General features: G+C 42.7%; 49 protein-coding genes (1 of these 49 running past the window's edge). 36 read left to right on the top strand and 13 right to left on the bottom strand.

What is annotated here, in order from left to right:
* Nucleotides 1-162: 162 nt before the first annotated feature.
* On the top strand, nucleotides 163-1221 hold the full coding sequence (gene mutY / locus EPX21_RS10610; RefSeq protein WP_134089671.1) for an A/G-specific adenine glycosylase: 1059 nt from the start codon (nucleotides 163-165) through the stop codon (nucleotides 1219-1221).
* A gap of 12 nt (nucleotides 1222-1233) precedes the next feature.
* Nucleotides 1234-1680, top strand: coding sequence for a single-stranded DNA-binding protein (locus EPX21_RS10615; protein WP_134089672.1), 447 nt, complete (start codon nucleotides 1234-1236; stop codon nucleotides 1678-1680).
* 53 nt (nucleotides 1681-1733) lie between these two features.
* Here EPX21_RS10615 and aspS read toward each other — a convergent pair whose 3' ends face one another.
* Both aspS and dxs read right to left on the bottom strand, forming a co-directional pair.
* Complete coding sequence (gene aspS / locus EPX21_RS10620) at nucleotides 1734-3476, bottom strand: aspartate--tRNA ligase (RefSeq protein ID WP_134089673.1); 1743 nt, start codon at nucleotides 3474-3476, stop codon at nucleotides 1734-1736.
* Nucleotides 3477-3656: 180 nt separating this feature from the next.
* Nucleotides 3657-5585, bottom strand: coding sequence for a 1-deoxy-D-xylulose-5-phosphate synthase (gene dxs, locus EPX21_RS10625; protein WP_134089674.1), 1929 nt, complete (start codon nucleotides 5583-5585; stop codon nucleotides 3657-3659).
* Between the two features lie 271 nt (nucleotides 5586-5856).
* Between dxs and EPX21_RS10630 the strand changes: the two genes are divergently transcribed.
* Nucleotides 5857-6609, top strand: coding sequence for a ScpA family protein (locus EPX21_RS10630; protein WP_134089675.1), 753 nt, complete (start codon nucleotides 5857-5859; stop codon nucleotides 6607-6609).
* A 133-nt stretch (nucleotides 6610-6742) separates the two neighbouring features.
* On the top strand, nucleotides 6743-8014 hold the full coding sequence (glyA, locus tag EPX21_RS10635) for a serine hydroxymethyltransferase (protein ID WP_134089676.1): 1272 nt from the start codon (nucleotides 6743-6745) through the stop codon (nucleotides 8012-8014).
* A gap of 100 nt (nucleotides 8015-8114) precedes the next feature.
* On the opposite strand, the gene EPX21_RS10640 is transcribed toward glyA, so the two are convergent.
* Both EPX21_RS10640 and rlmN read right to left on the bottom strand, forming a co-directional pair.
* Nucleotides 8115-8804 (bottom strand): ComF family protein, encoded by a 690-nt coding sequence (locus EPX21_RS10640; protein WP_240768657.1) that lies wholly within the window; start codon nucleotides 8802-8804, stop codon nucleotides 8115-8117.
* Nucleotides 8805-8902: 98 nt separating this feature from the next.
* Nucleotides 8903-9967: a 23S rRNA (adenine(2503)-C(2))-methyltransferase RlmN gene (rlmN, locus tag EPX21_RS10645; protein ID WP_134089677.1), complete on the bottom strand. Its 1065-nt coding sequence runs from the start codon at nucleotides 9965-9967 to the stop codon at nucleotides 8903-8905.
* Between the two features lie 168 nt (nucleotides 9968-10135).
* Here rlmN and EPX21_RS10650 point away from each other — a divergent pair, with 168 nt between their 5' ends.
* The 8 genes from EPX21_RS10650 (at nucleotide 10136) to EPX21_RS10685 (ending at nucleotide 19344) form a co-directional block, all read left to right on the top strand.
* On the top strand, nucleotides 10136-11311 hold the full coding sequence (locus tag EPX21_RS10650) for an amidohydrolase family protein (RefSeq protein WP_134089678.1): 1176 nt from the start codon (nucleotides 10136-10138) through the stop codon (nucleotides 11309-11311).
* Between the two features lie 119 nt (nucleotides 11312-11430).
* Nucleotides 11431-11703 carry an acylphosphatase gene (locus EPX21_RS10655; protein WP_134089679.1) on the top strand — a complete coding sequence of 91 codons (273 nt, stop codon included), beginning with the start codon at nucleotides 11431-11433 and terminating at the stop codon, nucleotides 11701-11703.
* Nucleotides 11704-11722: 19 nt separating this feature from the next.
* Nucleotides 11723-13219 (top strand): lipopolysaccharide biosynthesis protein, encoded by a 1497-nt coding sequence (locus EPX21_RS10660; RefSeq protein ID WP_370450965.1) that lies wholly within the window; start codon nucleotides 11723-11725, stop codon nucleotides 13217-13219.
* 97 nt (nucleotides 13220-13316) lie between these two features.
* Complete coding sequence (locus tag EPX21_RS10665) at nucleotides 13317-15029, top strand: tetratricopeptide repeat protein (protein WP_134089680.1); 1713 nt, start codon at nucleotides 13317-13319, stop codon at nucleotides 15027-15029.
* 95 nt (nucleotides 15030-15124) lie between these two features.
* Nucleotides 15125-15838: a DUF4292 domain-containing protein gene (locus EPX21_RS10670; protein ID WP_166670730.1), complete on the top strand. Its 714-nt coding sequence runs from the start codon at nucleotides 15125-15127 to the stop codon at nucleotides 15836-15838.
* A gap of 109 nt (nucleotides 15839-15947) precedes the next feature.
* Nucleotides 15948-17225 (top strand): murein hydrolase activator EnvC, encoded by a 1278-nt coding sequence (locus EPX21_RS10675; protein ID WP_166670731.1) that lies wholly within the window; start codon nucleotides 15948-15950, stop codon nucleotides 17223-17225.
* A 150-nt stretch (nucleotides 17226-17375) separates the two neighbouring features.
* Nucleotides 17376-17564, top strand: coding sequence for a twin-arginine translocase TatA/TatE family subunit (locus tag EPX21_RS10680; protein WP_134089682.1), 189 nt, complete (start codon nucleotides 17376-17378; stop codon nucleotides 17562-17564).
* Nucleotides 17565-17931: 367 nt separating this feature from the next.
* The gene (locus EPX21_RS10685; protein ID WP_134089683.1) at nucleotides 17932-19344 is read left to right on the top strand and encodes a lytic transglycosylase domain-containing protein; all 1413 of its coding nucleotides are present in this window, start codon (nucleotides 17932-17934) and stop codon (nucleotides 19342-19344) included.
* 146 nt (nucleotides 19345-19490) lie between these two features.
* Here the strand turns inward: EPX21_RS10685 and EPX21_RS10690 are convergent, their stop codons facing one another.
* Together EPX21_RS10690 and EPX21_RS10695 are read right to left on the bottom strand one after the other, a co-directional pair.
* Nucleotides 19491-20006, bottom strand: a complete 516-nt coding sequence (locus tag EPX21_RS10690) for a phosphoribosyltransferase family protein (protein WP_134089684.1) — start codon at nucleotides 20004-20006, stop codon at nucleotides 19491-19493.
* A gap of 256 nt (nucleotides 20007-20262) precedes the next feature.
* Nucleotides 20263-20841 carry a C40 family peptidase gene (locus EPX21_RS10695; protein WP_134089685.1) on the bottom strand — a complete coding sequence of 193 codons (579 nt, stop codon included), beginning with the start codon at nucleotides 20839-20841 and terminating at the stop codon, nucleotides 20263-20265.
* A gap of 334 nt (nucleotides 20842-21175) precedes the next feature.
* Between EPX21_RS10695 and pdhA the strand changes: the two genes are divergently transcribed.
* The 4 genes from pdhA to EPX21_RS10715 all read left to right on the top strand — a co-directional run bounded on the left by pdhA (nucleotide 21176) and on the right by EPX21_RS10715 (nucleotide 26559).
* On the top strand, nucleotides 21176-22171 hold the full coding sequence (gene pdhA / locus EPX21_RS10700; protein ID WP_134089686.1) for a pyruvate dehydrogenase (acetyl-transferring) E1 component subunit alpha: 996 nt from the start codon (nucleotides 21176-21178) through the stop codon (nucleotides 22169-22171).
* 51 nt (nucleotides 22172-22222) lie between these two features.
* The gene (locus EPX21_RS10705) at nucleotides 22223-23887 is read left to right on the top strand and encodes a pyruvate dehydrogenase complex dihydrolipoamide acetyltransferase (protein ID WP_134089687.1); all 1665 of its coding nucleotides are present in this window, start codon (nucleotides 22223-22225) and stop codon (nucleotides 23885-23887) included.
* Between the two features lie 305 nt (nucleotides 23888-24192).
* Complete coding sequence (gene pafA, locus EPX21_RS10710) at nucleotides 24193-25848, top strand: alkaline phosphatase PafA (RefSeq protein WP_134089688.1); 1656 nt, start codon at nucleotides 24193-24195, stop codon at nucleotides 25846-25848.
* Nucleotides 25849-25989: 141 nt separating this feature from the next.
* Complete coding sequence (locus tag EPX21_RS10715) at nucleotides 25990-26559, top strand: hypothetical protein (RefSeq protein ID WP_134089689.1); 570 nt, start codon at nucleotides 25990-25992, stop codon at nucleotides 26557-26559.
* Here the strand turns inward: EPX21_RS10715 and EPX21_RS10720 are convergent.
* A complete protein-coding gene (locus EPX21_RS10720; RefSeq protein WP_240768658.1) occupies nucleotides 26556-27899 on the bottom strand; it encodes a M20/M25/M40 family metallo-hydrolase in 1344 nt (447 codons plus the stop codon). The two genes, EPX21_RS10715 and EPX21_RS10720, sit on opposite strands and share 4 nt — an antisense overlap.
* A gap of 171 nt (nucleotides 27900-28070) precedes the next feature.
* Between EPX21_RS10720 and EPX21_RS10725 the strand changes: the two genes are divergently transcribed.
* From EPX21_RS10725 to EPX21_RS10765, 10 genes are all read left to right on the top strand, one after another.
* Entirely contained in the window at nucleotides 28071-28385 is a 315-nt protein-coding gene (locus tag EPX21_RS10725) for a rhodanese-like domain-containing protein (RefSeq protein WP_134089690.1), read from the top strand.
* A 5-nt stretch (nucleotides 28386-28390) separates the two neighbouring features.
* Nucleotides 28391-28585 carry a DUF6358 family protein gene (locus tag EPX21_RS10730; protein WP_134089691.1) on the top strand — a complete coding sequence of 65 codons (195 nt, stop codon included), beginning with the start codon at nucleotides 28391-28393 and terminating at the stop codon, nucleotides 28583-28585.
* 305 nt (nucleotides 28586-28890) lie between these two features.
* A complete protein-coding gene (locus EPX21_RS10735; RefSeq protein WP_134089692.1) occupies nucleotides 28891-30264 on the top strand; it encodes an OmpA family protein in 1374 nt (457 codons plus the stop codon).
* Nucleotides 30265-30360: 96 nt separating this feature from the next.
* Nucleotides 30361-30504 carry a DUF6728 family protein gene (locus EPX21_RS23450; RefSeq protein ID WP_370450967.1) on the top strand — a complete coding sequence of 48 codons (144 nt, stop codon included), beginning with the start codon at nucleotides 30361-30363 and terminating at the stop codon, nucleotides 30502-30504.
* A 10-nt stretch (nucleotides 30505-30514) separates the two neighbouring features.
* Nucleotides 30515-30895 (top strand): RidA family protein, encoded by a 381-nt coding sequence (locus tag EPX21_RS10740; protein ID WP_134089693.1) that lies wholly within the window; start codon nucleotides 30515-30517, stop codon nucleotides 30893-30895.
* Between the two features lie 24 nt (nucleotides 30896-30919).
* Nucleotides 30920-33025: an ATP-dependent DNA helicase RecG gene (gene recG, locus EPX21_RS10745; RefSeq protein WP_134089694.1), complete on the top strand. Its 2106-nt coding sequence runs from the start codon at nucleotides 30920-30922 to the stop codon at nucleotides 33023-33025.
* Between the two features lie 302 nt (nucleotides 33026-33327).
* On the top strand, nucleotides 33328-34530 hold the full coding sequence (gene hflX, locus EPX21_RS10750) for a GTPase HflX (protein ID WP_134089695.1): 1203 nt from the start codon (nucleotides 33328-33330) through the stop codon (nucleotides 34528-34530).
* Nucleotides 34531-34553: 23 nt separating this feature from the next.
* On the top strand, nucleotides 34554-34928 hold the full coding sequence (gene rbfA, locus EPX21_RS10755) for a 30S ribosome-binding factor RbfA (RefSeq protein ID WP_134089696.1): 375 nt from the start codon (nucleotides 34554-34556) through the stop codon (nucleotides 34926-34928).
* An 83-nt stretch (nucleotides 34929-35011) separates the two neighbouring features.
* Nucleotides 35012-35653: a leucyl/phenylalanyl-tRNA--protein transferase gene (gene aat / locus EPX21_RS10760; protein WP_134089697.1), complete on the top strand. Its 642-nt coding sequence runs from the start codon at nucleotides 35012-35014 to the stop codon at nucleotides 35651-35653.
* A 44-nt stretch (nucleotides 35654-35697) separates the two neighbouring features.
* Nucleotides 35698-36300, top strand: a complete 603-nt coding sequence (locus EPX21_RS10765) for a trimeric intracellular cation channel family protein (protein WP_134089698.1) — start codon at nucleotides 35698-35700, stop codon at nucleotides 36298-36300.
* Between the two features lie 3 nt (nucleotides 36301-36303).
* Here EPX21_RS10765 and def read toward each other — a convergent pair whose 3' ends face one another.
* From def to EPX21_RS10785, 4 genes are all read right to left on the bottom strand, one after another.
* Complete coding sequence (gene def, locus EPX21_RS10770) at nucleotides 36304-36876, bottom strand: peptide deformylase (protein ID WP_134089699.1); 573 nt, start codon at nucleotides 36874-36876, stop codon at nucleotides 36304-36306.
* Nucleotides 36877-36992: 116 nt separating this feature from the next.
* A complete protein-coding gene (locus tag EPX21_RS10775) occupies nucleotides 36993-38225 on the bottom strand; it encodes a pitrilysin family protein (RefSeq protein WP_134089700.1) in 1233 nt (410 codons plus the stop codon).
* A gap of 35 nt (nucleotides 38226-38260) precedes the next feature.
* Nucleotides 38261-41140 (bottom strand): outer membrane beta-barrel protein, encoded by a 2880-nt coding sequence (locus EPX21_RS10780; protein WP_134089701.1) that lies wholly within the window; start codon nucleotides 41138-41140, stop codon nucleotides 38261-38263.
* Nucleotides 41141-41181: 41 nt separating this feature from the next.
* Nucleotides 41182-41952 (bottom strand): hypothetical protein, encoded by a 771-nt coding sequence (locus tag EPX21_RS10785; RefSeq protein ID WP_134089702.1) that lies wholly within the window; start codon nucleotides 41950-41952, stop codon nucleotides 41182-41184.
* 222 nt (nucleotides 41953-42174) lie between these two features.
* Between EPX21_RS10785 and EPX21_RS10790 the strand changes: the two genes are divergently transcribed.
* The 3 genes from EPX21_RS10790 to EPX21_RS10800 are packed head-to-tail and all read left to right on the top strand — an operon-like array spanning nucleotide 42175 to nucleotide 44683.
* Complete coding sequence (locus EPX21_RS10790) at nucleotides 42175-42777, top strand: ribonuclease HII (protein ID WP_134089703.1); 603 nt, start codon at nucleotides 42175-42177, stop codon at nucleotides 42775-42777.
* 53 nt (nucleotides 42778-42830) lie between these two features.
* Complete coding sequence (gene gcvT, locus EPX21_RS10795; protein WP_134089704.1) at nucleotides 42831-43910, top strand: glycine cleavage system aminomethyltransferase GcvT; 1080 nt, start codon at nucleotides 42831-42833, stop codon at nucleotides 43908-43910.
* 50 nt (nucleotides 43911-43960) lie between these two features.
* Nucleotides 43961-44683, top strand: coding sequence for a 2-phosphosulfolactate phosphatase (locus EPX21_RS10800; RefSeq protein ID WP_134089705.1), 723 nt, complete (start codon nucleotides 43961-43963; stop codon nucleotides 44681-44683).
* On the opposite strand, the gene EPX21_RS10805 is transcribed toward EPX21_RS10800, so the two are convergent.
* Entirely contained in the window at nucleotides 44680-44961 is a 282-nt protein-coding gene (locus EPX21_RS10805) for a hypothetical protein (RefSeq protein WP_134089706.1), read from the bottom strand. The two genes, EPX21_RS10800 and EPX21_RS10805, sit on opposite strands and share 4 nt — an antisense overlap.
* A 113-nt stretch (nucleotides 44962-45074) precedes the next feature.
* On the opposite strand from EPX21_RS10805, the gene EPX21_RS10810 reads away from it, so the two are divergent.
* The 7 genes from EPX21_RS10810 (at nucleotide 45075) to EPX21_RS10840 (ending at nucleotide 55813) form a co-directional block, all read left to right on the top strand.
* Nucleotides 45075-45602, top strand: a complete 528-nt coding sequence (locus tag EPX21_RS10810; protein WP_240768659.1) for an ABC transporter permease — start codon at nucleotides 45075-45077, stop codon at nucleotides 45600-45602.
* A gap of 173 nt (nucleotides 45603-45775) precedes the next feature.
* Nucleotides 45776-48160: an ABC transporter permease gene (locus EPX21_RS10815; protein ID WP_134089707.1), complete on the top strand. Its 2385-nt coding sequence runs from the start codon at nucleotides 45776-45778 to the stop codon at nucleotides 48158-48160.
* 84 nt (nucleotides 48161-48244) lie between these two features.
* The gene (locus EPX21_RS10820) at nucleotides 48245-50617 is read left to right on the top strand and encodes an ABC transporter permease (protein WP_134089708.1); all 2373 of its coding nucleotides are present in this window, start codon (nucleotides 48245-48247) and stop codon (nucleotides 50615-50617) included.
* Nucleotides 50618-50816: 199 nt separating this feature from the next.
* Entirely contained in the window at nucleotides 50817-51800 is a 984-nt protein-coding gene (locus tag EPX21_RS10825; RefSeq protein ID WP_134089709.1) for a DUF4097 family beta strand repeat-containing protein, read from the top strand.
* 219 nt (nucleotides 51801-52019) lie between these two features.
* Nucleotides 52020-53021 (top strand): histidine phosphatase family protein, encoded by a 1002-nt coding sequence (locus EPX21_RS10830; protein WP_134089710.1) that lies wholly within the window; start codon nucleotides 52020-52022, stop codon nucleotides 53019-53021.
* A gap of 201 nt (nucleotides 53022-53222) precedes the next feature.
* The gene (locus tag EPX21_RS10835) at nucleotides 53223-54530 is read left to right on the top strand and encodes a cytochrome ubiquinol oxidase subunit I (protein WP_134089711.1); all 1308 of its coding nucleotides are present in this window, start codon (nucleotides 53223-53225) and stop codon (nucleotides 54528-54530) included.
* Nucleotides 54531-54799: 269 nt separating this feature from the next.
* Complete coding sequence (locus EPX21_RS10840; protein ID WP_134089712.1) at nucleotides 54800-55813, top strand: cytochrome d ubiquinol oxidase subunit II; 1014 nt, start codon at nucleotides 54800-54802, stop codon at nucleotides 55811-55813.
* 42 nt (nucleotides 55814-55855) lie between these two features.
* Here EPX21_RS10840 and EPX21_RS10845 read toward each other — a convergent pair whose 3' ends face one another.
* Nucleotides 55856-57671 carry the 3' portion of a TonB-dependent receptor gene (locus tag EPX21_RS10845; protein WP_134089713.1) on the bottom strand. Its footprint extends 572 nt past the window's final position, so only the last 1816 of its 2388 coding nucleotides appear in the window; its start codon lies off the right edge, out of view; its stop codon occupies nucleotides 55856-55858.

A 57671-nucleotide genomic window follows, 5' to 3' on the forward strand; every position in this document is an offset into this window, starting at 1 on the left:
AACGGTCATTCTCTGTAATTTCGCCATCATGCTTGTCAGTTTGTAAATAATAAACTGTCAACCTATATCAGGACAAGACATACCCTCCCTATACCTTCAACCTTACGCCTTACCTCTACAGCTTTAAGCTTAAAAAAAACTATAGTTTGCTACCTTTGCTGCATGTTATTTGCACAAGAAATTGTTCAGTGGTACCATAAACACAAACGCGACTTGCCCTGGCGTAGTACTACAGATCCCTATATTATTTGGCTTTCGGAGATCATTCTTCAACAAACGCGGGTAGAACAAGGCCTGCCCTATTTCCATCGCTTCGTTGCGACTTACCCTACGGTTCAGGATTTCGCAAACGCCGAGGAGGACGAGATCTTGAGACTATGGCAAGGTTTGGGCTATTATTCGAGAGCGAGGAACATGCACAAAGCTGCCAAAACAGTCATTAGAGAACACAATGGTACCTTTCCAAAGGATTATAACAGCTTACTCAAACTTCCGGGTGTTGGAGAATATACCGCCGCTGCCATCGCCTCTTTTTCTGCTAATGAGCCGCAAGCCGTTTTAGACGGGAATGTCTTTCGTGTACTGGCAAGGTATTTCGGCATCGATGAGCCTATCAACACCAATAAAGGAAAAAAAATATTCAGTGGTGTCGCAACTGATATGCTCGACGAGAAAAATGCTTCCATTTATAATCAAGCTGTTATGGAATTTGGGGCACTGCAGTGCAAACCGCAATCGCCTAATTGTGACATTTGCCCTTTAAATACGAGTTGTTATGCACGCCTTGAAAACAAAGTAAATTTCTTACCTGTTAAAATAAAAGGAAAAGCATCAAAAGACAGGCATTTCTACTATTTTATATTAAAGGACAAAGACAGGATTGCGATGCAAAGAAGAGGGCCGAAAGACATCTGGGAAAACATGTACGAATTTCCGTTAATAGAGTATCCGGAAGCCTTGGATTTGAGCCAACTGAAGGAAACCTCCGTTTTTCAGCAGTTCTTTCCCGTCGACTCCGAATTGGAAATAATAAGCAGACCGAAGAAACACGTGCTCAGTCACCAAAATATTTATGCCACCTTCATAGCAGTTAAGAATTTCATTCAGTCAGGGGAGAAAAAAAGAGACTGGAATTATGTTTTTATAAAAGATTTAGATACATTAGCTAAACCTAAATTAATTTTCACATTTTTAAGAGACCATAATATTTGCAACAACTAACACTTATAAGCTATGTCAGGAATTAACAAAGTTATTCTGGTTGGACACTTAGGCAAGGATCCCGAGGTTCGCCATTTAGAAGGCAATGTATCGGTTGCGAGTTTCCCTTTGGCGACATCGGAAACTTTCAATAAAGACGGAAGGAAGGTAGAACAAACCGAATGGCATAACATTGTAATGTGGAGAGGCCTGGCAGACGTAGCTGCAAAATATCTGCAAAAGGGAAAACTTGTCTATATAGAAGGAAAGTTACGAACCCGCTCATACGAAGATAGAGAAGGGGTGAAACGCTACACCACCGAGATTGTTGCCGAAAACTTCACCATGCTGGGCAGGAAAAGCGATTTCGAGTCGCCCGGTAATGGAGAAAAACACAACAGCGGCCCCGGTCATAGCAACGATCCGGCGTCGACGCCCGTTGATTTCAACGAAAACAAAAGCGATGATCTGCCCTTTTAAGGTTTAAGGTATAAGGTTACAGACCTAAAAGACCTATACCTTATACCGTACCCCTATCTGATGCTTATCTTCAATTCATCCAATTGTTCCTGTGAAATCGGGCTCGGTGAATCGATCATCACATCTCTTCCGGCGTTATTCTTAGGAAAAGCAATAACATCCCTTATTGAGTCCAGTCCAGCAAAAATGGACGCTAAACGATCAAATCCAAACGCGATTCCTCCATGCGGAGGTGCGCCGTATGTAAAAGCATCCATTAAGAAGCCAAATTGCGCTTGTGCCTCTTCCTCACTGAAACCGAGATGACGGAACATCAGCTGCTGTAAATCCTTTTGAAAAATACGGATTGACCCTCCGCCCACTTCAGTCCCGTTAATCACCATATCATAAGCGTTCGCTCTCACCTCGCCTGGAGCAGTATCCAGCAGAGCGACATCCTCCATCTTAGGAGAAGTAAAAGGATGGTGCATTGCGTGATACCGGCCGCTCTCTTCATCCCATTCCAAAAGCGGAAAATCGATTACCCAAAGTGCAGAGAACTTATTTTTGTCACGTAAACCTAGTTGACTACCCATTTCGAGGCGCAGTTCATTCAGCTGTTTTCTTGTTTTATCGGCATCCCCCGCCATAACCAAGATTAAATCGCCCGATTTTGCATCAAATGCTTCTGCCCATGCTGCCAATTGCGCTTCATTATAAAATTTATCGACTGAAGACTTCAATGTACCGTCCTCGTTGACGCGCAGATAAACCAATCCGGTTGCGCCGATCTGAGGCCGCTTCACAAAATCCGTCAACGCATCAAGCTGTTTTCGCGTATAGGAGGCGCAACCTTCGGCTTTAATACCAACAACTAATTCGGCATTATCAAAAACAGGAAAACCCGCTCCCTTTAGCACACTGTTCAATTCAACGAAATGCATTCCGAAGCGCGTATCCGGCTTATCGGAACCATATAAGCGCATTGCATCTGCATAGGTCATCCGTGGCAGTTGGCCAATCTCTATATCTTTAACTGTTTTAAACAAATAGCGAATCAGCCCTTCGAATAAATTCAGGATATCCTCCTGTTCAACGAAAGCCATCTCACAATCAATCTGTGTAAATTCAGGCTGCCTATCTGCCCTCAAATCCTCATCGCGAAAGCATTTTACAATTTGGAAATATCGATCGAAACCGGACACCATCAGCAGCTGTTTAAATGTCTGCGGCGATTGAGGTAGTGCATAAAACTGCCCTTCGTTCATTCTGCTTGGCACCACAAAGTCCCTAGCTCCTTCTGGGGTCGACTTAATAAGCACAGGCGTTTCAACTTCCAAAAACCCTTGGCCATCCAAATAGGAACGAACAGCTTGCGCCATCCGGTGACGAAGCATTAAGTTATTCCGCAGCGGGTTACGTCGTAAATCCAGGTAACGATACTTCATTCGGAGGTCATCTCCTCCATCGGTTTCATCTTCAATCAGAAAGGGCGGCAGCTTTGCAGCATTCAGTACCAGAAGGTCAGCCACCCTGATCTCGATTTCTCCGGTAGGTATTTTTAAATTTTTGCTAGAGCGCTCAATTACTGTTCCTTTAACCTGTATTACATACTCTCGGCCGAGTTCTCGAGCCCTTGCCCGTAACATCTCATCGTCATCGGCGTTAAAGGCCAATTGAGTAACGCCATACCGATCTCGCATATCAATAAAAGTCATCCCGCCTAAATCTCTTGACTTTTGGACCCATCCGCACAGCGTAATATCTTTCCCTAAATCTGCTAATGTTAACTCTCCACAAGTATGTGTTCTATACATATATATTCTTATTGTTCGTTGTTCGTTGTTCGTTGTTCCTTAGCCCTCTTGAACGGACAGGCAAGTATATTCAACGCCCAACTAACAATCGTTATGTCTTCTGTTTTATTTTTTATTTATTCAAACTGCTTCTTGACTATTGTCTATACAAGTAAGCGGCATAATCAAGTTGCCTCTCTCCTATCCGGCCATCGTTTTTGTCTTCCGGCCTTCTGTTAGCTGCCTTACGGTAGAAATAATATGTTCCGCATCGTAACCGCACTCGGCCCACAACTGGTTTTGTTCCCCATGTTCGATAAACTGGTCTGGAATGCCCAAACGAACCACCTTCGCCTGATAGTTGTGGTCGGCCATAAATTCGAGCAACGCACTTCCCATTCCTCCTTGCAGACAGCCATCTTCCACCGTCACAATCTTGTCGAATTTCCGAAACACTTCATGTAGAAGTTCTTCATCTAAAGGCTTTACGAACCTCAAATCGTAGTGGCCTGGATAAACTCCGTCAGAATTAAGGGCAACAGTCGCTTTCACCACTTCATTTCCAATATGTCCGATGCTCAGTATAGCCAAATCCTCTCCATCGCAAATTTTCCGTCCTTTTCCGATCGGTATCTCTTTGAAAGGCCTCCTCCAGTCCGGCATTACACCCTGTCCACGCGGATATCGAATAACAAAGGGCCCCATATTTTCCGTTTGCGCCGTATACATAAGGTTGCGCAGTTCCTCCTCATTCATGGGCGCGGCCACCTTCATATTGGGGATGCAACGCATATACGCCAAATCGTAAGCCCCATGATGGGTCGGCCCGTCAGCGCCCGCGATACCGGCGCGGTCCAGGCAAAACACTACATTTAAATTCTGCAAAGCCACGTCATGAATCACCTGATCATAGGCTCGCTGCATAAAGGTCGAATAAATATTACAGAAAGGCACCATTCCTTGGGTGGCTAAGCCTGCAGAAAAGGTCACAGCATGTTGTTCAGCAATGCCTACATCAAAAGCCCTGTTAGGCATCGCTTTCATCATGATGTTCATCGAAGAACCGGATGGCATGGCCGGTGTAACACCCATGATTTTATCGTTTTTCCCGGCTAGCTCTACCAAGGTATGGCCAAAAACGTCTTGGTATTTAGGTGCTACCGGCTTATTACTAATGGTTTTTTTGATTTCACCGGTTATTTTGTCAAATAAACCGGGCGCGTGCCATTTCGTCTGATCTTTTTCAGCAAGCGCAAAGCCCTTTCCTTTTACCGTAATGCAATGTAACAGTTTAGGACCTGGTATATCCCTTAGTTCGTCAATAATCTTAACCAATCGTTTAACATCGTGACCGTCCACCGGACCAAAGTACCTAAATTTCAATGATTCAAAAAGGTTACTGTTTTTCAATAGCGTCCCCTTTATACTCTTTTCGATCTTTTTAGCCAGACCCAAGGCATCCGGCCCAATTTGCGAAATTTTGCTAAGTACAGCTGCGATATCGTCTCGAAAACGATTGTAAGGCTTAGAAACTGTAATACCGGTAAGGTATTCCTTTAAAGCGCCCACATTTGGATCAATCGCCATACAGTTGTCGTTCAGTACGACTAAAAGGTTTGATTTCTCTATACCAGCATGATTCAACGCTTCAAAGGCCATACCGGCCGTCATAGACCCATCGCCTATTACAGCCACGTGCTGTCGGTCGCTTTCTCCTTTATAATGTGAAGCGACCGCCATACCTAAGGCGGCCGATATAGAAGTTGAAGAATGCCCTACACCAAAAGTATCGTATTCGCTCTCACTCCGTTTAGGGAAGCCGCTAATACCATTATACACCCTGTTCGTATGAAACACGTCCCGTCTACCTGTAAGGATCTTGTGTCCATAGGCTTGGTGGCCGACATCCCATACCAATTGGTCATAAGGTGTATTGAGCACGTAATGTAAGGCTACGGTCAGCTCAACCACACCCAGGCTCGCCGCAAAATGGCCTCCGTAAACTGAAACCACATCAATAATATACTGACGTAGCTCTTTACATAACTCTTCTAAATCCGACTCCTGGAGCTTTTTTAAATCGGCGGGGTTGTTTATTCGTTTTAACAACGTTCCTGGTTCAAAATCCATATTCAATAGGTTCTGAAAGAATTTGTCCTGCAATCAGTCCTCATTCTCTTCCTGTAAGTACAAAATTACGGTAATAACAAAACGTTTACAAAGTAAAGGATAAATATTCAATTTAGCGATGTACTGCTATATTTGTTCCATATCTGTATCGAGACGAGCGCCGTCTAAAGCCTACGGTGCTTTCCAACAACAAGTTATTTACACCCTTTGTTTTAGCTGTTGGTACTTCGAAATGGTATTATATTTTTCAAAAAAGTGTACCTTTGAGTCCATGCAAACAGAAGGTTTTGAGATAAAGCTCCCGCAGTTTGAAGGTCCCTTTGATCTGCTATTATTCTTTATCGAGCGGGACGAGCTCAATATACATGAAATTTCCATCGCGCGGATTACCGACGACTTCTTGGGCTATCTACATCACATGAATGCCCTGAATATGGAGCTTGCCAGCGAATTCATCTTTGTCGCTGCCACGCTGATGCGTATTAAGGCGAAGATGCTATTGCCGCGTCCGGAAATTGATGAGGAAGGAAATGAAATTGACCTCAAAAAGGACCTTGTTCAAAAATTGATTGAGTACAAAAAATTCAAAACTGTTTGCGAAGAGCTTAAAATACTGGAAGACAATCGCTTTATGATCGAGAAGCGAGGCAATATCGCCTCCAACTGTAAAATTGCAGCAAACGATGCGAACCCAAGTGAGGAATTAAGCTCTTTCGATCTATATAAACTCATGAAGGTTTATGATAGATTAATGAAAAACTATTTGAACAAGTCTAGTGAGGTAAAACATACAGTGGTACAATACCCCTATACAATCGAACAGCAAAAAAAAGCGATTGCTTCGTTACTGACAATCAATCAAAAGCTAGACTTTAGGGCTATTCAGCAGCATTCGGAAAATAAGGTGCATTTTGTTTATAATTTCTTGGCCATCTTAGAGATGCTACAGCAACAAATGCTGGAACTACAACTTGGATTAGGTTATAATAATTTCTGGGTAAAAGAAAAGGCACAGGCCGTTTAGGTGATAAAGCTCCGGTCCCCACATGCATCAAACAGGGCCGATAACTAATAAATAAAGTAAAGCTATTATCAATTATCCACATTTTCCCTATCTTTGCGCAACTGTCTAAAACTGATACTTATATCAATATTTAATGGAAAGAGATAACATCATATTTGAGCTGATTAACGAAGAGTTACAACGCCAGGAGGAAGGCATTGAATTGATTGCTTCGGAAAATTTCGTAAGCAAACAGGTTATGGAAGCGGCCGGCTCTGTATTAACGAATAAATACGCAGAAGGCTTACCCGGCAAACGCTACTATGGCGGCTGCGAAGTGGTAGACGAAATAGAGCAAATTGCTATAGACCGCGCAAAGCAGCTTTTCAATGCCGCATGGGTAAACGTACAACCTCACTCGGGAGCACAAGCTAATGCGGCAGTGTTTTTGGCAATCCTAAAGCCCGGCGACAAGATTTTAGGTTTCGACCTTTCTCACGGCGGCCACCTTACACATGGTTCTCCTGTAAACTTTTCCGGCAAATTATATGAAGCTCATTTTTATGGTGTAGACAAAGAGACCGGCTTAATCGATTACAAAGCCTTAGAAGAAACTGCGCTCAAAGAGCGGCCAAAAGCAATCATTGTTGGTGCTTCGGCCTATTCACGCGATTGGGATTATGCTTTCATCCGTCAGGTGGCGGATAAAATCGGCGCCCTGGTTGTAGCCGACATATCGCATCCGGCTGGCTTAATTGCTCGCGGACTGCTCACAGATCCGCTTCCTCATTGTCATATAGTAACCACCACCACCCACAAAACCCTCAGAGGTCCCCGTGGCGGTATGATTATGATGGGTAAAGATTTTGAAAACCCATGGGGCTTAAAAACCCCAAAAGGAGAAATCAGGATGATGTCTTCTCTATTGGATATGGCCGTTTTTCCAGGCACACAAGGGGGGCCCTTAGAACATATCATTGCAGCCAAGGCTGTTGCCTTTGGAGAGGCATTAAGCGACAGTTATATGGATTATATCCTACAGGTGAAGAAAAACGCTTCGGCAATGGCCGATGCCTTCGTTAGTAAAGGTTACAAAATTATCTCTGGCGGCACGGATAATCATTCCATGCTAATCGATTTAAGAAACAAGGGAATTAGTGGTAAAGCTGCAGAAGCTGCGTTAGGCGAAGCGGGCATTACAACCAACAAAAACATGGTTCCATTTGATGACAAATCACCCTTTGTTACCTCCGGTATCCGTATGGGGACAGCTGCTGTAACGACAAGAGGTTTGCGGGAAGCTGAAATGGTGACAATCGTCGAATTGATCGACCGTGTCCTTAATGCACCGGAAGATGAAGAAGTTTTGGATGCCGTTCACGATGAAGTTCTTCAACTCATGGCAAAATTCCCATTATATAAGTAATACCCCATCTTGCATAGATACGAAAACCGGGCACCATAAATGTCCGGTTTTTTTTATCCGTTCGGAACTCTCTTGACATCAGAGAAGGCGGATTTAAGCATCATTTGGTATAAGCGAGCGTTAAGACACTTACCGTAACGCCGGGTATTTGCAAAAGTTTGTTTGCACATGCTTCGATCGTTGCTCCGGTGGTTAGCACATCGTCTACTAATATCAGGTGCTTAAAGGCGAAGGCGCTCGGCTCCACCACCTCGAAAATATCTTTCATATTTTCGTATCGCTCGTATCGACGCTTGGTTGTCTGTGATTCCGTACGCGTGTGCCGAATTACATTTCCCGATTCAACCGGAAGCTTGAAATGTTTGCTAAGCCCTTTTGCAAAGAACTCGCTTTGGTTATATCCCCTCTTTTTCAGTTTTTTGGGGTGCAGGGGCACAGGAACAATGAGGTCGGCATCCTTAAACGGAGACGCCGCGAGCACTGCACCATAACGTTCGCCCAATATATTTGCAATTTCGGGTTTGTTGAAATATTTTAATTGGTGAAAGATGTTTTGTACCGTAGTTCCCTTCACGTAGTAAAGATAGGAGGCGACGGCTGTCAACTGAACACGTCCCCATAGCTGTTTACCGGCAGCGTTCTTGGGGTCGAGGTGAAAGTTTGTCACCGGCAAATGGTATAAGCAATGCGTACAGATCAGCTCCTCATGCTCATAAAGAGACCGCATACAGCCGGCACATAAATCAGGATATAACAACGAAACAAAAGCGTTCAGATAGCGGGTTATCATATATCATATACTTTTCTGAATTTGCAAAAGCCGGATTTGCCCGTTAACGAAACTACTAGCACACGAAGACCTAGATTTTCCTAGGAGAGCCTCAGGCCTTACACCAACTGGCCCTGCTTTTCTTTTCCCGCCAGCTGCCCACAGGCTGCGTCAATATCCTTGCCCCGACTTCGCCTAACATTTGTGATGATCCCTTTCTTCCGGAGGAAAGCCGCAAAACGATCTATCTTGTCGCCCTCTGCGTTTTCAAAATCTGCAAAAGAAATCGGATTGTATTCTATAATATTGACCTTACAGGGCAGATGTTTGCAAAATGCAGCCAATTCAGCGGCATCCGCTAAGCTATCATTGAAATTGTTGAAAACGATGTACTCGTACGTTACTGGATTTTTCGTTTTTGCAAAGTAATACTTCAACGCTTCAGCTAAAGCCTTCAGCGAGTTCTGCTCATTGATCGGCATAATTTCGTTTCTCTTTTCATCATTGGCAGCATGAAGCGAAAGAGCAAGGTTAAACTTAACCTGATCGTCACCAAGCTTTTTTATCATCTTGGCTATCCCAGCTGTCGAGACGGTAATGCGTTTCGCGGCCATATTCAACCCATCGGGAGCAGTGATTCGCTCAATCGATTTCAAAACATTGGCGTAGTTGAGTAGCGGCTCTCCCATTCCCATGTACACAATGTTACTGAGCGCCGCCTTATAATTTTCTTCCGCCTGTTTATTGATCAATACCACCTGATCGTAAATCTCATCGGCATGCAGATTACGCTTTCTATCCATATAGCCCGTTGCGCAAAACTTGCAGGTTAGACTACATCCTACCTGCGAACTTACACAAGCCGTCATTCGATCAGGCGTAGGAATTAATACGCCCTCAATAATATTTCCATCAAACAGCTTAAAGGTACTCTTGATGGTTTTGTCCGCACTGTACTGTGACCTATCGACAGCGACGGCATTAACAACAAAGTTCTCTTTCAACAAATCGCGAAGGGATTTACTAAGGTTCGTCATCGCGTCAAAATCAACACAGGATTTTTTCCACAACCATTCGTAAATTTGCTTTGCACGAAAGTTTTGCTCTCCTAGTTCTACTAAGCTTTCTTTCAACTGATCTAAGCTTAACGCCCTGATGTCTACTTTCTTTCCAACGTTTTTCACGTGGCAAATATACCGCTTTTTTAACACAAAAACATATAATCCTTTGTTATCCAAGTGTGTTAAACCGTGAAACAAATTTCTTTTGTTTCATATTTTTTACTAACATTGCCCATAATTATTAAAAAAGAGTAGACAAATTCTTCATATTTTTAGCGAACCTCAGATGTCATGGTAAATTATTACTCGGCAGACTATGTTCTTCCCGTTTCTACTGAGCCGATTCACAATGGTATTGTTGGAGTGGATGAAAGCGGTGAGATTATAGGCGTTTATCAACCTGGAACGAAAGAAATATCAGATAAAAATATTATCAAGCACCGGGGCATTATTGCTCCGGGATTTATCAACGCGCACTGTCATCTGGAACTTTCTCATCTAAAGGGCAAGTTTCCGAAAGGCACTGGATTAATTTCCTTTATAGAAGCAGTAATTTCACAAAGAAACACCGCCGAAGCCGAAATCATTGACGCAATGATGGCTGCCGACAAGGAAATGAAACAAAACGGTATTGTAGCGGTCGGTGATATCGCAAACAGATCGGTATCCAAAAGCGTTAAAGTGAAAAGCACTCTCTATTACCATACCTTTGTAGAAATTCTGTGCTTTGAGCCTGAAAAGGCGCAAGAAGTATTCAGAGATGGGCTCGCTTTATGCGAAGCCTTTGAAGGCCTAGCCTCCTCCATCACTCCTCATGCGCCGTATTCCGTTTGCAAGGAGATTTTCCGCTTCTTCAAACAGCTACATAAACCAGAAAACAATCTTCTAAGCATCCATAACCAAGAATCCGAGGAAGAAAACAAACTTTATCGCTACAAATCCGGCGGATTTATAGATTTCTATCAAAAGTTGAAAAGAGATATTAGCTTTTTCAAAGCGCAAGCAAGGGATTCCATCCAAACGATTGTCCCTTTACTGCCGAAACGGCAACCGGTGATGTTTGTGCACAACACATACACAAACATGAAAGATATCTTTTTTGTAGATCGCTTTGCAGGAAACGTAACCTGGTGTTTGTGTCCGAACGCCAATCTTTATATCGAAGGTAGACTCCCGAAGATTGATCTTTTCCTGAATCAGGACAGCCCTATAACGCTTGGCACCGATAGCTTGGCTTCGAACGATAAGTTATGTATTTTATCTGAACTCTTGACCTTACATGCTCATTTTCCGTATTTAGATTTAGCAGAGACGATGAAATGGGCCACAATTAACGGCGCAAAGTATTTGGGAATCGACCACAGATATGGAAGTATCGAGAAGGGGAAAAAACCTGGGCTCAATCTCATCAGCCATACCGACGGATTAAAACTTAGCCAAAATTCAACCGTCGTTCCTTTGCTCTGATAATCGTCTGATCCGGCATTTCTCGAACGAAGCGTTATCCCTAGCTTAATTTACAAAAAAATCGCACTTTTGTCTGCACGAAGTTTTTTATGTAGCTTCAAATAAACAGACAATATTGGATGAAGCATTTAAATATCACCGTTTCGGGAAAAGTACAAGGGGTGTTTTTCAGGGCCACAACCAAAGCTGTCGCCGACCAGTTGAAGATACGCGGCTTTGTTAAGAATCGAGCGGACGGAACGGTCTACATAGAGGCAGAGGGAGCACCCTTCGAACTTGAGACCTTCGTAGAATGGTGTCATGAGGGGCCCGAACGTGCGGTCGTTGAAAAAGTCGAGATTAAGCCCGGCGAATTAAAAAGCTATCGTAACTTTGAAATCGTTAAGCACTAACCCTTTAACGCTGTAAAACTTGTCGACATTACGGAAATTCGCAGGACAAACGATGATTTATGGTTTAAGCACAATCATAGCGCGCTTAGTCAACTTTGTCCTTACCCCCCTTTTCGCTAGAAAACTACCTACTGCTGTTTTCGGCATCTTCACAACCATGTACAGTTACGCGTCGTTATTGAATGCGTTGTTAGCCTTTGGGATGGAAACCACCTTTTTTCGATATATCCAAAAAAGAGAAGATGATAAACAAGCGGTCTATAGCAACACCTTTCTGATTGTCCTTTTCATCAGCGCAAGCTTCCTCCTTATCGTTTCGCTGCTACGAAAGGAAATCGCAGCCGTTATAAATATATCGGATCCCGATTTACCCAAGTACATCACTTACTTCTCGCTCATTTTAGTACTAGACGCTATTGCGATTATTCCTTTCGCCAAAATCAGAGCCGATGGACGCCCTTTGAGATATGGAACGATCAAGCTGCTTAATATTTCCATATTCGTGTCTTCTAACCTGTTTTTTATTGTTTTTGTCCCTTGGGCACTTAAAAACAATATTCCTATTGCCAAGTCTTTTTCTTCTTGGTACCAACAGCAATGGGTAGGCTATGTGTTTTTGTCGAACTTATTCGCAAGCGCCATCACGCTAGTGCTGATGATTCCGGAAATGTTGAAATTGAGGTTGCGATTTGACAGTCAATTAGCACGCGAAATGCTTTCCTATAGCTTTCCTATTTTGATTGCCAATTTCTCATTTATCATTAACGAAAATCTTGATAAAGTCTTTTTAGGCCAACTGTTGCCGGATCAGATTGCAGAGACCCAAGTAGGTATTTATGGGCTGTCGACGAAGCTCGCCATATTTTTAAGTATTTTTATACAGGCATTCCGTTTAGGCGCTGAACCATTTTTCTTCAGCCAGGCAAAAACGGAGAATTCAGGACAAACTTACGCCATCATCATGGATTACTTCGTAATTGCCATGGCCATCGGTATGATCGGTTTAGTGGCCAACATAGAACTCCTTAAATACTTTATAGCCGGGGCCTCTCCTGCCGCAAGCGCAGAAAACTGGAAAGGCCTGTCCGTCGTTCCAATCCTTTTATTGGGCTACGTTTTTCTAGGCGTATATATGAGTTTATCCATTTGGTATAAGCTTTCTGACCAGACAAAATACGGTCTTTATATCTCCGGAGCGGGTGCAACTATTACCATTGTATTGAATTTGCTCTTTATACCGTCTTATGGATTTATCGCCTCTGCCTGGATTACGATGATTACCTACGCCAGTATGATGGCTCTTTCCTATGTTTTGGGACAAAAAAAATACCCTATTCCTTATCATACATTAAAAAATTTGACGTATATTGTATCTGCAATAATTTTAAGTTGGCTGTCCTTTAGCGTATTTAAAAGGAACCTTCTTATCGGCAACGCATTGCTTCTGCTATTTTTAATCGGTACGTTCCTGAGAGAAAGACAACCGCTTAAACAGCTTTTAGGTTTTAAAAAATAATGGCCTAACCTTTGTAGCAGAAAGAATAGTTAAAGATGAAAGCCTTTAGCCGACGTTTACCATTGCACAATGGATAGATTTTAAACAAAAATGTAAAATGAGTTGGAAGAATAGAATATGCGCGTGTTTATTCGTTTTATTAATAACCGGCGAGTACGTACTCGCGCAAGCGCAGGTTGATAGTAGTGAAGTAAAGAATTTATATTACCAAGCGCTAAACGAAAAGGCGCGGGGCGATCTTGATCTGGCCAAGACAACGTTCCATAAGCTGTTAAAGCTTGATGAAAGCAATGATGCGGCTTATTTTGAACTGGCCCGCTTAGAACTCGAAGACAAAAACCTGGGCGACGCGGCTATTCATGCAAAAAAAGCAACGGCTTTAAAACCCGACAATGAGTGGTATTGGGTTTTGTTAGCGGACGTGTATAAACAAATGGAAGACTTTAAATCTCTTCCGCCGATTTTTGACCACTTAGTCCGCATTAAACCAGAGAAGAAAGAATATTTTTACGATCGGGCGTATGCGCTTTTTCTGAATAACGAGCTTCTTAAGTCATTAGACGCCTACAACGAGATCGAACAGAAATTTGGAAAAGACGACAATATTATCATAGCGCGTCAAGAGATATACCTGAAACAAAAACAACCTAAGAAGGCAGTTGCAGAAGTCACTTCCATTATTGAAGATGAACCGGATAGCACCAAAGGGTATTTGTTGCTGGCCAACTTATACCTTAAGCTCAATAAACCAAAAGAAGCACTTAAAGTCTTAGATGAGGGACATGCTCGTATCCCCGGAGACCCTTACATTTCGTTAAGTAAGGCCGATGCCTATCATAATCTAAAAGATGAGGAAAAATCAACAAGGGAACTGAAAATGGCTTTCGCCAGCGAGCGGATGGATTTTGAAGGGAAGATGCGCTTACTAATAAGCCTTATGTCTGATCCCAAAAACACAGAAATGGCGCCCATTATACGTGAATTAGCTAACACGTTAACGGTGAGCTATCCAACAGATGCCCGCGCGTTTGCACTATACGGAGATATTCTGGCCCAACAAAAGCAGCTTCGAGAAGCACGGGAACAATACCTTAAAGCCATTGATATTAACAGTCGGGTTAACACCATCTGGGAACAGCTATTGCAAATTGAACTCAGCTTAGGCATGCAAAAAGAAGCATTGGCACATGCTTACAAAGCCTCTGCTTTATTTCCGCAACAACCACTAACACAGTTCTTTTCGGGCCATGCCTTTTTTATGGAAAAAAAGTACACAGATGCCCGGAATTGTTTTGAAGCAGCGCTGAACTATACAGAGGAAAACAACACCATGCTACTTACACAAGTATATAGTAGCTTAGGCGATACCTACCACGCGCTGGATCTCTCAGCCGAATCAGACCAAGCATACGAAGAAGCTCTGGCCTTGGACAGTAACAATGTAGGAACCCTCAATAACTACGCGTATTACTTATCGCTTAGGAAGAGCAAATTAGAAGAGGCTGCCAAAATGTCGAAAAAGTCGAACGAGCTCGAGCCCAATAATCCAACATTCCAAGACACCTATGCCTGGGTCTTATTCCAACAAGGCAATTATGAGGAGGCTAAAAAATGGATCGAAAAAGCAATTGCAAATTCCGGCGAAACCTCTTTTGCTCTTTTAGAACATTATGGTGATATCCTTTTCAAATTAGGTGATATAGAAAATGCGGTAGCAAAGTGGAAACAAGCGAAACAAACCGGCGAAACCACGGGTGAAAATGTGGAGCTGTTGTCCAAAAAAATCGATGCCAAAAAGTATATTGAGTGATGCCCTTTAAGATTTCAACTTTACGAAGTCCATTTATTATAATAGTTTTTGTAATCTGCTCAGCAATTTCGGCTTGTAAAAGCAAAAAGGCGATAGTGGAGGCGACTAAAGACGAGGAGAAGCGGTTGCCAATAAGCGACCATGCCTTACTAAATGGCATTCTTACCAACCAGTTAAGCTTTAACACGTTCAGTGCAAAAGCGAAGTCTGCCGTCGCCATTAACAAAGACAGCTACGACGCCACCTTAAATATCAAGATAAAAAATAAAGAGGCCATTTGGATTTCCATTACTACCTTATTCGGTATTGAAGCTGCGCGCGTGCTAATTACCCCAAGCCGTTTTAAGATGATGAACCGCATTAATGGAACCTACATCGATGAGCCCTTTGCCTTTTTACACCAATTTGCATCTGAAGGAATCACCTATGACAATCTGCAATCGATAATGTTGGGCAATATCATCGAACAGGCACTAACGCATACCGATGAAACCCAAACGAGCGGATTAGGATATTCTTTAAGGGGCTCTAAGAATGACTTAAACTTTTTGGTGGAGGTGGACGAGGCCTACCGAATTGCCCGTTGTCGTTTGAGCACTTTTAACGGAGCACAGCAGGTTAATACCAGTTATTCCGATTTCGCTACCATAAAAGAGCACCCCATTCCGAAAGACATCCGCTTGGCAGCTAATTCCGCCGCCGTCAACGTCCAATTACAGCTCAAATATAACCGGATGGCACTCAATGAACCCTTGGAAATGCCTTTTACCATCCCGTCAAAATATAAACCCTTAAGGGTGATGCGCTGATCAAAAACTTGTTTTAGTGAGTTAAATAATATTTTAGTACTTTCGTTGGCAATAAATTGGTTAAAATAACGATGTATTAAATACATCGATTTATGATTTGGAGAAGAGAATGATTCGGATAAAGTCAATATGCTGTCTGCTATTTTTTCTGGTAATAGGCTTTTCTAGTTGGGCACAGTCTAGCGCACAATTAAAAAAACAACGGGAGGCGCTTACCCGTGAAATCGAATTATTAAACCAGACCTTACGTTCTACCTCTAAAGACAAATCCTTATCGCTCAAACAAGTAAATGCGCTCAATGCACAGATCAATTTGAGGGTAAAGAAGATCAACACAATCAATAGCGAAGTTAATCTCATAGAAAGTCAGATAAATAAAAACACCCAGACCATCCGTTCGCTGCAGAGCGAATTGGCCAAACTGAAAAAGGGTTATGCCTCTATGGTACAGTTCGCGTTCCGGAATTCGAATGCCTATAATAAATTGATGTTCATTTTTGCCTCTAATGATTTCAATCAGGCCTATAAGCGCCTTAAATATCTGCAACAATTTAGCGAATCGCGGAAAAAACAAGCTACAGAAATAGAAGAGACACAAAAAAGCATTGAACAAAAAATCGCCGAACTGGCCAACAACAAAAAAGAAAAAGTGGTGCTCCTGAGCGATCAGGAAAAAGAGAAGCAGGCGCTTGACGGTCAAAAAACGGTTAAATCAAAAGCACTTAACGACTTAACAAAGAAGGAAAAAGAGTACAAGCAAGAGCTGACGAAGAAACAGCAAGAAGACGCTCGTTTAGCACGTGCCATACAAACTGCCATTCGAAGAGAAATTGAAGAAGCACGCAAAAAAGCGGAAGAAGAAGAGCGAAGGCGCGCTGCGGAGTTAGCCAAGAAAAATCCAAATGCAAAAGCTCCAGAACCAACTGCCAGAAAAACAGACAAAGAAGCACTTTTATCGACGCCTGAAGCGGCTAAACTAGCGGCCGACTTCACGGGCAACCGCGGGCGACTTCCATGGCCTGTTGCCTCTGGCTCTGTTACGCAGGGCTACGGACAATACACCTATGGAAAAGGTGTTAAAGTTAATAGTAACGGGTTAACCATTCGTACAACAGCCGGAGCTGCCGTACGCGCCGTATTCGATGGGGTTGTATCATCTGTAGTACAAATGCAAAACCAATATACAGTGCTCATACGCCATGGTAATTACTTTACGGTTTATCAAAACCTGAAAAGTGTAAGTGTTGCCCGAAACCAGAAGGTAAGTGTCAAACAAACGATCGGTACCGTAGCCGTAGACGCAACAGAAGGAACTTCCGATCTACACTTTGAACTTTGGCAAGGAACTTCACCTATCAATCCAAGCAGTTGGTTAGCGGGAAATTAGAAAAAATGGACGCGATATGATAAACGATAAAAATTGTTTATTTAAGCATTTTTGCATAAGTTTGTAAACTGGACGTAAGCAGATTACGTATTTTATAAGGAAACAAAAACTACATAGGTAGTATTAGATAAAGATTTTAAATATTGAGTTATGTTAAACACAATTTTGTTACTGGGTATCGGTGGGCCTGAAATAGCAATTATCGTTCTTGCTTTATTATTATTGTTCGGTGGAAAAAAAATTCCTGAATTGATGCGTGGATTAGGCCGCGGCGTCAGAGAGTTTAAAGAAGGCCAAGCTGGAACCATTAAGGACGATGTTAAAGAGGAAAAGCAATAAACGCCTCGCACTCATAAAAAGAAAAAGCTGCTGTAACTTTTCATAGCTGTTACAGTAGCTTTTTTTTTCAAAGGTCTTTTGCTCATCAACGCCTCATTCTTTGCTGAACGGATATGCGCATTGCATTCAGTTAAAGGCCGGACCAATTTTCGTGACACTTCCATCCCAGTTGGAACTGGTGTATGCGATCAACCATGAAAGTTTTATTAATATTATTTTAAAAAAAAAGCGTTCGCTATACTAAGCGCGTTAATAAAACCGTTCTTTTAAGGAAATACTGCTTAAATTTTTGGGGTTTCTCAAGATATTAGGTTATTATTAACATATAGTGAACCGGTTTGATAATCAGCAACCTTAAATATACGACATGATATTGAAAAGCTTTTCGGCATTTGCCGTTGGTTTGTTGTTTTGTGTTCAATCGACACGGGCAACGTCAAATAAAGATACCGAAGAACCTTCGCGCTTAAGCACCAATTCGGTCGCCCCCCCTAGAGAAGACGATTCTACCTATCGAAAAAATACGGTACAACAGCCGCTCTCCTGGTATCTAGCCCCCCAAAATATAAAAAAGCAGTTGGACACTTTACAGAAAGCTGTACCCTTGACTTACAACAGCTATGTCCAATCCTATATAAATGCCTACACAGCACCCCGGTATAAAAATCACCTTTCGAGGATGCTTGAGCTGGCCCAATACTATTTCCCAATTTACGAAAAAGTATTTGCCGAAACCGATTTACCGCAAGAAATAAAGTATTTATCTATTATTGAATCGGCATTAAACCCACATGCAGTCTCGCGTGTCGGCGCTACTGGCCCTTGGCAATTTATGTTTGCCACAGCCAAAGCCTTTAATTTAAATATCGACAATTATGTCGACGAACGGAAAGATCCATACGCCGCAACCTATGCCGCCGCGGCCTATCTAAAAGACGCTTATAACGAATTTGGCGACTGGCAGCTCGCCATCGCGTCTTACAATTGCGGAAAAGGAAATGTAGCCCGTGCGATCCAGCGCTCGGGCGTTGAAAAACCCGATTATTGGACGATATGGCAGTATCTTCCCAGAGAAACGCGCAACTATGTCCCTGCGTTTATTGCCATGACTTATGTACTAAGCAATTATGAGGTCTTGGGCATTACAGTTCCTTCTGGTTCGACTTCGGCTTTAGCCACATCAGAGGGAACCGACGTCATATTAATCGACAAATTCACCCCGCTTGCCGGCGTTGCCGAAGCATTGAATCTCGACTTGAACCAACTCATTGCTTTAAACCCTGCATATAAAAAGAGTATCATTAACGGCACTCCAGAAGCGCCTAAACGTCTGGTTGTTCCGGCTGTTGATAAAACCGCTTATGCGAGCCTATATGCCGCACTGAATAATCCGACCGATGCTCCAGCAAAAGTTATCGCCGCGTCTAACAGTGATCGGAAGGCAGTTTATCATCTTGTAAAAAGAGGCGAGAGCCTAAGTTCCATTGCCAATAAATACCGTGTTGAAGTGCAGGATTTAAAGGTGTGGAATAAGCTGAAGAGAAGTGCCATAGTCCCCGGACAACGCTTAAAGATTTCCGAACCGAACTATGCTGCCGAAAAAAAGAGCATCGAAAAGAAAACCGTAAATTACGTGACTTACAAAGTTAAAAGCGGAGATACACTCTCTAGGATTGCGCAAAAGTACAGAGGGGCAACGGTATCTAATATAAAAGCGATGAATAACTTAAAAGGATCCTCTATTAAGCCGGGGATGACTCTAAAGATTAATGCTCTATAAAGAAACTATAATCCGCGGCTAGAATCGTAAATGGTTACAAGACTTTAACCCTCTCCCCAAAAACCGGGTGAGGGCCGTTCATTTAGTAATCCAAGAATTTGTTTGTTCGATCTACGCGATGCCAGAAGCGCCTAGCAGCAGTGGCCTTAATGTAAATAAGCGGCGTCCTCTTCGTCTTCAAATCCCTCCAGGTTGACAGAGACGTGCTCATTCAGAATAGTGGACAGTTTATGCCCTGAAAAGTCGCTTATAACCGGGAATTTGTGATGGCTTCTATCGATCAATACCGCCGTCCGCATTTTCTTTAAGGGCACATCCAAGAAGACGCCTAGTCCATAGGCCAGCGTCCTCCCGCTGTTCAAGACGTCATCCACCAATATCACCACTTTATCCTTGGCCTCAGTTACAGAAACATCGGTTTCAGCCTGTAGCGTAGAGCTTATTTTATTTAGGGAAATATTGATAAGCTTAACTCGGATCGATGAGGATATTTCCACCAATTCATCCTTAATTCGGCGAGCGAGCACATAGCCTCTTTCTGCCACACCCGCTAAAACAATCTCTTCCTCCTCGAAGTTGTCCTCGAATATCTGATAAGCAATCCGTGTTATCTTCTTTTTGATCTGGTCTTTATCCAAGATCAATATCTTTTCACTGGCCATAGTATTATTCTAGTCAATAAAAGTAGTAAATATTTCTTGAAGGTGGAATACCTCGGGTATACGGTATAGGGCTATAAAAAGCAGCTGACTAAATGCAACGAACAAATATTTGTGCAGCCGGAAGGAATTGACGTTGCGAAAACGATACTATTTTGTAATAACAAAACAACACATCGGCCTTGTGACGAATGCTTGATGGATGTAGCTTAGTGCTTTTGCCTGTGCCGCCTTTAGTCCGCGGGATGCTGCTGACTTCTTAATTTAAATGAAGTACGTTTTCCTCTTCTTCAGCCTTCTCATTTTGGGCTTTTAGCATCATGCGTCCGCCGTTAAAATAGTAGCGCTTCCAATATGCTTCATCGAGATTGCTTATCATGACGCCCCGGCTCGTCGATGCATGGGCAAATTTCCGATCGCCCAGATAGACACCCACGTGCGTGATACTTCTACTTCTTATTTTAAAAAAGACCAGGTCTCCGGGTTTCAAATCACTTTTGCTGATGGGGTCAACCTGTGTATAAATATTTCTCGAATTGTTTCCGATCGATGTATTGAATACCTTTTCATATAGTTCGTAGGCAAACTTCGAGCAGTCAATGCCATTCTTTGTTTTGCCTCCCAAACGGTAAGGCGTCCCTATCCAATCGTAAACGAACTGATATAGCTTTGTATTGGTTGTGGCCGACGCGGCGATTCCCATGATCTGCGAAAAGTATTCTTTAGCTAAATTATCAGGATCTTCGGGTGAGTTGTTTTTTTCAGTAACGGTTTGGGCCTGAAGGTTTAGTGACATAGCACCTAGCAGCATACATACTACCAAAAGCGTTTTTTTCATCCGAGTTAATTTACTTTAGGAAGACAGTCCAAGCGTCTATTGACCTTAAACCGGCTCTCCGTTTAACTTTAACAATGTATTCTTTTAGCGTAAACGTTTATTCATTCACTAGACTGGGTTGAGTCGCAAAGCTAAATCAAAACTTTCATTTTGTCAAAAAAACCAAACATAATTTTAACATTTTTCTGACTTATGTACTATATAGTATACAACCATCAGTAAAAAGGGCGGGAGGCGACAAATAATATTTACTTTCTATCGCCTACATTCTGTGAATATCGTAACAATTGATTAGATTTGCCTTCCAGTAAATTAAGTACACGAACATAAAGCGATGAGTTCAACACCAATAACAAAAGAAACATATCTAGAGTGGTATAAGTCTATGTTACTTATGCGTAAGTTTGAGGAAAAAGCAGGGCAGCTTTACGGTCAACAAAAAATAAGAGGTTTCTGCCATTTATATATAGGGCAAGAAGCTGTTGTTGCAGGAGCCATGTCAGTTCTTCGTAAAGAGGACTCGATGATTACTGCTTATCGTGACCATGCCCATGCACTAGCCAAAGGAATGAGCGCAAATGCCGCTATGGCAGAGCTGTTTGGAAAAGTGACTGGCTGCTCGAAGGGTAAAGGTGGATCCATGCACTTTTTCGACAAAGAAAACAATTTTGCAGGAGGCCACGGTATCGTAGGTGGGCAAATTCCACTTGGTGCAGGCCTTGCTTTTGCTGAGAAATACAACGGCACGGATAATGTTTGCGTTTGTTACATGGGAGACGGGGCTGTAAGACAAGGTTCTTTAAATGAAACATTCAATATGGCAATGCTCTGGAAACTTCCAGTGATTTTCGTTTGCGAAAATAATGGTTACGCCATGGGTACTTCCGTTAAACGGACTACCAACATGATTGACATTTACAAGATGGGCTTAGGATTTGATATGCCAAGCGCACCGGTGGATGGTATGGATGTCGTAGCTGTTCACAATGCAATGGATGAAGCTGTTGAACGTGCAAGAAAAGGAGACGGACCAACATTTCTTGAAATCCGGACCTACCGCTATAAAGGACACTCCATGTCTGACCCAGCTAAGTACCGTACAAAAGAAGAGCTGGAGCAATATAAAGAACGGGATCCGATTGCTGCTGTAAAACACGCCATCTTAGAGAACAAATACGTCGACCAACAATGGTTTGACCAAGAGGAAGCCGAAGTGAAGCGTATTGTTGATGAAGCGGTAAAATTCGCTGAAGAGTCTGAATACCCGAATCCTGAAGAGTTGTATACAGACGTGTATGTACAGCAAGACTATCCATATGTTATGGATTAAATAGGAAGTGCAATCTTAATATTTTAATGATAAAAAACCCCAGATAATATTATGGCTGAAGTAGTGAAAATGCCTAAAATGAGCGACACCATGACCGAAGGTGTGATTGCAAAATGGCATAAAAAGGTAGGCGATAAGGTTAGCTCAGGAGATTTAATTGCTGAAGTTGAAACCGATAAGGCTACCATGGATTTTGAATCCTATCAGGAAGGCACACTATTATATATAGGACCTAAAGAAGGCGAAGCAGTACCTATAGATGCTGTAATCGCTGTATTAGGTGAAGAAGGCGAAGATTATCAAGCGTTACTTGATGGCAATGGTGATGGTGAACCATCGTCAACAAAAGAAGACAAAAAAGAGGAAGCACCTGCACAGGAAGAAGCCGAAGATGAGGACGAAGGAGAAGAAGTGAGCGCCGAATCGCTAGGAGCAACGGTTATCACCATGCCCCTACTTAGCGATACCATGACCGAAGGTGTGATTGCCGAATGGCATTTCAAAGTAGGTGATAAAATTAAAAGTGATGACGTAATTGCCGACGTAGAGACGGATAAAGCGACCATGGAAGTTACTGCTTATGCTGAAGGAACCCTCCTTTACATTGGCGTAGAAAAAGGTCAAGCGGCAAAGGTTAACGACATCATTGCCATTGTAGGAAAAGAAGGCACAGATGTAACACCTTTGCTTAAACAAAAGAGCAGCAAGCCGAAAAAAGAAGAGGCTACTAAAAAAGAAGAAGAAGCGAGTAGCGAGCCGAACCAGCAAAGTCAGCCGGCGAGCACAGAAACCACTTCTGCTGATTCGTCTCGTGTTAAGGCATCTCCTTTGGCGCGGAAAATTGCCAAGGAAAAAGGCATAGACCTGAATGAAGTGAAGGGTACTGCAGAGAATGGCCGAATTATAAAAAAGGACGTCGAGTCGTTCACACCTGCGGCTAAGCAACAGGCGGAAGCTCCAGCAGCGGCTGCACCAGGCGCAGAGAACAAGGGTGCAGAGGGCAAATCTGTTAGTATCCCGCAGTTTATCGGAGAAGAACGCTTCACCGAAAAGCCGGTTACGCAAATGCGCAAAACCATCGCAAAGCGCCTTTCGGAAAGCTTGTTTACCGCTCCGCATTTCTACGTAACTGTAAAAGTTGATATGGATAGCGCCATCGCTGCCCGGACTAAAATCAACGAAGTCGCCCCTGTAAAAGTATCGTTTAACGACTTGGTAATTAAAGCGGTTGCTGTAGCATTAAAACAACATCCCAATGTAAACTCATCGTGGTTAGGCGATAAAATCCGCTATAACGAACACGTGAATATTGGCGTTGCCATTGCAGTTGATGAAGGATTGTTAGTACCTGTGGTGCGTTTTGCCGATGGAAAAACATTGTCCCATATATCGGCAGAAGTAAAAGATTTTGCTCAACGTGCTAAAGCGAAAAAACTACAACCAAAAGATTGGGAAGGCTCTACCTTTACCGTATCCAATTTGGGCATGTTCGGCGTTGATGAATTTACGGCAATCATCAATCCGCCCGATTCATGTATTTTAGCTATCGGAGGAATACAGCAAGTACCGGTGGTCAAAAACGGTGCGGTGGTTCCTGGTAATGTAATGAAAATTACCTTAAGCTGCGACCACCGCGTGGTCGACGGAGCTACTGGCGCTGCTTTCTTGCAAACAGTGAAATCGCTACTGGAAGAACCGGTTCGGTTATTGGTTTAATGGCTTAAATAGACCTTCATGACCGAGCGCACAATCACCAATGGAGGTGAAAAGTGTTATGAAGGATCTTGATGACCTTTTAAAACATACATATTACAAAAAGAAGGCATCCCCTCTTACAGGCGGATGCCTTCTTTCATTATAAAACCTATCGAAACGCCCTTAGTATAACTAAGAATCCGCATCATCGTTTCCGTTTAAGTTCCTAACGAGGAATCCGGTTATAACAGAAAAATAACATGATAAATTCCTTATTCAAAACTTTATTTACGAAGTTTGGCAGCAATAAACAGTAATTTGAAAGTATGATACTTAGAAGACTATTAATTTTATGCTGTTGTATCGGTTTATACAGCGTGCAGGCCCAACAAAAAACTTCTTCGCCTGTAGACAGACCCAAGCTGGTCGTAGGAATCATGGTAGACCAGATGCGTTGGGATTATCTATACCGTTACTACGAGCGTTATTCGGAGGACGGTTTCAAACGCATGCTGAACAGCGGCTTTTCTTGTGAAAACACCTATATCAACTACGTGCCAACCGTCACGGCGATTGGCCATAGTTCTGTTTATACAGGTTCTACTCCTGCTATCCATGGTATTGCCGGCAATGATTTCATTGTACAGGCAACCGGACAACACATGTATTGCGCACAAGATGACCAGGTGACTGGTATCGGTCTAGATGCAGCCAACAAGGCAGGAAAAATGTCACCTAGGAATTTATTAGCTTCCACTATAACAGATGAGCTTAAGCTAGCAAGTAACTTTCGATCGAAAGTAATTGGGATCGCCATCAAAGATAGAGGCGGCATCCTTCCTGCAGGTCACTTTGCCGACGCTGCCTATTGGTTCAATAATGGAAACTGGATCAGTAGTACCTATTATATGGATAAACTACCTCAATGGGTCGCTGACTTTAACAAGCAAAACCTCGCAGAAAAGTACCTGCAACAGGATTGGAACACCCTTTATCCCATCGATACCTACAAACAGAGCATTGACGATGATAACCCTTACGAAGGGAAGTTCAAAGGGATGGAAAAGGCAGCCTTTCCTATCAAGACATCAAAACTAATGAAAGAAAACGGGTTGGGTTTAATAAGCTCGACACCTTATGGAAACACCTTAACGCTCGATTTGGCAAAGGCGGCTATCGATCACGAACAGATGGGAAAGAATCCGGAAGGTGTTACCGACTTCCTGGCAGTGAGCTTATCATCGCCCGATTATATCGGTCATCAATTCGCGGTCAATTCCGTTGAAGTAGAAGACAACTACCTCCGTTTAGATCAAGATTTGGGAGATTTCTTCCGCTATCTAGACGCTGAAATCGGCGAAGGCCAGTATACCGTATTTTTAACCGCCGATCATGGGGCAGCTCATAACCCACAATTTTTCATAGACCAGCAAGGCAACGGTGGCTACTTTAATTCGAGGGAGGTACAGCAAGCGCTAAACAGCTTATTAAAGCAAAAGTTTGGCGAAGAAAGCATCGTTATGAGTCTGACAAATTACCAGGTGCATTTGAACAATCGCTTAATTCAAGAAAAGTCGCTCGATGAATCTGCTATTAAAGCGGAAGCAGTAAAATATCTTCGAGGCGTTGACGGCGTCGCTTTTGTTACTGAAATGGACAAAGCCGCTGAAGCGGCTATTCCGGAAAGAATCAAACAACGTATCATCAACGGCTACAATTACAAAAGAAGCGGGGCTATTCAAATAGTATTAGAGCCGCAATGGTACAGCGGGGCGCCTAAAGCAACCGGCACATCCCATGGCGCATGGAGTCCCTACGATTCACATATTCCGTTAATCTGGATGGGATGGGGCATCAAACACGGAGCCACAAACCGAGTTACTGAAATGACGGATATTGCTGCGACCTTAGCGGGCCTGTTACACATCCAAGAGCCTAATGGAAATATCGGTAGCCCGATTACCGAAGTATTAAATAAATAGAAATCCTTTTTAGTCCGTGGAGCAAACCGCGGACTAAAAACCTTTTATATATTTACATCCCAATCGTCTTTCTCGTCCGCCTTTTTTGGCGATCCGACAGCCCTATTTATTTGCTAATTTTGTCCTTTAAGTTTAACTGCCATGTCGTCCCATCATATCGTTAGAGAGAAACAAGAGCCGGCGTTAATAGTGGACTCTCTGTCCGGCTTCGATGCCGAGCTCCTTGGCCAGTTGCTTGAGTGGAGCCCAACCATTATTGCCAATAAAGAAAGTGCCCAACACTTATTACGAGAAGATATCCATATAGACCTTATTATTAGCGATGAGCATAATGGCATTCAACAAGATCAAGTTAGCGTCCTTTACGCAGACAAAGCTTCTTTCAAAGAAACTGCATTAAACTATCTTATTGAAAAAAAATACCAAGCTGCCAACCTTGTGTCGCAAGATCACTCGCTTCAGCTACTGCAGCGCTTTGCTCCCTTCATTAACATTGTCCTTATCAATGGCAGTCAAAGAATGTTTGCCATTAAATCGGGGTTCAAAAAATGGAAGGCAGCAAATCAAAAGGTCTACATCTTTGACGACCAAACCAACTTCCAGGTGAAAGGACTGAAAAGAGAAAGTCATGTATGTTACACAACTGTAGGGGACGGCTTTTTTGAAATTTATTTCGAAAAAGATTTCCTTATTATCGGAGAAAGCCTTTAATCTTTCAATGGTTCTAATCGAGTTGGAGTATCCTTTCCCGCTACGATCGACCTTACCCCCAAAGCTATTGCATTAATCGACGCAACGATATTCCTGATATCCAAGGTTTTTAACTCGTCTTTTACGGTATGATAATAATCGTCTTTATCAATTTGTACGGTAGAGACCGTATGCGCTGGTACACCTAAGGCAGCCAGAGTCGCGTTATCACTTCGATAGAAAAGATTTTGCTCGGGATAAGGATCGGCATAAAATGAAAATCCGGTGCCTTTTACGTTCCTTTGCAAGATATTTCCAAAATCCGATTTTTCAAATCCCGTAATATACATCGAATTCGGTCCGAACTTCGAGTCTTTACCAATCATTTCGATATTAACCATCGCAACGATATCCTGCGGATCTAGCTGTCTAGAAAAATATTGAGAGCCAAATCCTCCAGACTCTTCTCCTGTGAATGCAGCAAAAATCAGCGTTCGTTCATTGTCCTCTTGTTTTGCAAACGCTTTCGCTAAGCTAATCACCGCGGTAACTCCTGAGGCATCATCATCCGCGCCATTTGCGATCGAGTCTTGCTCGACTGCCTTCAAAATACCGATATGGTCATAGTGTCCTGAAAAGACCACTAGCTCCGTGGCCCTTGATTTTCCGGGAAGTACCCCAACGACATTAGCCAACTCCTTCTTCTCGACCTTTCCAGCATAGTTGACACGGAAGGAACTAGGCTGCTCTTCCTGCAAGACAAAAACGACAGACGCCTTTTTCCTTTTGCTTTCATCCAATATTATTCTTCCGCCGTCAGCATGTTGTTTCAAATAAGTAAATTCCTTCGCGAAGCTTTTGTCGACACAAACGATCGCATTGATCTCTTGCTCTAAAATCTCCCGATATTTACTTCTGAAACTTTCGCCTTCACGGATACGCAGGACACGTACGTCCGGATCTGCGTTCCAATTGAGACCGGCTTGGTCACTCAGTATAAAGCCCGAATCTTCCTTAACCGCCTCTCCATTTAGTACAATCTCCGTTAGAACGGGTTTAATTTGCGTTACCTGAAAACGTTGTAAAAAATCACTTGCTCCGGCTTCCAACGGCTTTAACCCGGCCACCTCAAACTCCTTGGCTATAAAGGCCGCCGCTTCTTCAATCTCGGGGGTAAAAATAGCTCGGCCTTTTAATCGATCATCGGCCAGCGTTGCTATAATGTTATGAACTTCACGTTCATCGACATTTACAATGTGTTGCTTTCTTTGACCAGCACAAGCTGCCAACGTTATAATCAAAACTATAGATAGGATAGCGCGACAAAAAGTATTCCCCCACATATAAAAAATTTGCTTCATTCTTATTTCGTAATAAAGTTAAACAAAATCCTTAAGTTTCATCATAAACGGTACTTTTTATCTACGGTAAACAAGCTCACTTATTTCGATACGCCATATCAGCAAACTTGCATATGAAAATAAGTTTGTCTAAGTTTGGTGGTTATAAGTATTGATTTTAATATAACCATCATGAAAGAAATAACTGTCGAAGAACTAAAGCAGAAAATCGATCAAAATGAAGATTTCCAGCTCATAGACGTACGCGAGGAGTTCGAATATGAGACTTCTAATTTGAACGGTAAAAACATCCCGCTTGCACAGGTTCTCTTGGAAAAGGATAAAATTAGCCGCGATAAACCCGTTATAGTGCACTGCCGAAGCGGAAAGAGAAGCGCGCAAGCCATTCTCATGCTAGAAAAAGAGGGTTATACCAATCTAGCAAACCTAGAGGGCGGAATCTTGGCTTGGCGGGACGCGTTTGATCCAAACATGCCGGTATACTAATCGCTATGGGAAAGAAATTCCTTTATAATATCTTCTTAAATATTGGCATTATCGTGCTTGCCTATTGCACGGTTGCGGCCTACAACGGAAAGCAATATAGCATCATGGCGGGCAGCATATTGGGGATAGCAGCCCTTATATACCTCAAAATTAAGCTGGCAAAGAGCGTAAAGGAGATGATCAAAACGGGCAACAAATAGGTTTTGTACTATATTTTAGTCAATATTGTAGCAATACTAGACATTTTTTTTATATTTTTTTTGCTCGTTTTATTGGAATCCCTATAATTATTCAAGCGGGGCATAAAACACACAAATCACTTTAAAACAAGCACTTATACAGGTCCAAAAAACGATGCAGGTTTCCAGTAAACGCACAAAAGAGTAAATCCGACCGATCTTTTTTTTTGGAATAGTATTTGCTATTGTTGCATGAATAAAACTAATAACTATTTTTGTATACAAATTATACAATTAAAACTGTTTAACCTTTAAAAGAACGAAGTATGAACTATTCTACAATCAAAAAAGCAGTTACTTGCTCTTTGATTGCCGCCTTAGGATTCACTGGGGCAGCTCAAGCACAAGATGCTAAAGTATTTGGCGGAAGGAGCCAATACAGAACTTGGTCCATTGGAGTCAATGGCGGTATAACTACTCCGAATGTATTAATTGGAGGTTCCAACGCTTTCGGTAATAAAGTAGGACTATTTGAAGCACCTGTTAGAGAATATTACGGTATTAACGTACGTAAGCAATTCTCCAGCTGGTTCGGCTTGCAATTGGATGCGAACAGAGGTCGTGTTTTTACGCACAACTCTCAGCCATTCCCTACTACAAATGCTTGGGACGGTAATCAATATCAATCAGCTGAAACTGATATTCAGTATGCTGTTAGCTTAAATGGTGTATTCCAGTTTGCTACCATCGACTTCTTGAGAAGAGAAAACTCAGTTAACTTCTACGCTAGCGTTGGTTACGGTTTGATGGCTTTCAACCCCGTAATGTATGCTAACAATGACGGAACTGGAGCTGCATGGGATAATAAAGGAAACTGGGGTGAAAGCGCTGGCGACCGTGAGGCTAATCATGACAGAGATTACACACGCGAAGCTTTCGTACCTGTAGGTTTGGGTCTTAAATTCAAATTATCCGACCGCGTAGCTTTAGATTTGGGTTATACGATGAACTTTGTTGATACGAAGCTTTTGTTCGGTCCTGTTGAAGGTAGAACCAGCAACGATAAGTTCTCTTATACACACGCAGGTTTAGAGTTCTCACTAGGAAGCAAAGACAAAGAAGATTTGACTTGGGCTAACCCAGTAGCGACTCTTTACGATGAGTTGAAAGATCCAGAATTGAGAAACGAAGTTGACGCATTGAAACAACGCGTAAGCGCGCTTGAATCAACTGTTCAAGCTTTAAGTACTGACTCTGATGGAGACGGCGTTGCTGATAAATTCGACAAATGCCCTAACACTCCTGCTGGTACACAAGTTGACGGATCAGGATGTCCTATCAAGTTCCCTGAGCCTGATACTACTGCTCTTTCAACTGGTTCTTATCCAAACATTCAGTTTGAATTCGACAGCTCTGTATTGAAAACCAGCTCTTACCCAACTTTAGATCAAGTATCTGCTGACCTACGTGCTAGCGGTGCTACACTTACCTTAGAAGGTAACGCTTCTGAAGAAGGAACAGAAGAGTACAACTATCAGTTAGGTTTAGACCGTGCTAACTCTGTTAAAAATTACTTAGTTAACTCTGGTGTTGCTGCATCACAAGTCAATGTGGTAAGTAATGGCGAAACTAAACCGGTTGCATCTAACGCAACTGAAGAAGGTCGTCAGTTAAACCGTAACGTACAATTCAAAAAATAATTCTGTCTATTAAGCAGATTATCATAAAAAACCCTCGGGACGATTGTTCCGAGGGTTTTTCTTTGAATTCTCATCATTCCGCGCTAACTTCGTGGTATGTACTTTTTCCGAAACAAAAATCCCAATAGCTCCGAACGGAGCTTTAACTTAAAAGTAATGCACGCGATTAACAAAATAGCAATTGCGCTGTTTTTACTTGGAATTTTGTACAAATTGATCGACTGGTTCTTCCTACGCTAATTATCATCACATGAAAGATATTATCAATACAAATAACGCCCCTGCCCCTATCGGCCCCTACAATCAAGCTATAAAAGCCGGTAATACACTTTATGTCTCCGGTCAAATTGCACTTTCACCGCAAACGGGCGAACTGATTTTAGGCAGTATTGCCGAGCAAACGAAAACAGTCCTTGAAAATCTACACGCTATTTTAAAGGAGGCAGGGTACTCTTTTGCTGATGTTGTTAAGACAAGTATCTTCCTTACAGACATGGATAACTTCGGCGTTGTCAATGAAGTGTACGGAGAATACTTTACAGAAAATGCACCTGCAAGAGAAACGGTTGCAGTTAAAGGGCTTCCTAAAGGCATGGACGTTGAAATCTCTTGCATTGCCTGGAAAGCGTAGTTATAAAGTTCAGCATCAACACCTGTGATTGAATATGGTTTACATACGCCAATAGAATATCTGAAAGGTGTCGGCCCACAAAAGGCGGACGTACTGAAAAAGGAATTGGCGATTTTCACTTTCAACGACCTTATTCATTACTACCCTTTTCGTTATATCGACCGTACGAAGTATTACAAAATAGCTGAATTGCAACCCGACATGCCCACAGCTCAAATTTTGGGGCGACTCACTGCGGTTGAACAAGTTGGCCAAAAAAGAGGTAGAAGGCTTGTTGGCCACTTTAAAGACGAAACGGGATCGATGGAACTCGTATGGTTCCAAAGCATAAGGTGGCTTGAAAAGAGCTTAAAAATAGGCTCAGTATACGTTATCTTCGGTAAACCCACGCTCTTTAACGGCCAGTTCTCCATGACGCACCCGGAAATGGAATTATATAATGCCACTAATAAACAGGTGGGCAATCCAACGCTGCAACCGGTCTACCGATCAACAGAAAAGCTAAAACAATTCTTTTTAGATACCAAGGGTATCCAGCGATTGCAAGAAGGCTTGCTGACATGGGCTTCCAAAAAGATCGAAGAAAGCATCCCCCCCTACATCCTAAAAAAGCAAAAACTGATTTCGAAAGCGGAGGCAATTGTCAATATCCATTTTCCTTCCAATATAGAGGAGCTTAAAGCGGCGGAACGGCGTCTGAAATTCGAGGAACTCTTTTTTATACAACTGAAGCTGTTAAAGAACAAATTACTTCAAACCGCTAAATTCAAAGGCCACGTTTTTGATAAGGTTGGGAACAACTTTAACACCTTTTACCAGAAGCACCTACCTTTCCCCCTAACCAATGCACAAAAGAGAGTCATAAAGGAAATCCGGCACGACACACATACCGGTGCACAGATGAACCGCCTTCTCCAAGGAGACGTCGGCAGTGGAAAAACCGTGGTGGCGCTGATGACGATGTTACTGGCTGTCGACAATGGCTGTCAGGCTTGTATGATGGCCCCAACCGAAATACTCGCTCAACAGCACTTTAACGGCTTAATAGCGCTAATCGGCGATTTACCCATATCGATCAAACTACTCAGTGGATCCACCCCTAAAAAGGAGCGAAAGATCCTTCACGAAGCACTAGTCGATGGATCTTTGGACATACTGGTCGGCACACACGCGCTTATTGAAGACACCGTACAATTTAAAAACTTAGGTCTTGTTGTAATCGACGAACAACACCGCTTTGGCGTAGAGCAGCGAGCGAAGTTATGGCGTAAGAATCAAATTCCACCGCATATGCTGGTAATGACGGCAACCCCAATACCTCGCACCCTGGCCATGACCCTCTATGGAGATTTAGACATATCTGTAATTGACGAACTGCCGGCGGGCAGAAAGCCCATTAAAACACTTCATCTATTCGAAAATAGCCGCTTGAGGATGTTTGGCTTTATGCGTGAGGAAATTGCCAAAGGACGACAAGTATATGTGGTTTATCCGCTTATTAAAGAAAGCGAAAAACTAGATTTAATGCACTTGGAAGCGGGAATCGAAAATTTAGCCCGTGAATTTCCCCTACCCGAATACAAAATCAGCATTGTTCACGGCAAGATGCCAACGAAAGATAAAGACTTTGAGATGCAGCGCTTTGTAAAAGGAGAAACACAGATCATGGTTGCTACCACGGTAATAGAAGTCGGGGTCAATGTGCCAAACGCCACCGTCATGATTATCGAAAATGCGGAGCGTTTCGGCTTATCACAGCTCCATCAGCTGCGCGGCCGCGTTGGACGTGGCGGAGAACAATCTTTTTGCATTCTAATGTCGTCAAACAAACTCAGTAACGAGGGAAAACTTAGACTTAGCACCATGGTCAAAACCAACGACGGGTTTGAAATTGCGGAGACTGACCTCAAATTGAGGGGCCCTGGAGACATTGCAGGCACGCAGCAAAGCGGTATACTAGACCTCAAGTTAGCAGACTTAAGTGTTGACCAAGCTCTTCTTCAGGAGGCGAGGAACTTTGTAATACATATCTTTAAGCAAGATCCAACGCTCGAGGATCCGAAAAATCAACTACTCCGCAATTATCTTCTAGCGCAGAACAAAGGCATAAGTTGGGATAAAATCTCTTAGCATATCGTTTTTAAACGCAAAAAACTTATCTTTGTACTATTAAATCAATTGTTTTATGTAATACCATACCCAATCGACATTTATCGCTGCCAAAGAATACGGTTACCGTGCGGTATAATGACAGGTATGGACATTTCACATTCCAATAAACCATTCCTCCACTGTATTGGCCCAAGTTTCAGGCACGATTCTTTCATAGCTAAAAAAGCGCGAGAAAGACGCGATTTTATATGCACTGTTAAACTCGCATATAAACGTATTTATAAACTATTATTAGTAAATTTAATTCCGTAAGAACACCTATGGCTATAAAAAAAATATATGACACTGCAATAAAACCCGAAAGGGCGGTATTAGTGGGCATCATAACGCCTAATGAAACTGAAGATCAAGAAAAAGAATACCTCGAAGAATTAGCCTTTTTAGTTGAAACAGCAGGCGGCGAAACGATCAACAGCTTTACGCAACGAATGCAAAAACCAGACAGAGCTACCTTCGTGGGAAGCGGAAAGCTCGATGAAATCAAAGCCTTTGTAGAAGCTGAAGAGGCGGACATTGTGGTATTTGACGATGAACTGAGCCCTTCGCAATTAAGAAACATCGAAAACGAACTGAAGATAAAAATATTAGACCGCAGCAACCTCATACTGGACATCTTCGCTAACCGTGCAAAAACCGCACAGGCGAAAACGCAAGTTGAGTTGGCTCAACTACAGTATTTACTTCCCCGCCTGACTCGAATGTGGACGCACTTGGAACGCCAAAAAGGCGGTATCGGAATGAGGGGACCCGGTGAAACCCAAATTGAGAGCGACCGTCGTATGATCCTTAATAAGATTTCTTTATTGAAAGAAAAATTAAAACAGATCGATAAGCAAAACGAAACCCAGCGCAAAAACAGAGGCGAGTTGATTCGGGTAGCTTTGGTGGGATATACAAACGTGGGCAAATCTACCATTATGAACATGATCTCAAAGTCGGAAGTCTTTGCTGAAAACAAGCTGTTCGCCACATTAGACACCACCGTCCGAAAAGTAGTTATCGACAATCTTCCATTTTTGTTGTCCGATACGGTGGGCTTTATCAGAAAACTGCCCCATCATTTGGTTGAGTGCTTTAAATCGACCTTAGATGAAGTACGCGAGGCAGATATCCTGGTACATGTAGTTGATATCTCACATCCCAATTTTGAAGATCACATTAATACGGTCAATGAGACTTTAAAAGATCTAGGTGCGATAGACAAGCCGGTAATTACTGTTTTTAACAAAATTGATGCTTACCAAGCAACAGAGGTTACGAACGACGGCCAGGACGTAAATGAGGGACAAAAAAACGTCACTATTGAGGATTTTAAAAACAGCTGGATGGCTAAACATAGCAGTCCGGCTGTTTTCATCTCAGCAACGGAAAAAAGGAACGTTGAGGAATTTAGGCAGCTATTGTACGACAAAGTTGTCAAAATTCATACCGCCCGATATCCGTATAATAATTTGTTATATTAATCATTCATAAAAGAGGTCGTAACATGGGATCAACAGAAAGTAAAAGACAACAACGTTTTGCTAGTGTAATCCAGCAAGATTTAGCCGATATATTTCAAAGAGAAGGTATGATATGGGCTCCTGAGACTTTAGTGACGGTTACCCGCGTGAGAGTAACGCCAGACTTAGCCATTGCGCGGGTCTATTTAAGCTTTCTAAACGCGAAGAATGTACAAGAATCAATTGCCAACATAAAGAGCCACGCCGGAGAAATCAGATATAAACTAGGAAGTCGCATAAAAAACCAAGCGAGGATCGTTCCGCATTTGGAGTTTTTCGTTGATGACACCAACGAGTATGTCGAGCGGATGGACAAACTCTTCGAGAAAATAAGTAAGGAACCGCGACAAGAGGATTAAAATAGCCATTAGACATGAGCTACTAGCTTTTAGTTGATCCTAATGGCTAAGGGCTACCTAACCGCTAAAACTTATCGCTAAACATGCTCTTTCAACTTAACGAAGACGATTTTTGGTTTCCAGACCCCTCGCTTGCAGAAGAAGACGGTTTATTAGCAATAGGAGGCGATCTTCGGACAGAGCGTCTCCTATCTGCTTATGCAACGGGGATTTTTCCTTGGTACGACGATGATACGCCAATACTATGGTATGCGCCGCGGAAACGTTTTGTGTTGTTTCCTCGGGAGTTAAAAATCAGTAAAAGCATGCGTAAAGAAATAAAAGCAAACAGATACCAAGTAACATACAACACCTGTTTTGACCGTGTTATATCCCTTTGCGCTTCGACGCCGAGAAAGGGCCAACAAGGCACATGGATAACCAGAGAGATGCAAGCGGCCTATATCAAATTACACGAGAAAGGCTTTGCTATATCAACGGAAGTCTGGAGAGAGAACCAGTTAGCTGGCGGTCTATATGGCGTTATCTGTGGAAAAAGGGAGCATATATTCTGTGGAGAAAGCATGTTTTCCCTTGCCCCCAATGCGAGCAAAATAGCCTTGATAAACCTTTGTGAATCCGATCGATTTGAACTGATAGACTGCCAAATCGAAAGTGAACATTTAGCGTCTATGGGTGCCAAGACCATCAGTGCCGAAAGTTATTATCAAATATTGCAATCTTAAGATTTAAAAGTTAGTTTCGTATTCACTAAATTAGATCACCCATTGTGGACTTGCTTTACCTGATTGACTTGATAGGCGCCTTAGTTTTTGCTATTTCGGGCGCGATGGCGGCTGCAGACCACAAAATAGACATTTTTGGTGCCGCTTTCACAGGTTTCGTGACAGCAATCGGCGGCGGTAGTTTACGCGATATTTTTTTAAATGCGCGCCCGGTCTGGGTAGACGATGGGAATTACTTATTAGCAATACTCTTCGGGGTGATTATAGCGACCACCACGCACCGCTATTTAGGTAAACTCCGGAGAACCTTATTTATGTTCGATGCCTTAGGCATCGGCTTTTTCACTATTGTCGGTCTCCAGAAGTCACTTGCCGCTGATAGCAGTGAAATTGCCGCCATTGTATTAGGAATGTTTTCTGCAGTAATGGGTGGCGTAACCCGCGACACATTAATGAACGAAACGCCGTTGATATTTAGACGGGAAGTTTACGGAACCGCTTGCCTCTTAGGTGCAGTTACCTTTATCCTGTTATCGGATCTGGGTGTTAGTGAAAATCTCAACGCCTTCATCAGCGCTTCGCTTATATTCGGCACCCGGATTATCTCCGTACGTTATAAGCTGTCTTTACCCATCATAGGCGGATAAGGCTTAACGTTTCTTCTTAAGAGAGGGAAACTTCATCTTATAATCCACCTTCACCTGCCCTTTAGAAATAGCCTCCAACTTCGATTTGAGCATTGCCTTCCGTAATACGCTTAATTTATCGGTAAATAATTTGCCCTCTATATGGTCATATTCGTGTTGAATAACGCGCGCTGCCAGCCCGTCGTATTTTTCACGATGCTCCACCCAATTTTCATCAAAATACCGTATATGTATCGTTTCGTGCCTGCTAACATCTTCTCGAATATCCGGAATACTTAAGCAGCCCTCGTTAAATTCCCACTTATTGCCTTCCTCCTCTTCGATTTGTGCATTAATAAATACTTTCTTAAAGTCTTTTAACTCCGGAGCGTCATCTTCGGCGAAGGGCGATGCGTCTATTACAAAGAGCCTAATCGACAGGCCTATTTGAGGGGCTGCAATACCCACGCCATGGGCAGCATACATCGTTTCAAACATATCGGCAATCAGCTTGTCCAGGTCCGGGTAATCTTTATCTATATCTGTTGCTTTTCGTTTTAAAACCGGATCTCCGTATGCTATTATTGGTAATTTCATTTGTATAAATTAAAATCAAAATTAAAAAAAGCCGCCATTATCAGACTAAACAAGGAGAAGAATGTGCCAATTCGTTCCTCAAATGTCGACTTTGTTCACAAGGTCTGTACGAAAATTTATTCCTGTTCGGGAACAAAAGCCAACTCACTTATCTGCGTTTCGTCAAATATCTCGTTTGCAATCGCCAGAAGCTCTTCCGCGGTAACCTTATTTATTTTCTCTACCACTTCTTCGAGTGTATTGATCTTTCCATAGTCAAGCAAATTTTTTGCCATTGAAATAAGTACACCCATCCGATTTTCTTCTCCCAAAGCGATTTGACCGATAAACTTCTGTTTTGCTTGATAGAGCTGCAAGACACCCAATTTCGTATCTCTTAATTTCTTAAGTTCGCGATTAACTAACTTAAGCGCTTTATGCGCTTTGTCCTCATCCGTTCCGTAATAAATAGAAAACAAGCCGGTATCGGTATAAGGCGTATAGTTTGATTCAATTGTATAGGCAATTCCATACTTTTCCCTAATTTGAAGGTTCAGCCTAGAGCTCATTCCCATCCCGCCAAGGAGGTTATTCAATACCATCAAACCCGTTTTGCGATCATCGTGTAAGGAGTAGGCGACGTTACCCAGACTTACATGGGTCTGTACAATCGGCTTTTCTGTTTTTTTTCGGCTCGGGCGGTAATCAACCGGCATGCTCCTTTTCCTTTTAGAAAGATTTGCCGGTATTTTATCCAATATACCTTCTGCAAGCGTCTTTATTTTCGCCCACTCATAGTTACCTGTTATCGCCAGAACGATCTGATCTGTACAATAGTTTTCGTTTAAGAATTCAAAAATATCTTCTCTTTTTATTGCATTAAGCGATTCGTTTGTTCCTAGGATATTGTGACCTAAAGCGTGCTTCTCAAACAACATATCCTCAAAATCGTCGGCAATAGCGTCTTCGGGGCTGTCCTGATAGGAAGCAATCTCATCGAGGATTACCCCTCTTTCTTTTTCCATCTCCGCTTCGGGATAAACGGAATGGAAGATAATATCTTCAAAGAGGTCCAATACTCTTGTTAAATGTTCTTTTAGGAAAGAAGCATGTATACAGGTATACTCTTTTGTGGTATATGCGTTTAAATCTGCGCCCACTAACTCCAAGCGATTCAGAATTTGATTTGTATTCCTTCGTTCTGTTCGCTTAAACAGCAGATGCTCAATAAAATGGGCCATGCCATATTGATGAGGCAGCTCATCTCTTGTTCCTGCATTAATTAGAATACAGGCGTGCGATACAACCGTGTCCGCAGGTTTTAATAAAACGCGGATACCGTTTGATAAATGAATGAGTTGATGATCCATTGTGACGGACAAACTTAGAGAAAATTACGGGTATATTAAAATCCACCCGGCCTTCCCCCCGGGCCTCCCATAGGCCGATCTCTCCGTTCGAACCGTCCGGGACCGTCATCATCTGGCATTGCGCCTGATCGTCCAGCAAATTTTTGAAAACGGTAAGTAAAGGACAACATAAAATAGCGGGCTAACCTGTTTGTTCTACTATCAGAGATCCTATTTTCCGTGACTGTTCTGGAGATACTCACCTGTTCATTTAGCAAGTCGAAGCCCTGCAGACGCAACATGCCGTTTTTGTTCTTAAAGAACTGTTTTTCAATAAACGTATTAATAATTAAGGGATTTGCCTGCACATTGCCTTCGTACCCGCTATTACTTGTCTTTGCAACATCAAAGTTCCATAATAGTGTTGGTGTGATATAAATGTTGCCAAAAATGGAAGCGGCCCATGTAGTAATATCTTGGTTAGTCCTATTTTGCAAACTGTTTTTTGTGGTGTTATAAGTAAAGTCGATCCCTGGTCGCACTTCCAGCCAATCTTTGGGATTTATCTGTACATTTAATCCTTGATTCAACACCCAATTTTTAGCTTCGTTTTCAACCGAGTTTGCATAGGAAATGTTGTTGTTAAAATTAGCAGATCCTCGCAGGGATACGACGTATTTACGATTGTTAAACGGCTTAGCATAATGATAAAAGCCACGTGCATTATAGTTTCCACTCGTGTTTAAATACCTTGTCTCCTGCACCACACCCAAACTGTCGTCCATCGTTGTGATACGATTGGTGGTAATCTTGTCTTGCGAAACATTCGCGTTTAACACCGCGAAGAAGATATTGCCCGACTGAAAATCAAAATTACGGTACCGCAAATTCAGTGTATGGTTGAATTCGGCAGCCAAATTGGGGTTACCGGTTATTGGAAAATTTGGGTTGGAAACATCAGTAACGGGTTGCAATTGCGAAAAAGTTGGCTCACTGGCATTGCCTCGGTATTCCGCATTAAACGAACGGGTGCGGGAAGCTTTATACTCAAAACGAGCTACCGGAACAAAGTAAAAACCATTTCTGCCGAAGGATAAATCCTCGCCGCCTAAGGTCGTATGCCCCCTCAGTCGGGTAGGCAGAACGGTCGCGCCTAATTGATACACAAATTTATCCGTTCTATAGCGATAGGTTGCACCCACACGATGGGTTGAAAAGCTATATTCGTAAAAATTACTTAACGACGGATTGGGAGTGACGTTCCCTTCTAAATCCATTGAACTAGCTTGCCTATTATTATCATAATTCGCAAAATTAAAGTCGTACGTAAATTCTAAATTACTCTTATCGTTAAGCGGTTCAATATAAGAAACTGATGTACCGCCATTTAGCCCTTTGTTGTTTAAATCAACCAACTGCCGAACGTAGGCATTCGTACTATCCTGATCATTACTAAAACGAATATTATTGGTAATGCGATCCTGATCTTGTTCGGTTTTGGCCGAGTTCAGTGAAAAATTAAAAAAGATATTTCTGCCTTGATCGTTTATTTTATAATTCAACAGGCCGCTCCCGCCATAGTTGGGAGTAAACGACTTATCGTTGTTTATGTTCTCGATATTATTGGAAGGTACGTTATTTATACTTTGATAGGTAAATGTATAGCCACTGCTGTTGTTGTTGCCAATACTGAGTGTAGGGGAAATCTTAAGAAATAATTTATCGTTCGGTTTATACTCCACATTCCAATCGAAACGATGATTGTTGCTGATCGCATTGTTCGTGGCATTGGTACTTCTTAATATCGTTGTATCAAGAAAGAAATCCTGAATTGATTCTGAGCTGATTAAATTATTATCGCTGTGATTGTAACTATAGTTGCCATAGGTTGTCCATTGATCGTTAAAATCTTTTCTATAGTTGAAGCCAGCGGAATAGGAATCCGTCAAGCCATTACTACCACCGGCAAAGCCGCCGGGGCCTCCAATGCCGGCACCCATTCTTTGGCCGCCACCCCCGGGCATTCTTCTAGCGCCACTACCTCTGGCATTGAAATCAAAAGCTTGATTATTGTTGTTGTTGGCATTGGCCAGCACAGAAAATTGACGCGTACCGGTAAATGAATTGTACATCCCCCCCACCTGATAACGATAAGCGTCATCTCCGTCTGGTTTGGAGCCTATGCCTGCACCGAATTGCCCAAAATTGCCGTTATTGTTCTCTTCTGCAATGGTTATATTAAGTATCTTCTCAGGCTCGCCGCTTCTATTGCCCGTGAGATTCGCCTGATCTCCATAGTCGTCCACTATTTGGATTTTTTCGATGATATCCGCCGGCAAATTTTTCGTCGCAGTTTTCACGTCCCCTCCAAAGAAATCTTTTCCGTTAATTCGGACTCGCGTCACACTTTCCCCCTGGGCTTGCACATTTCCGTCCTTGTCGACTTCCACCCCGTCCAATTTCTTTATCAGTTCTTCCGTCATCGCATTCGGTCGAACTCTGTAATCCTTTGCATTGTATTCAATGGTATCTTCCTTCATTGTCACCAACGTTCCCCCTGTCACGTTGACCACGTCCAACAACTGAGATTCGAACGCCATCGTCAACGGCGGTAAATCGAGCTCACTTTGTCCGTTAAAAGAAAAGCTTCTGCTGAAAGGCCTAAAGCCCAAGCTTGTTATTAACAAATTAAAGTTGTCGGCTTTTACATTTTTAAAAGAAAACTTCCCATCCACGTCGCTACTTGCCTGAAGCGTGTCTTGCGGAGACACCAATTTGACGGAGGCCGCTATGACGCTAAGTCCGGTACTATCTCTAAGCACTCCGTTCACCACTTTGCCTGTCTGGGCTTGCGATTGAAAAGAAAAAAAGATGAAAGCATAAAAGAAAGAAAGGAAAATCCTTCTGTAACGAAGATTGACTTTTTTATCGAACATGTACTTTAGCGGTTATTTATTCGTATTAACTGTGATTGATTCTACTTAAGATTGGCGAGCGGCAATACAAACCACATTCCTGGCTCTTGCTGCGCCTCCTTGCGAGTCGGCCGCGCGTTGTAATTTGCATAAGGGTAACCGTACCCGCCATAACCATAACGCCCCATAGGTCGCCCCCCTCCCACTGTTCGCATAACTATTCCATTTATTTTTACATTGAATGCCGTTTCCTTGTTGTTACTTGGGGTAAGCCCGAGTCGATCGAAGGGGATAACGGCTTCATAACACACCGCATCCAAACTATCAATGCTAACGGCTGCCTTAATGCCATAATTATTTTCAAGGGAGACGGGCCCGTCCACCACATCGGCCATTCCGCTAACAAAAACGGCTCTGACTGCATTCAGTACGCCTTGACGCATATCCGCCGGCCGTTCGTCCTTGTCCATTGCCGCTAAAGCTCTTAACGACTCCCTATCCGGAACCGGAAACGTTATTGAAGCACCGTCCTTTTTCTTCCCGTCTTTGTTTATCACCAGATTAAAACCTTGGTGTAAAGCCTGCATCTGCCAACTAGGATCCTTTACCCGCATCGCCACGTATAGCTGCCTTTCGTCATTTGCAATTTCAAACTGGAGGTCTTGTTTTTCATAATAATATCGTAAACTATCACCCCAGTCCGACAAGTCGCCATCAATTTGAACGCCCGACTTAAAATCGATGATTGTTGGCACGACCGATTTCCGTTGCTGTCCATACACAACAACACCGTTCAATAATAGACAAAAGCAAAGTAGCTTATGAAATTCCATTTTTCTTATCGCAAAGCAGTCTTTTGACTGCGCCCTTATTTTTTGGTTTAATTGTAACATAAAAAATATGTTGAGCTTTCGGTAATCGACAATCAGTCTAGTCCTTTATACTTCGAACGTAGGTCTCCCTAGCCAGTAATGACTTACAGCTAATTTCCAATAGCTCACAAATATTTTTAACTTTGTCTTGTTAGTGTCCCAGCGTTATATAGTACAGTAAACATGTTGTTGTCTACTTTTCAAAACGAGTTAATTGAAGCAGGTTGTGATGAAGCTGGACGAGGCTGCCTTGCAGGCCCGGTGTTTGCCGCTGCCGTCGTTTTTCCCTGTTCATTCCAACATGAAATTCTAAACGATTCAAAAATATTATCGGCCACCCAGCGATATAGCTTAAGAGAAATGATACAAAACGAGGCCCTCGCTTTCGCTGTTGCGAGTGCCAGTGCAGAGGAAATTGATCAAATAAACATACTAAACGCTTCGTTTCTTGCTATGCACCGCGCTTTAGATGCATTGAAAATGCCTGCAGAATATATCCTTGTTGATGGCAACCGCTTTAAAAAGTATCAGAATATCCCGCACCAATGTATTATAAAGGGCGATGGAAAATATCTATCAATTGCAGCCGCTTCCATTTTAGCTAAAACCTATCGGGATGATTACATGGAGAATCTGGCCAATGAGCACCCTGAATACGATTGGCTACAAAACAAAGGCTACCCTACAAAAAGACATCGGGACGCCGTTCTCAAGTACGGCTTAACGCCACACCACCGTAAAACCTTTAAAATTACGGATCCGCAGTTAAGTCTTTCTTTTTTCTGAACCTTATTTTGTATAAGTTTGCGCAGCATTTTGAAATCTTTAATCCTTTTAACATGAAAAAAACCGCCCTAACGGATCTACACATTGCACTTGGCGCTAAGATGGTGCCCTTTGCAGGCTACAATATGCCGGTACAATATACCGGTATCAATATTGAACATGAAACCGTCCGTAAAAGCGTTGGCATATTTGACGTAAGTCATATGGGTGAATTCATATTGAAAGGAGAAAATGCGATCAATTTGGTACAAAAAATCAGCTCCAACGACGCTTCCAAACTTTACGACGGGAAAATCCAGTATGCCTGCATACCTAATGAAACAGGCGGTATTGTAGACGATTTTCTGGTCTACCGCATTGATGCGAACACCTTTCTATTGGTGGTAAATGCCTCTAATATACAAAAGGATTGGGATTGGATTACGAAATATAACACCTACGGTGTTGAAATGAAGGATATTTCCGATAAAACTTCTCTCTTTGCTGTACAGGGACCAAGAGCAACAGATGCGCTTCAAAGTTTGACCAGTATAGACTTAGGGGAAATGGAATACTATACCTTTAAAAAGGGTGTATTTGCTGGCGTGGATAATGTATTGGTTTCTGCAACAGGATACACCGGTGCGGGTGGATTCGAAATCTATGTCGACAATGAACACGCCAAGGAAGTATGGGAGGCAATTATGAAGGCTGGCGAAACGTTCGGAATTAAGCCAATAGGTCTGGGCGCCCGCGATACCCTTCGTTTGGAGATGGGTTTCTGTTTGTACGGGAATGATATTGACGATACCACTTCGCCGCTTGAAGCTGGTTTAGGCTGGGTAACTAAGTTTACAAAAGACTTTGTGAACGCTGCGGCACTAAAACAACAGAAAGAGGAAGGGGTACAGCGTAAACTGGTTGGCTTTGAGATGCTTGAACGGGGCATTCCTAGACACGGCTATGAGCTTGTTGACGAAAACGACCAAGTCATTGGCCGTGTTACATCGGGAACGCAATCTCCCACCTTGCAAAAGTCTATTGGTTTAGGGTACATAGCCAAGGAGTTCAGTAAAGAAGGAACTACCATCTACGTTAAAATCAGAGACAAAAAAATAAAAGCTGTTGTAAGCAAACCTCCGTTTATTAAATAAAGTTCAGTAGATCATAAAGCTGCCTAATTTAGGTACAAAACGTTTATATTTTGCTTGATAAAGTCAATGAAATTAATGTCTGCTTAAGCCCCGCGCTGATTCACTTACATGATATCAGTAATAGTATTGTGGTGGTAATAGACATTTTTAGAGCCACCACTTCTATGTGCTACGGTTTAGCGAATGGCGCCGATGGCATCATTCCGGTTGCAGAAGTATCTACTTGTGCGATTTATAAAGACCATGGATATCTACTTGCGGCCGAACGAAACGGCGAAGTGGTGGACGGCTTCGACTTCGGGAACTCACCGTTTTCGTATGTTGGCGAAAAAGTGAAAGGAAGAACTATTGTATTGACAACCACAAACGGAACCAAGGCTATTCATTTATCGCGGGAAGCGAAAAAGGTCGTAATCGGGTCTTTTCTAAACTTGACAGCTCTTTGCAACTGGTTAAGCAAACAAGATGATTCTATTCTATTGGTATGTGCAGGATGGAAAGACAATTTTAACCTAGAGGACACCGTTTTTGCCGGCGCTGTTATTAATAAACTAAAAGAGAGCCACAAAAAAGGAGATGACGCAGCCATAGCTGCGGAAACCTTATATTTTACTGCCGAGAAAGATCTTGCCGACTTCCTCAGCCGAAGCGCCCATAGCAAGCGTCTGCAACATTTAGGAATTCAAAAAGACATTGATTTTTGTCTGCAAACGGATCTTTTAGAAACTATACCCGTTTTGGAAGGCGATCGACTCGTCGCATTAGAAGCTTAAACAACTAGCTCTTTCAACAGTTCCTCACAGCGAGCGGCAATCATTTGATATACAGGATCGAACAAGTTATTGTCAAAATAGGGATCTGGCACAACGTCATCCTTTAAAAACAAACTTACTTTAGCGCGTGCTGCCGGTGAGCTGGCCATTGCTAATACATCTCGCAGATTAGTTCGGTCCATCACCAAAATTTTATCGTAGTATTCGAAATCCGACCGGTTAAATTGACGGGCTTTCTGTGCGCTGATATCTACTCCGTACTTCTTGGCAATCGCTATTGACCGCCTGTCGGGACATAATTGGAGTCGTTAAAGATTTCCATTTCCAAAACCTTCGGGAAAGGATCAGCCCGTGTATTTTATTCTATGATACCGGCTGGGCCTTGGGCGGTATGTACGTTAAAGCAGCCGCTGGTAAAACGGCCGAAGCCATCTCTTCTGTAGAAAAGTTATGGAAACAATATAATCCGGAGTATGAATTTCAGTACGAATTTCTAGACGAACGCTTCGATCAACTTTACAAAAGTGACATTCGGGCAGGCAAGCTTCTGCGCATCTTTGCAGGTATTGCGATCTTGCTTTCTTGTATGGGCTTGTTCGGATTAGTTAGCATCACAGCGGAGTCGAAGGTAAAAGAAATCGGCATTCGAAAAACTCTGGGAGCCACCATAGGCGATATTGTGCTGCTGGTTTCCAAAAATCTTATCACATTGGTTGGTCTTTCGCTCGTCATAGCCTTTCCATTAGCTTACTGGCTTATGAACCGATGGCTCAGCAACTACGCTTACCGCACGGATGCTTCTTTATGGATATTTTTGGGGGCAGGCTCAGCAGTAGTTGCAATCGCCATACTGACCGTATATGCCAAAGCGTCAAAGGCCGCAAGAAAGAATCCTATCCATGCTATACGTACAGAGTAAGGCGAATAAAAGGTATAAGGTTCTATGGCATAAGGCGAAAATGGAAAGCTAATGAGTAGTAGGGCTGCAATGGCACAGACAGTAGCTCTCGATTAACGACAAAATGGGATTTACCGCTGCCCGTAGCGCTAACGGCTTATGGCTGATAGCTTGCAGCTAAAAGCTAAAAAATTATGATAAAAAACTATCTAAAAATCGCATGGCGCAACATTTGGAAAACGAAAGCATTTTCCATTATTAACATCTGTGGCTTGGCGGTTGGAATGACCGCTTGCTTCCTTATTGCGTTGTATGTCAACTTCGAACAGAGTTACGATCGTTATCATCAAAAAGCCGACCGCATTTACCGTTTGGTATGTGACGTCAAAACACCAACCGAAACGATAAATGCTAATATCACCTCCGGCCCCATGGCTATGTATGCCGCAAAGGACCTTCCTGAGGTGGAAAACTACGTACGGATTCTATCAAATAGTCTGCTGATACGAAAAGACAACCACAAATATCAAGAAAGCAGTTTGTTCTTTGCGGATTCTTCGCTCTTTCAGTTATTTGATTTCCCATTAATCGCAGGAAATCCGAAAACCGCATTAAAAGAACCTTTCAGCATTGTTTTATCGGAATCGGCCGCAAAAAAGTATTTTGGAAAGGAAGATCCAATGGGCAAAAGTCTGCTGATAACGGACGATGGCTTTAACAGCAAGGTAACGGGAATAATGAAAGATATTCCCGAAAACTCGCAGTTTAAAGGCGATGTCTTTATTTCTATGGTTACCTTAATCAAAATGGCCAATTTCAACTTTGATGAGCAATGGGGAAATTTCGGTTTTACTTCCTATTTATTACTGAAACCCAATACCGACCCCTCCCGCCTAACCGCTAAGTTCCCTGCTTTTTTGACCAACCGTGTGGGCAAAGAAATGGATCAGATGAAAATGCATTATACCCTTTTTCTGGAACCATTGAAAGAGGTCTATCTGCATTCAAAAAGAGGCGGTTTTGTTAGCGGTAACATAAACAACGTATACGTTTTTGCTGTTGTGGCCCTATTTATCCTGCTTATTGCTTGTATCAATTTTATTAATCTGTCGACCGCGAGAGCTGTAGAACGGGCCAAAGAGGTGGGCATTAGAAAAGTGGTTGGCGCCTACCGCATACAGATTACCCGACAATTTATCGGTGAATCCATTTTGATCTGTTTATTGGCTTTTGTAATCTCTCTTTTGCTGTGTTTGGTGTTAATTCCCTATTTTAATTTTCTGGCCGGTAAAGAGATTAGCGGAGGTATATTCCTTCACCCTCGCTATATCCTTTTCTTGTTTTTATTGGCTTGTTTAATCGGCCTGCTGGCGGGCATTTATCCAGCGCTTGTATTATCCTCTTTTAAACCCGTAACGGTATTAAAAGGAAAGTTCTCGTCAAACACAAAAGGCTTATTATTAAGAAAAACTTTAGTTGTTGTACAGTTTGTGGTTTCCATTGCGCTTATTGCAGGTACATTGATTGTAAATCGCCAGTTAGCGTATATGCGAAATCAAAACTTAGGATTCAATAAAGACCGGGTATTGATTCTGCAAACCAATGGAGACGCCAAGAGTAGAATTTTAAAGGACGCGATAGTGAGCGTTCCGGGTGTATTAGCCAGCACCGTTTCGGGAGCGGTTCCGGGCGGAGAGAATCCGGTAGCCTATTCGGAAATTGAGAACAAGCAAGGCGACATGCAAATCGCAAATCTCCCGGTCTACTTTGTAGACTATAACTACCTGCCATTATATAAAATCGAACTGGCGGCCGGCCGTACGTTCTCGCCTGACTTTGGAACCGATACCGCACAGGCCATGATCTTAAATGAAAGTGCTGTTAAACTCTTCGGTTATGCAAAACCAGCGGACGCCATTGGTAAAAAATATTCGCAATGGGGAAGCGAGGGAAAAATCATCGATGTGATCAAGGACTTCCATTTTAAATCGCTGCAATCAAAAATTGAGCCGCTAAGTATGCGCTACGGCCAAGGAAACGGAGGAGGCATGGTTTCACTCAAAATCGATGGACCGCACATGAACACCGCCTTACAGGCCATTGAACAGAAATGGCAGGAGATCATTCCTAACCGGCCATTTGATTATTTTTTTGCAGACGAATTTTTTGATCGGCAATACCGAGCAGAAAACCGATTTGGAAGCCTGTTTTTAAATTTTTCCGTATTAGCGATTTTTATTTCCTGTTTGGGTTTATTTGGGCTGGTATCTTATCATACAACACAACGTTATCGGGAAATTGGCATCCGGAAAGTCTTAGGCGCAAGTGTTTCCACGATTGTAAGGCTTCTATCGCTTGATTTTTTGAGACTAGTGGCTATATCCATTTTTATTGCTTCTCCTTTAATGTGGCTTTTTATGAGTAAATGGCTGACTGATTTCGCTTATCATATAGATGTCAGTTGGTGGATTTTCGCCGTTGCCGGAAGCATTGCTATTGCGATTGCCCTTTTGGTCATCAGTTCATTAACCATTAGGGCCGCGATGGCCAACCCTGTGAAATCTTTACGCAATGAATAGCCGGATAAAGGTAGCATTCAAAACCGTAGGGCACCGTGTTTTGAAATGACTAGATAGAAGAACACCATTAATCTTGATACTGTTATGATAAAAAGCTATTTCATAATCGCCTTTCGAAACCTATGGAAAACCAAAGGATATAGCTTCCTGAATATTTTCGGATTGGCTATAGGAATAACCTGTGCATCACTTATTTTTCTGTGGGTGGAGAATGAATTGAGTTATGATGATTATTTTGCCAATAAAGATCTGTTATACAATATTAAATCGAAGCAGACTTACGGAGAAAATACCTACGTCTTTAGTGCAACACCGGGTAAGTTGGCGGAAGCGATCAAAGAAGAAATACCGGAAGTAGCTGAAGCAACCCGTATTAACAATGGCGTTTCCAAACTGTTCGTCAAAGACGACAAGAGCCTATACCAAACAGGCGCCTATGTTGACCCCGCTTTTGTAAATATGTTTTCCCTTCATTTTATCGAAGGAAGTCCGAAGATGGCTTTAGTCGACATCCATTCCTTAGTGATCACCGCCTCTATGGCGAAGCGGCTTTTCGGAGAGGAAAAAGCGTTCGGAAAAATGCTTAAAGTCGGCAAAGGCGATAGCTACAATATCACCGGTGTTGTAGAAGACCTACCACAAAACACCTCCCCCCAGCTTCGCTTCGATTGGCTGATCCCATTCAAAAACTATGAGCAAGTTGAAGGAGGGCTGCAGTTGTGGGGCAGCAATAGTACCGACACCTATGCGCTGTTAAAACCTAATGCCAATCTGGAAGCGGCTAATGCCAAACTGCGTCACTTTGTTGCCAAAAAAACAAACGATGAACATCCTACTGCCAGCAATTTCTTTTATTCCCTTAAACGTTTCCATCTGTACAACAGTTTTAAAAACGGATTTGAACAAGAAGGTGCAATTAAAAATATCCGGCTATTCAGTGTCATTGCTTGGGTAATTATCCTCATTGCTTGTATCAATTTTATGAATTTAGCCACCGCCCGCTCGGAAAAACGGGCACGTGAAGTGGGTGTTAGAAAAGTAGTGGGAGCCGAGAAAGAGACCTTAATCGGTCAATTTATAGGAGAATCCCTCCTATTGGCCACACTCTCCGCCCTGCTATCTATTGCTTTGCTATACTTATTCTTATCGCCATTCAACGCGCTAGTAGACAAAGCTCTCGACGTTAACCTTTTTACTCCGGTGCACTGCTTATTTCTTCTTGCTATTGTATTGATCTGCGGATTGCTTTCTGGCAGCTACCCCGCTTTCTACCTCTCTTCCTTCAATCCGATTGCAGTATTAAAAGGGCTTAAATTCAAATCAGGAAATGCCACCTCCATCCGCCGAGGGCTGGTAATTATTCAATTTGCTGCTTCTATCACCCTAATTATCTGTACCGTTCTTATTTTTCAGCAAATTCAACATGCCAAAAACCGCGACCTCGGTTTTGATCGAAGTCAAGTCATTTCCACGGAAATCCAAGGAGATATGGGGAGACATCTGGAGGCATTAAAAAACCAGCTAAAAGCTACTAGTGTGGTTGAAAATGTGGGTGGAAGTGCTCGCAACGCGCTTAGCATCTATTCCAATACAGGATCGATCAACTGGGAAGGCAAAGATCCAAACTCCGATGTGTTGATCGGGTTTAACTTTATAGACGCTGACTTAATACCTACACTAGGTATGCGTCTCGCGGAAGGCCGCAATTTTAATCCTAAATTAGCTGGAGATACTACCAACGTAATTATTAATCAGGCCTTTGCCAAGTTAATCAAAAAGCAAGGTTCTGTTGTAGGGACACAGCTTAAGACTGGCGATGGTTCGCCCGCCACGATCGTCGGCGTGCTTCACGATTATATATACAATAACATGTATAGCGCTGCCGAACCGTTGATATTCGTTCCCTCTGTTCCTTCAGAAGGCACGCTCTACATCAAAATAAAAAGCGGTGAGCCTTTATCCGAGGCCATTGGAAAAATCGAAGCAGTCGTCAAAGCCAATAATCCCAGCTACCCCTTTGAATATCATTTTATGGACGAAGATTTCGAGCAAAAATTCAAAAGTGAAACGATGATCCAACGCTTGGCCGGCGTCTTTGCGGTACTATCCATTACCATATCGTGCTTAGGCTTATTTGGATTAGCTGCCTTTATGGCCGAAAGGAGAAGGAAAGAAATGGGAATCCGTAAAGTATTGGGAGCAAGCATATCATCGTTAGCCAATCTATTGAACAAAGAGTTCGTTTTGCTGGTGTTGGTATCATGCCTTATCGCCTTCCCCCTAGCCTATTGGTTCATGGAAAATTGGCTCGAAAAATACCAATATCGCATCCATCTTCATTGGTCGGTATTTGTTTTAGCCGGACTAGGCGCGCTATTCATCGCCTTAATAACTGTCAGTTCCCAGGCTATTAAAACCGCTTTGTTAAATCCGACGAAAACTTTAAGAGAGGACTAAATTAGTGCTATTTTCATTGAATTTGATTTGCTCATTTAAAGTAATGAGGCTTGCTTCGCGCGCTTACAAGGACGAGTTATACATCCGGCCAAAAACGACGCTATAATTTACTAAAAACAAAAATAAAGCTAATGGCTAAAACTGAGAGCTACATGCAACATCCCGAATTGACTTGCGTCTTATAACAAAACGAACCCTTATGAAGAAAATCTTCCTACTATTTATGGCATTAAGCAGTAGCTGCTTTTTCGCCGGCGCTCAAGATAATGACACGCCTTACCTAACAAAATCGCTTCGAAGCGACCATATTCGTGCAGTAGATCTGCAAACCTCGGGCGGAAGTTTGAGCGTTATCGGCGTAAACGATTCAGAAGCGCGTCTGGAAGTATTCGTGCACGGAAACAATGGCAATAACAGCCTAAATAAAGAAGAAATCGATCAACGGCTAAAGGACAATTACGACCTACAGATAAGTTCCAATAACGGTCAATTAATTGCAATCGCCAAACCCAAAAGTGGATTTAAAAATTGGAAGAAGTCACTATCCATCTCATTCAAAGCTTATGTACCGCAAGCAGCATCAGCCAAACTGAAAACCAGCGGAGGAAGCCTCTCCTTAAATGGAATCAATGGTCCTATTGAGGGACAAACTTCCGGGGGTAGTATTAAAGTAGCTCATGTAAAAAGCAATGTAAACCTAAAAACCAGCGGAGGCAGCATTAATGCAGATGACGTACGGGGTGACTTGCTATTACATACATCGGGCGGCTCGATTAAGCTTAATAATTTAAAGGGAAAGACGGACGCGAGAACCAGCGGCGGGAGCATCGGAGCAACCGATATTGACGGCGAACTAATAGCGAAAACTTCCGGAGGGAGCATTCGTGTAGACCGAATGGCAGGTAGCGCGGATTTAGCTACAAGCGCAGGGAGCACCTCCGTTAATATGCTAAGTGTGGATAGATACCTCAGAATAGATGTTTCGGCGGGAAGCGTTAACCTGCAGCTTCCTATGGATAAAGGATTGGATCTAAACTTAGCCGCAAGGAAAGTGAACCTTCCTTCCTTAAGCAATTTTTCCGGAACGAGGGAAAAAGATCGCGTAGTTGGAAAAATCAACGGCGGAGGCGCTAGTGTCGACGTCCATGTAAGTGTCGGAAGCCTAAACATTGAAGCCAATTAGCCCCTGCTTAAACTACTAATAGGCCACGTTTTGGTCAACAATACGTGGTCTATTATCGCAAAAAGTACGCAAAATATTGAGTAAAGGTATGAAACAAAACCGAGTTTAACCTTTCGGATCAGACAGCCTGCACCTATCTTTCGCTTTTCGTCGTATTTTTATCGGCCTATTCTGCTCTTCAAGGATGAAGACGATGTTTATATAGACGCTTATAGAACAATGAAAACACTATTTTCCCTTTGCAAAGGTCATATCCGGAACATTCTTTGGCTTTCACTCATTCTCGTGGCTGCCTGTAAAAAAAGCAACGATGTCGAACCAGCCTCTATACAGATTACTTCCGCTGAATACGATGGAAAATTGCTTTTTGTCAATAAAAATAATTTTCAAATAACCACCGATAAAGAGGCGATCTTTAGCGCCGACGACGGTCGCATTAATATGACTGAAGAGGGCCTGGTAAAACGACTAACTTCTGGAGAAGTCGTTAGCATCGAAGTTGCTCCGAAGTCGCAACCTGAAAACAAAACGCGTTTTTACCTATTTGGAGCAACGGACACGAATCACGATAAACCTCAGATTACCTATAACGGGAAGGGGGCAACAGACACTTATAACTCCTACCTAAAAGGTTGGGCCACTTTACAGAAGTTACCGGTTAATAATGAGACTTACGCCCTTGTATTGCGCCATGCTGATGCAGACCAAGGGGTGGATTACTCGCTAAACCACGACAATGCCGGGCCGGCTAATTGGTGGAAGTCGAAAGACCAAGCATTGGCACGTCAGCTTAACGAAGAAGGACGAACGCGCGCAAAAGAACTTGGCGGTAATCTAAAAGCCTTAGGCTATCCAATTACCCGTATTTATTCAAGTGAGTTTAATCGGGCAATAGAAACGGTTGAACTAATGGATCTCAATTTACCGATTACGGAAGACGGTCGATTAAACCATCCCTCTTACAATAAAGGAAACTTATTCCAAGGCCTGATTAAAATCTTACAGAATACGCCTAGGGATAACAAAATCACCCTGATAGCCACGCATCATCCTATCAATGAAATAATCAACAGTGGCGGCTATCCAACGTTCCCCGATGTCTCCCCTTTTAATTGGACCGGGTTGTATTTTGTAAAAATTGCAGCAGACGGTACAATCAGCTATGAAGGTGCGGTGTCTTGGGGAATGGTCAATTATTGGAGACAGCTAACGAATCCATAAAAAGTTCAAAAGCTTTCGTGAAAAACGAAAAGGGCAAAAAGGCAACAGGCGCTATTTGCAAAAAACAATACATATTCGTTCTAAATAAAGAATTCCCGTTCTATTCATTTCAATTGCTGCTTTATTAACACGATAAGCCTTATATTTGAGAAAGTTCAGTGGCACAGGCCTTAGGTTCTATCAAATCAATAAACGCTCATTATGGACGATTTCCTCGCCGCCCGTTCCCAAATGGCCCTCTCGTTGGGCTTTCATATAATCTTTGCCTGCATCGGGATGGTGATGCCCTTTTTTATGGCCATCGCCCATTACAAATGGTTACGGACCGGAGAGCTGGTCTATAAAAATGTGACCAAGGCATGGAGTAAAGGCGTGGCCATTTTTTTTGCCACAGGGGCCGTCTCAGGAACGGTACTTTCTTTTGAATTAGGCTTATTATGGCCTACTTTTATGGAACACGCCGGCCCTATTTTTGGAATGCCCTTTTCATTAGAAGGAACGGCTTTTTTCATTGAAGCTATCGCTTTAGGCTTTTTCTTATATGGTTGGGATAAGTTTAACCCTTGGTTTCATTGGTTCACCGGTGTCATTGTAGGTATAAGCGGCTTAGCATCGGGTATTTTAGTAGTATCCGCTAATGCGTGGATGAACAGTCCAACCGGCTTCGAATATATAAACGGACAGTATACCAACATCGATCCAATAGAAGCCATGTTCAATGATGCTTGGTTTTCGCAAGCACTTCATATGACCTTAGCGGCCTTTGTCGCCACCGGCTTTGCGGTAGCCGGCGTTCATGCATTTATGATCAAAAAGGGAAAAAACGTCCATTTTCATCAAAAGGCCTTTCGTATTGCCGCTATTTTTGCAACTGTTGCCGCGGTACTACAACCACTAAGCGGGGATATATCCGCAAAAGACGTCGCACAAAGGCAACCGGCAAAACTCGCAGCCATGGAAGCACATTTCAAAACAGAAGAAAACGCTTCGCTCGTTATCGGCGGACTTGTAGACGAAAAGACCAAAGAAGTCAAGTACGCACTAAAAGTCCCAGGGCTCTTAAGCTGGATGGCTCACGGAGCTCGTGAAACAGCTGTTACAGGCCTGGAAGATATTCCCGAAAACGATCATCCTCCCGTAGCTATTACCCATTATGCCTTCCAGGTAATGGTGGGGCTTGGTATGCTGATGCTAGCGCTTTCGATTATCTATTTCATCGCGCTCGCCAAAAACCGATTGTGGCTCCAAAGCCAATGGCTTCTGAATTTATTCATTATCGCAATTCCATTAGGTTTTATTGCCATTGAAGCAGGGTGGATGGTAACTGAAATAGGTCGGCAGCCATGGATTATTTATGGCGTTATGCGAACGGTGGACGCAGTTACACCCATGCCCGGCATCGTTTATTCTTTCTATCTATTTACAGCTGTTTATTTATCCTTGTCGGTTATCGTCGCTTTTCTACTTTATCGGCAGATTAAGATGGTTGGAAAAATTTATGATGTGTAGAAGGAAGGTGTCTAAAAAGTTGTCATTTCGACCGGACCCCGAGGCTTCGGGGGAAGTGGAGAAATCTGTTATTTGTAACTAACTCATTAAGAGATATCTCGATTCCGTTACATTACACTCGNGAGATATCTCGATTCCGTTACATTACACTCGATATGACGTTGGAGGCCTTTTTAGACACCCTCAAAATATCAAGGGTTGAAAAGTGAATTATTTTAAATGCGGCTGAAAGCTAATCTCCGACAACTGACGGCCAAAAACGAAAAATAATGTTATATATAGTCATTGCATTTCTGTGGACCTCCATTTGGCTGTATCTCCTCTTGGGAGGCGCGGATTTTGGCGCCGGGATTATTGAATTAATAAGTAAAAGCGAGCATAAAAATAAAACGCGGCACACCATGTATCGTGTTATCGGACCGATTTGGGAGGCCAACCACATGTGGCTTATTATTGCCATCGTTATACTTTTTGTTGGATTTCCAAAAATCTATACCACCATGTCCATCTTTATTCATATTCCATTGACAGCTATGCTATTGGGTATTATCGCTCGTGGAACCGCTTTTGTTTTTCGTAATTACGACGCCGTTGAAGATCGTATGCAGGAGGTATATAACCGAATCTTTGTTTATTCAAGTGCTATTACGCCCTTTTTCCTCGGCATCATTGCAGCAAGTACCGTGAGCCGGAAAATTGATGTGCAAGCTACAGATTTTTTGTCGGCCTATGTCTATAGTTGGTTAAATGGGTTCGGAATAGCAGTCGGACTTTTCACAATATGTATTTGCGGGTTCTTGGCCGCTATCTATATTATCGGCGAAGTGCATTCGCCGGCTGACAAACAGCACTTTATTGGTATAGCTAAAAAAATGATTGTAGCGGCCTTTGTTGCCGGGGGACTCGTTTTTATTGCCGCACACTATGAGCATGTACCTTTATTGGATTGGATCTTTGGACATTGGATAGGTTCATTAGCCATTGGAGCAGCAAGTATTTCTTTAATATTCTTGTGGATATCATTAAATAAAAGTCAAGCTATCTTCATTAGGATATTGGCAGGTTTTCAAACCAGCATGATTTTGTTGGCCGCGACTTACATTCATTTTCCCAAGATTATACTCTTAAAAGATGGAGCATCTTTATCCCTGATCGAAGATGCTGGCTCAGATAAAACAATAGAAGCTTTGGCTTGGGCGTTGCTGTTAGGAAGTATCTTTATTTTGCCGGCCTTGTTTTATCTAATTTATAGCTTTGAAAAGAAAAAGGGAATCGCTCATTGAAAACACGACCGCCAGCGGGTTCTGTTGGCGGTCGTGTTTTTTCTAAAAACTATACGCCACCGTTAACCTGTAATTCCTTGGAGCTTCCGTCTGCCAGTAATAACTGCTCAACCAATCATAATACGAACCGCTGAATAAGTATTTGTCGAAAATATTAAAGGCGTTGGCGGTTATGCGCATTTTCTTTCCTTCCCAAAATATTCCGCCATCTACCTTGTGATAATCCGGCAGTCTACGCTGCCCTTCTCCCCAATTGTCGGTTGCGCGATCCAGCAATCCGGTATAACCGGCTGATAAACCGACGCCATTTAGGGCTTTAACTGGCAATTTGTAATTTATCCATCCGTTAATCACGTGCTTAGAGAAACCAGGCATCACTTGCCCTACAGTGACACTTGTTACGCCCGGAGTCACTTTGTTAACTTTTGAATCAGTATACGCATAGTTCGCAATGAGACTCAAGTTAGCACCAATGCTTCCTCTCGCATCAAACTCAAAACCTTGGGCCTTCTTCTGCCCAAGCACGATACTTGTAGGGTTGGTAGGTGTACTGTTCGGGCCCGTAGTAAGTTCATTGTTTTTCAGTATCCTGTAAACAGACAATGTCGTATTTAAGTTACCATCAAACCACTCGTTCTTGACACCAAATTCAGTATTATTTCCTGTAATCGGCTTTACTTTATCCCCATTTTCAATAGTTCCTGATGCACTTTGCGGAACAAAAGCTTGATCATAAACAGCGTAAACAGAAGCACTTTGAGTAATCGAATAGCTTAGTCCTAAACGCGGTGTGAAGCGTTTAGCTTCGTCGGCGCTTTCACCATAATATTGACGTACATAAGTGTAACGTCCTGCTAAAGTCACTCTTAGTTTATTCTCAAGGAAACCTAATTCATCTTGAAAATACAATCCCGTGTAGCGCTGGCCCTGCAATCCACCTGCTGCTAAAGCCCTAGCCTCTAAACTGGTGTTCCGATCAAAATTTGGTAATCCATTACTAGGTATCCCGTAAGAAGGATTAAGTGGATCAAAATACAAGGTGGCACTATCACGGTCTAAATCATGGGATTGCCCCCAGTCGGCAATATAAGTCTTCTTCCCCATATCAATACCGGCAAGAATACGGTGCCGAACCGGACCCGTCTCCACGTCTCCGTTTACAAAAACCTGTCCCAGCCCCATACGGCCTTGAGCGTCCCAGATACCGACATTCCTAATCACCGTTCTATCAGCATTGACCTTTGAAGGCCAAGAACTATATCCCACTTGATCGTAAAAGAAATAGGATCCCTGCGCAGTTAATCGCCAATGGTCGTTAAACTTATGCTCCAGTGTAAGGAATAAACTGTGATCATCGATGTTGGTGGGCGGAATACCAGGATTAGTCATTGTAAAATCAACCGGTAGTGTGGCATAACCGCCCAACTCCGGTCCAAACACATAATAAGATCCTACTTCCGACATTCGTACATGTTGCAACGTGTATTCAGCTGTTAATTTGGTTTGCTCGTCCACTTGATAAGATATGACAGGCGCGATGCTATATCGGTCGTTATACTCATAGGGGCGGTGTGAGGCTTTATTCTGGCCCATAACATTCAGTCTGTACAGAACTTTCCCGTCTTTACTTAATTTCCCGTCTAAATCGAGGGTTCCTCTAAATAAACCAAAGCTGCCCAGCGTAACGCTTACTTCACCTTTCGTAATACCTGTCGGCTTTTTAGTAACAACGTTATACAATCCGCTAGGATCTCCGTTAGCCAACATAAAACCGGCAGGCCCTTTAACAAATTCTATATGATCTACAAAGCTCATGTCTTCCGTTAGTGGCCCCCAATAAGACCCAACCACATTGAAT

It is taken from the genome of Olivibacter sp. XZL3 (assembly GCF_004368405.1).
Classification (GTDB): domain Bacteria; phylum Bacteroidota; class Bacteroidia; order Sphingobacteriales; family Sphingobacteriaceae; genus Olivibacter.

What these genes read in the sequence shown, in the direction of transcription:
- mutY (WP_134089671.1), top strand. Translation starts at nt 163, where the DNA reads ATGTTATTTGCACAAGAAATTGTTCAGTGGTACCATAAACACAAACGC.
- EPX21_RS10615 (WP_134089672.1), top strand. Translation starts at nt 1,234, where the DNA reads ATGTCAGGAATTAACAAAGTTATTCTGGTTGGACACTTAGGCAAGGAT.
- aspS (WP_134089673.1), bottom strand. Translation starts at nt 3,476, where the DNA reads ATGTATAGAACACATACTTGTGGAGAGTTAACATTAGCAGATTTAGGG.
- dxs (WP_134089674.1), bottom strand. Translation starts at nt 5,585, where the DNA reads ATGGATTTTGAACCAGGAACGTTGTTAAAACGAATAAACAACCCCGCC.
- EPX21_RS10630 (WP_134089675.1), top strand. Translation starts at nt 5,857, where the DNA reads ATGCAAACAGAAGGTTTTGAGATAAAGCTCCCGCAGTTTGAAGGTCCC.
- glyA (WP_134089676.1), top strand. Translation starts at nt 6,743, where the DNA reads ATGGAAAGAGATAACATCATATTTGAGCTGATTAACGAAGAGTTACAA.
- EPX21_RS10640 (WP_240768657.1), bottom strand. Translation starts at nt 8,804, where the DNA reads ATGATAACCCGCTATCTGAACGCTTTTGTTTCGTTGTTATATCCTGAT.
- EPX21_RS10650 (WP_134089678.1), top strand. Translation starts at nt 10,136, where the DNA reads ATGGTAAATTATTACTCGGCAGACTATGTTCTTCCCGTTTCTACTGAG.
- EPX21_RS10655 (WP_134089679.1), top strand. Translation starts at nt 11,431, where the DNA reads ATGAAGCATTTAAATATCACCGTTTCGGGAAAAGTACAAGGGGTGTTT.
- EPX21_RS10665 (WP_134089680.1), top strand. Translation starts at nt 13,317, where the DNA reads ATGAGTTGGAAGAATAGAATATGCGCGTGTTTATTCGTTTTATTAATA.
- EPX21_RS10675 (WP_166670731.1), top strand. Translation starts at nt 15,948, where the DNA reads ATGATTCGGATAAAGTCAATATGCTGTCTGCTATTTTTTCTGGTAATA.
- EPX21_RS10680 (WP_134089682.1), top strand. Translation starts at nt 17,376, where the DNA reads ATGTTAAACACAATTTTGTTACTGGGTATCGGTGGGCCTGAAATAGCA.
- EPX21_RS10685 (WP_134089683.1), top strand. Translation starts at nt 17,932, where the DNA reads ATGATATTGAAAAGCTTTTCGGCATTTGCCGTTGGTTTGTTGTTTTGT.
- EPX21_RS10690 (WP_134089684.1), bottom strand. Translation starts at nt 20,006, where the DNA reads ATGGCCAGTGAAAAGATATTGATCTTGGATAAAGACCAGATCAAAAAG.
- EPX21_RS10695 (WP_134089685.1), bottom strand. Translation starts at nt 20,841, where the DNA reads ATGAAAAAAACGCTTTTGGTAGTATGTATGCTGCTAGGTGCTATGTCA.
- pdhA (WP_134089686.1), top strand. Translation starts at nt 21,176, where the DNA reads ATGAGTTCAACACCAATAACAAAAGAAACATATCTAGAGTGGTATAAG.
- EPX21_RS10705 (WP_134089687.1), top strand. Translation starts at nt 22,223, where the DNA reads ATGGCTGAAGTAGTGAAAATGCCTAAAATGAGCGACACCATGACCGAA.
- pafA (WP_134089688.1), top strand. Translation starts at nt 24,193, where the DNA reads ATGATACTTAGAAGACTATTAATTTTATGCTGTTGTATCGGTTTATAC.
- EPX21_RS10715 (WP_134089689.1), top strand. Translation starts at nt 25,990, where the DNA reads ATGTCGTCCCATCATATCGTTAGAGAGAAACAAGAGCCGGCGTTAATA.
- EPX21_RS10720 (WP_240768658.1), bottom strand. Translation starts at nt 27,899, where the DNA reads ATGAAGCAAATTTTTTATATGTGGGGGAATACTTTTTGTCGCGCTATC.
- EPX21_RS10725 (WP_134089690.1), top strand. Translation starts at nt 28,071, where the DNA reads ATGAAAGAAATAACTGTCGAAGAACTAAAGCAGAAAATCGATCAAAAT.
- EPX21_RS10730 (WP_134089691.1), top strand. Translation starts at nt 28,391, where the DNA reads ATGGGAAAGAAATTCCTTTATAATATCTTCTTAAATATTGGCATTATC.
- EPX21_RS10735 (WP_134089692.1), top strand. Translation starts at nt 28,891, where the DNA reads ATGAACTATTCTACAATCAAAAAAGCAGTTACTTGCTCTTTGATTGCC.
- EPX21_RS23450 (WP_370450967.1), top strand. Translation starts at nt 30,361, where the DNA reads ATGTACTTTTTCCGAAACAAAAATCCCAATAGCTCCGAACGGAGCTTT.
- EPX21_RS10740 (WP_134089693.1), top strand. Translation starts at nt 30,515, where the DNA reads ATGAAAGATATTATCAATACAAATAACGCCCCTGCCCCTATCGGCCCC.
- hflX (WP_134089695.1), top strand. Translation starts at nt 33,328, where the DNA reads ATGGCTATAAAAAAAATATATGACACTGCAATAAAACCCGAAAGGGCG.
- rbfA (WP_134089696.1), top strand. Translation starts at nt 34,554, where the DNA reads ATGGGATCAACAGAAAGTAAAAGACAACAACGTTTTGCTAGTGTAATC.
- aat (WP_134089697.1), top strand. Translation starts at nt 35,012, where the DNA reads ATGCTCTTTCAACTTAACGAAGACGATTTTTGGTTTCCAGACCCCTCG.
- def (WP_134089699.1), bottom strand. Translation starts at nt 36,876, where the DNA reads ATGAAATTACCAATAATAGCATACGGAGATCCGGTTTTAAAACGAAAA.
- EPX21_RS10775 (WP_134089700.1), bottom strand. Translation starts at nt 38,225, where the DNA reads ATGGATCATCAACTCATTCATTTATCAAACGGTATCCGCGTTTTATTA.
- EPX21_RS10780 (WP_134089701.1), bottom strand. Translation starts at nt 41,140, where the DNA reads ATGTTCGATAAAAAAGTCAATCTTCGTTACAGAAGGATTTTCCTTTCT.
- EPX21_RS10785 (WP_134089702.1), bottom strand. Translation starts at nt 41,952, where the DNA reads ATGGAATTTCATAAGCTACTTTGCTTTTGTCTATTATTGAACGGTGTT.
- EPX21_RS10790 (WP_134089703.1), top strand. Translation starts at nt 42,175, where the DNA reads ATGTTGTTGTCTACTTTTCAAAACGAGTTAATTGAAGCAGGTTGTGAT.
- gcvT (WP_134089704.1), top strand. Translation starts at nt 42,831, where the DNA reads ATGAAAAAAACCGCCCTAACGGATCTACACATTGCACTTGGCGCTAAG.
- EPX21_RS10810 (WP_240768659.1), top strand. Translation starts at nt 45,075, where the DNA reads ATGTACGTTAAAGCAGCCGCTGGTAAAACGGCCGAAGCCATCTCTTCT.
- EPX21_RS10815 (WP_134089707.1), top strand. Translation starts at nt 45,776, where the DNA reads ATGATAAAAAACTATCTAAAAATCGCATGGCGCAACATTTGGAAAACG.
- EPX21_RS10820 (WP_134089708.1), top strand. Translation starts at nt 48,245, where the DNA reads ATGATAAAAAGCTATTTCATAATCGCCTTTCGAAACCTATGGAAAACC.
- EPX21_RS10825 (WP_134089709.1), top strand. Translation starts at nt 50,817, where the DNA reads ATGAAGAAAATCTTCCTACTATTTATGGCATTAAGCAGTAGCTGCTTT.
- EPX21_RS10830 (WP_134089710.1), top strand. Translation starts at nt 52,020, where the DNA reads ATGAAAACACTATTTTCCCTTTGCAAAGGTCATATCCGGAACATTCTT.
- EPX21_RS10835 (WP_134089711.1), top strand. Translation starts at nt 53,223, where the DNA reads ATGGACGATTTCCTCGCCGCCCGTTCCCAAATGGCCCTCTCGTTGGGC.
- EPX21_RS10840 (WP_134089712.1), top strand. Translation starts at nt 54,800, where the DNA reads ATGTTATATATAGTCATTGCATTTCTGTGGACCTCCATTTGGCTGTAT.